The 57,671-nt window shown below is 38.9% G+C and carries 55 protein-coding genes, 1 pseudogene and 1 riboswitch (2 of these 57 running past the window's edge); of the genes and pseudogenes, 23 read left to right on the forward strand and 33 right to left on the reverse strand.

All coding sequences use genetic code 11. From position 1 onward, the window contains the following. The 9 genes and pseudogenes from BLR62_RS12685 to BLR62_RS01350 all read right to left on the reverse strand — a co-directional run. Nucleotides 1-266, reverse strand: the 5' portion of a protein-coding gene (locus BLR62_RS12685) for a methyl-accepting chemotaxis protein (protein WP_425438850.1). It extends 226 nt beyond the left edge of the window; the window shows 266 of its 492 coding nt (coding positions 1-266); it begins with the start codon at nucleotides 264-266; its stop codon lies off the left edge, out of view. A 42-nt stretch (nucleotides 267-308) separates the two neighbouring features. Continuing rightward, nucleotides 309-668: pseudogene (locus BLR62_RS12690) on the reverse strand (PAS domain S-box protein); the annotation flags it as partial. 94 nt (nucleotides 669-762) lie between these two features. Continuing rightward, entirely contained in the window at nucleotides 763-2,448 is a 1,686-nt protein-coding gene (locus BLR62_RS01320; protein ID WP_090792143.1) for a methyl-accepting chemotaxis protein, read from the reverse strand. A gap of 122 nt (nucleotides 2,449-2,570) precedes the next feature. Then, nucleotides 2,571-3,686, reverse strand: a complete 1,116-nt coding sequence (locus BLR62_RS01325; protein WP_090792147.1) for an alpha-hydroxy-acid oxidizing protein — start codon at nucleotides 3,684-3,686, stop codon at nucleotides 2,571-2,573. 10 nt (nucleotides 3,687-3,696) lie between these two features. Further along, nucleotides 3,697-4,365 (reverse strand): methionine ABC transporter permease, encoded by a 669-nt coding sequence (locus BLR62_RS01330; RefSeq protein WP_090792150.1) that lies wholly within the window; start codon nucleotides 4,363-4,365, stop codon nucleotides 3,697-3,699. Beyond that, on the reverse strand, nucleotides 4,352-5,386 hold the full coding sequence (locus BLR62_RS01335) for a methionine ABC transporter ATP-binding protein (RefSeq protein ID WP_090792152.1): 1,035 nt from the start codon (nucleotides 5,384-5,386) through the stop codon (nucleotides 4,352-4,354). Before BLR62_RS01335 ends, BLR62_RS01330 begins: the two co-directional genes overlap by 14 nt. A 35-nt stretch (nucleotides 5,387-5,421) precedes the next feature. Beyond that, on the reverse strand, nucleotides 5,422-6,231 hold the full coding sequence (locus BLR62_RS01340; RefSeq protein ID WP_090792153.1) for a MetQ/NlpA family ABC transporter substrate-binding protein: 810 nt from the start codon (nucleotides 6,229-6,231) through the stop codon (nucleotides 5,422-5,424). A gap of 149 nt (nucleotides 6,232-6,380) precedes the next feature. Continuing rightward, nucleotides 6,381-6,490: riboswitch (SAM riboswitch) on the reverse strand. Nucleotides 6,491-6,595: 105 nt separating this feature from the next. Further along, nucleotides 6,596-7,381 carry a carbon-nitrogen family hydrolase gene (locus BLR62_RS01345; RefSeq protein WP_342706529.1) on the reverse strand — a complete coding sequence of 262 codons (786 nt, stop codon included), beginning with the start codon at nucleotides 7,379-7,381 and terminating at the stop codon, nucleotides 6,596-6,598. Nucleotides 7,382-7,383: 2 nt separating this feature from the next. Beyond that, a complete protein-coding gene (locus tag BLR62_RS01350; protein WP_090792158.1) occupies nucleotides 7,384-8,466 on the reverse strand; it encodes an iron-containing alcohol dehydrogenase family protein in 1,083 nt (360 codons plus the stop codon). A 158-nt stretch (nucleotides 8,467-8,624) separates the two neighbouring features. Here BLR62_RS01350 and BLR62_RS01355 point away from each other — a divergent pair, with 158 nt between their 5' ends. Beyond that, nucleotides 8,625-9,797, forward strand: coding sequence for a pyridoxal phosphate-dependent aminotransferase (locus BLR62_RS01355; protein WP_090792160.1), 1,173 nt, complete (start codon nucleotides 8,625-8,627; stop codon nucleotides 9,795-9,797). Between the two features lie 92 nt (nucleotides 9,798-9,889). Here BLR62_RS01355 and BLR62_RS01360 read toward each other — a convergent pair whose 3' ends face one another. Beyond that, the gene (locus BLR62_RS01360) at nucleotides 9,890-11,611 is read right to left on the reverse strand and encodes a DUF4153 domain-containing protein (protein WP_090792162.1); all 1,722 of its coding nucleotides are present in this window, start codon (nucleotides 11,609-11,611) and stop codon (nucleotides 9,890-9,892) included. A gap of 134 nt (nucleotides 11,612-11,745) precedes the next feature. On the opposite strand from BLR62_RS01360, the gene BLR62_RS01365 reads away from it, so the two are divergent. After that, a complete protein-coding gene (locus tag BLR62_RS01365; RefSeq protein WP_245719376.1) occupies nucleotides 11,746-11,919 on the forward strand; it encodes an H-type small acid-soluble spore protein in 174 nt (57 codons plus the stop codon). Between the two features lie 43 nt (nucleotides 11,920-11,962). Here BLR62_RS01365 and kynB read toward each other — a convergent pair whose 3' ends face one another. Beyond that, nucleotides 11,963-12,589, reverse strand: coding sequence for an arylformamidase (gene kynB, locus BLR62_RS01370; RefSeq protein ID WP_090792169.1), 627 nt, complete (start codon nucleotides 12,587-12,589; stop codon nucleotides 11,963-11,965). Nucleotides 12,590-12,758: 169 nt separating this feature from the next. Here kynB and BLR62_RS01375 point away from each other — a divergent pair, with 169 nt between their 5' ends. Beyond that, nucleotides 12,759-13,658: a DUF1002 domain-containing protein gene (locus tag BLR62_RS01375; protein WP_090792172.1), complete on the forward strand. Its 900-nt coding sequence runs from the start codon at nucleotides 12,759-12,761 to the stop codon at nucleotides 13,656-13,658. A gap of 302 nt (nucleotides 13,659-13,960) precedes the next feature. Here BLR62_RS01375 and BLR62_RS01380 read toward each other — a convergent pair whose 3' ends face one another. Then, nucleotides 13,961-14,284, reverse strand: coding sequence for a DUF805 domain-containing protein (locus tag BLR62_RS01380; RefSeq protein WP_090792173.1), 324 nt, complete (start codon nucleotides 14,282-14,284; stop codon nucleotides 13,961-13,963). 354 nt (nucleotides 14,285-14,638) lie between these two features. Between BLR62_RS01380 and ahpC the strand changes: the two genes are divergently transcribed. Both ahpC and ahpF read left to right on the forward strand, forming a co-directional pair. Beyond that, nucleotides 14,639-15,205 carry an alkyl hydroperoxide reductase subunit C gene (gene ahpC, locus BLR62_RS01385; RefSeq protein WP_090792177.1) on the forward strand — a complete coding sequence of 189 codons (567 nt, stop codon included), beginning with the start codon at nucleotides 14,639-14,641 and terminating at the stop codon, nucleotides 15,203-15,205. A 14-nt stretch (nucleotides 15,206-15,219) separates the two neighbouring features. Beyond that, complete coding sequence (gene ahpF / locus BLR62_RS01390) at nucleotides 15,220-16,749, forward strand: alkyl hydroperoxide reductase subunit F (protein ID WP_090792180.1); 1,530 nt, start codon at nucleotides 15,220-15,222, stop codon at nucleotides 16,747-16,749. 18 nt (nucleotides 16,750-16,767) lie between these two features. On the opposite strand, the gene BLR62_RS01395 is transcribed toward ahpF, so the two are convergent. Continuing rightward, nucleotides 16,768-17,547, reverse strand: coding sequence for a YibE/F family protein (locus tag BLR62_RS01395; RefSeq protein ID WP_090792182.1), 780 nt, complete (start codon nucleotides 17,545-17,547; stop codon nucleotides 16,768-16,770). Continuing rightward, the gene (locus tag BLR62_RS01400) at nucleotides 17,544-18,662 is read right to left on the reverse strand and encodes a YibE/F family protein (RefSeq protein WP_090792185.1); all 1,119 of its coding nucleotides are present in this window, start codon (nucleotides 18,660-18,662) and stop codon (nucleotides 17,544-17,546) included. Before BLR62_RS01400 ends, BLR62_RS01395 begins: the two co-directional genes overlap by 4 nt. Nucleotides 18,663-18,804: 142 nt before the next feature. Between BLR62_RS01400 and BLR62_RS01405 the strand changes: the two genes are divergently transcribed. Continuing rightward, the gene (locus tag BLR62_RS01405; RefSeq protein WP_090792188.1) at nucleotides 18,805-20,004 is read left to right on the forward strand and encodes a DUF4317 domain-containing protein; all 1,200 of its coding nucleotides are present in this window, start codon (nucleotides 18,805-18,807) and stop codon (nucleotides 20,002-20,004) included. Between the two features lie 98 nt (nucleotides 20,005-20,102). Here the strand turns inward: BLR62_RS01405 and BLR62_RS01410 are convergent, their stop codons facing one another. Both BLR62_RS01410 and BLR62_RS01415 read right to left on the reverse strand, forming a co-directional pair. After that, nucleotides 20,103-20,456 (reverse strand): DUF4181 domain-containing protein, encoded by a 354-nt coding sequence (locus BLR62_RS01410; RefSeq protein WP_090792190.1) that lies wholly within the window; start codon nucleotides 20,454-20,456, stop codon nucleotides 20,103-20,105. A gap of 51 nt (nucleotides 20,457-20,507) precedes the next feature. Further along, complete coding sequence (locus BLR62_RS01415; RefSeq protein WP_090792192.1) at nucleotides 20,508-21,095, reverse strand: hypothetical protein; 588 nt, start codon at nucleotides 21,093-21,095, stop codon at nucleotides 20,508-20,510. Between the two features lie 103 nt (nucleotides 21,096-21,198). Here BLR62_RS01415 and BLR62_RS01420 point away from each other — a divergent pair, with 103 nt between their 5' ends. Continuing rightward, nucleotides 21,199-21,678: a hypothetical protein gene (locus BLR62_RS01420; protein ID WP_090792195.1), complete on the forward strand. Its 480-nt coding sequence runs from the start codon at nucleotides 21,199-21,201 to the stop codon at nucleotides 21,676-21,678. A gap of 65 nt (nucleotides 21,679-21,743) precedes the next feature. Here BLR62_RS01420 and BLR62_RS01425 read toward each other — a convergent pair whose 3' ends face one another. Then, a complete protein-coding gene (locus BLR62_RS01425) occupies nucleotides 21,744-22,238 on the reverse strand; it encodes an LURP-one-related/scramblase family protein (protein WP_090792197.1) in 495 nt (164 codons plus the stop codon). A 171-nt stretch (nucleotides 22,239-22,409) separates the two neighbouring features. Here BLR62_RS01425 and BLR62_RS01430 point away from each other — a divergent pair, with 171 nt between their 5' ends. From BLR62_RS01430 to BLR62_RS01450, 5 genes are all read left to right on the forward strand, one after another. After that, complete coding sequence (locus BLR62_RS01430) at nucleotides 22,410-23,396, forward strand: hypothetical protein (RefSeq protein WP_090792199.1); 987 nt, start codon at nucleotides 22,410-22,412, stop codon at nucleotides 23,394-23,396. Between the two features lie 149 nt (nucleotides 23,397-23,545). Continuing rightward, entirely contained in the window at nucleotides 23,546-24,421 is an 876-nt protein-coding gene (gene licT / locus BLR62_RS01435) for a BglG family transcription antiterminator LicT (protein ID WP_090792202.1), read from the forward strand. 221 nt (nucleotides 24,422-24,642) lie between these two features. Further along, nucleotides 24,643-26,571 carry a beta-glucoside-specific PTS transporter subunit IIABC gene (locus BLR62_RS01440; RefSeq protein WP_090792205.1) on the forward strand — a complete coding sequence of 643 codons (1,929 nt, stop codon included), beginning with the start codon at nucleotides 24,643-24,645 and terminating at the stop codon, nucleotides 26,569-26,571. A 68-nt stretch (nucleotides 26,572-26,639) separates the two neighbouring features. After that, entirely contained in the window at nucleotides 26,640-28,070 is a 1,431-nt protein-coding gene (locus tag BLR62_RS01445; RefSeq protein ID WP_090792208.1) for a glycoside hydrolase family 1 protein, read from the forward strand. Between the two features lie 372 nt (nucleotides 28,071-28,442). Further along, nucleotides 28,443-29,033 (forward strand): superoxide dismutase family protein, encoded by a 591-nt coding sequence (locus BLR62_RS01450; RefSeq protein ID WP_090792211.1) that lies wholly within the window; start codon nucleotides 28,443-28,445, stop codon nucleotides 29,031-29,033. Nucleotides 29,034-29,078: 45 nt separating this feature from the next. On the opposite strand, the gene BLR62_RS01455 is transcribed toward BLR62_RS01450, so the two are convergent. Genes BLR62_RS01455 through BLR62_RS01465 form a run of 3 tightly spaced genes read right to left on the reverse strand, consistent with a single transcriptional unit; the run spans nucleotide 29,079 to nucleotide 31,728 of the window. Further along, nucleotides 29,079-29,639: a hypothetical protein gene (locus tag BLR62_RS01455; protein ID WP_090792213.1), complete on the reverse strand. Its 561-nt coding sequence runs from the start codon at nucleotides 29,637-29,639 to the stop codon at nucleotides 29,079-29,081. Nucleotides 29,640-29,667: 28 nt separating this feature from the next. Then, nucleotides 29,668-30,780, reverse strand: a complete 1,113-nt coding sequence (ald, locus tag BLR62_RS01460) for an alanine dehydrogenase (RefSeq protein WP_090792216.1) — start codon at nucleotides 30,778-30,780, stop codon at nucleotides 29,668-29,670. Between the two features lie 42 nt (nucleotides 30,781-30,822). Continuing rightward, entirely contained in the window at nucleotides 30,823-31,728 is a 906-nt protein-coding gene (locus tag BLR62_RS01465) for a LysR family transcriptional regulator (RefSeq protein ID WP_090792218.1), read from the reverse strand. A gap of 114 nt (nucleotides 31,729-31,842) precedes the next feature. Between BLR62_RS01465 and BLR62_RS01470 the strand changes: the two genes are divergently transcribed. The 3 genes from BLR62_RS01470 to BLR62_RS01480 all read left to right on the forward strand — a co-directional run bounded on the left by BLR62_RS01470 (nucleotide 31,843) and on the right by BLR62_RS01480 (nucleotide 36,150). Continuing rightward, entirely contained in the window at nucleotides 31,843-33,033 is a 1,191-nt protein-coding gene (locus BLR62_RS01470; RefSeq protein WP_090792220.1) for a coenzyme F420-0:L-glutamate ligase, read from the forward strand. A gap of 169 nt (nucleotides 33,034-33,202) precedes the next feature. After that, nucleotides 33,203-34,597, forward strand: coding sequence for an MATE family efflux transporter (locus BLR62_RS01475; protein WP_090792223.1), 1,395 nt, complete (start codon nucleotides 33,203-33,205; stop codon nucleotides 34,595-34,597). 185 nt (nucleotides 34,598-34,782) lie between these two features. After that, entirely contained in the window at nucleotides 34,783-36,150 is a 1,368-nt protein-coding gene (locus BLR62_RS01480) for an alanine/glycine:cation symporter family protein (RefSeq protein ID WP_090792226.1), read from the forward strand. A gap of 50 nt (nucleotides 36,151-36,200) precedes the next feature. On the opposite strand, the gene BLR62_RS01485 is transcribed toward BLR62_RS01480, so the two are convergent. Then, the gene (locus BLR62_RS01485) at nucleotides 36,201-36,599 is read right to left on the reverse strand and encodes a hypothetical protein (RefSeq protein ID WP_090792229.1); all 399 of its coding nucleotides are present in this window, start codon (nucleotides 36,597-36,599) and stop codon (nucleotides 36,201-36,203) included. A 103-nt stretch (nucleotides 36,600-36,702) separates the two neighbouring features. On the opposite strand from BLR62_RS01485, the gene BLR62_RS01490 reads away from it, so the two are divergent. Then, on the forward strand, nucleotides 36,703-37,509 hold the full coding sequence (locus BLR62_RS01490) for a MerR family DNA-binding transcriptional regulator (protein ID WP_090792231.1): 807 nt from the start codon (nucleotides 36,703-36,705) through the stop codon (nucleotides 37,507-37,509). 28 nt (nucleotides 37,510-37,537) lie between these two features. Continuing rightward, a complete protein-coding gene (locus BLR62_RS01495; RefSeq protein WP_090792234.1) occupies nucleotides 37,538-38,158 on the forward strand; it encodes a GNAT family N-acetyltransferase in 621 nt (206 codons plus the stop codon). A gap of 43 nt (nucleotides 38,159-38,201) precedes the next feature. Here the strand turns inward: BLR62_RS01495 and BLR62_RS01500 are convergent, their stop codons facing one another. Both BLR62_RS01500 and BLR62_RS01505 read right to left on the reverse strand, forming a co-directional pair. After that, complete coding sequence (locus BLR62_RS01500) at nucleotides 38,202-38,837, reverse strand: DUF4352 domain-containing protein (protein WP_176759175.1); 636 nt, start codon at nucleotides 38,835-38,837, stop codon at nucleotides 38,202-38,204. Nucleotides 38,838-38,900: 63 nt separating this feature from the next. Further along, on the reverse strand, nucleotides 38,901-39,851 hold the full coding sequence (locus tag BLR62_RS01505; RefSeq protein WP_090792241.1) for a helix-turn-helix transcriptional regulator: 951 nt from the start codon (nucleotides 39,849-39,851) through the stop codon (nucleotides 38,901-38,903). A gap of 175 nt (nucleotides 39,852-40,026) precedes the next feature. Here BLR62_RS01505 and BLR62_RS01510 point away from each other — a divergent pair, with 175 nt between their 5' ends. Continuing rightward, on the forward strand, nucleotides 40,027-40,980 hold the full coding sequence (locus BLR62_RS01510) for an alpha/beta hydrolase (protein WP_218119741.1): 954 nt from the start codon (nucleotides 40,027-40,029) through the stop codon (nucleotides 40,978-40,980). 61 nt (nucleotides 40,981-41,041) lie between these two features. Here BLR62_RS01510 and BLR62_RS01515 read toward each other — a convergent pair whose 3' ends face one another. From BLR62_RS01515 to BLR62_RS01535, 5 genes are all read right to left on the reverse strand, one after another. Continuing rightward, nucleotides 41,042-41,884, reverse strand: coding sequence for a Nif3-like dinuclear metal center hexameric protein (locus BLR62_RS01515; RefSeq protein ID WP_090792244.1), 843 nt, complete (start codon nucleotides 41,882-41,884; stop codon nucleotides 41,042-41,044). Nucleotides 41,885-41,909: 25 nt separating this feature from the next. Next, entirely contained in the window at nucleotides 41,910-43,334 is a 1,425-nt protein-coding gene (locus BLR62_RS01520) for a PTS transporter subunit EIIC (protein ID WP_090792247.1), read from the reverse strand. A gap of 110 nt (nucleotides 43,335-43,444) precedes the next feature. Beyond that, nucleotides 43,445-44,437 (reverse strand): LacI family DNA-binding transcriptional regulator, encoded by a 993-nt coding sequence (locus BLR62_RS01525; RefSeq protein ID WP_090792249.1) that lies wholly within the window; start codon nucleotides 44,435-44,437, stop codon nucleotides 43,445-43,447. 89 nt (nucleotides 44,438-44,526) lie between these two features. Then, nucleotides 44,527-45,429: an alpha/beta hydrolase gene (locus tag BLR62_RS01530; RefSeq protein ID WP_090792251.1), complete on the reverse strand. Its 903-nt coding sequence runs from the start codon at nucleotides 45,427-45,429 to the stop codon at nucleotides 44,527-44,529. A 195-nt stretch (nucleotides 45,430-45,624) separates the two neighbouring features. After that, nucleotides 45,625-45,777 (reverse strand): hypothetical protein, encoded by a 153-nt coding sequence (locus BLR62_RS01535; RefSeq protein WP_218119742.1) that lies wholly within the window; start codon nucleotides 45,775-45,777, stop codon nucleotides 45,625-45,627. A 174-nt stretch (nucleotides 45,778-45,951) separates the two neighbouring features. On the opposite strand from BLR62_RS01535, the gene BLR62_RS01540 reads away from it, so the two are divergent. Further along, entirely contained in the window at nucleotides 45,952-46,470 is a 519-nt protein-coding gene (locus BLR62_RS01540) for a GNAT family N-acetyltransferase (RefSeq protein WP_090792255.1), read from the forward strand. A gap of 67 nt (nucleotides 46,471-46,537) precedes the next feature. On the opposite strand, the gene BLR62_RS01545 is transcribed toward BLR62_RS01540, so the two are convergent. Beyond that, a complete protein-coding gene (locus tag BLR62_RS01545) occupies nucleotides 46,538-48,109 on the reverse strand; it encodes a bifunctional metallophosphatase/5'-nucleotidase (protein WP_090792258.1) in 1,572 nt (523 codons plus the stop codon). A gap of 186 nt (nucleotides 48,110-48,295) precedes the next feature. Here BLR62_RS01545 and BLR62_RS01550 point away from each other — a divergent pair, with 186 nt between their 5' ends. The 4 genes from BLR62_RS01550 (at nucleotide 48,296) to phnE (BLR62_RS01565) (ending at nucleotide 51,912) form a co-directional block, all read left to right on the forward strand. Then, nucleotides 48,296-49,396 carry a phosphate/phosphite/phosphonate ABC transporter substrate-binding protein gene (locus BLR62_RS01550; RefSeq protein WP_090792261.1) on the forward strand — a complete coding sequence of 367 codons (1,101 nt, stop codon included), beginning with the start codon at nucleotides 48,296-48,298 and terminating at the stop codon, nucleotides 49,394-49,396. Nucleotides 49,397-49,496: 100 nt separating this feature from the next. Continuing rightward, nucleotides 49,497-50,282 carry a phosphonate ABC transporter ATP-binding protein gene (phnC, locus tag BLR62_RS01555; RefSeq protein ID WP_090792262.1) on the forward strand — a complete coding sequence of 262 codons (786 nt, stop codon included), beginning with the start codon at nucleotides 49,497-49,499 and terminating at the stop codon, nucleotides 50,280-50,282. Continuing rightward, nucleotides 50,272-51,087 carry a phosphonate ABC transporter, permease protein PhnE gene (gene phnE, locus BLR62_RS01560; protein ID WP_090792264.1) on the forward strand — a complete coding sequence of 272 codons (816 nt, stop codon included), beginning with the start codon at nucleotides 50,272-50,274 and terminating at the stop codon, nucleotides 51,085-51,087. Before phnC ends, phnE (BLR62_RS01560) begins: the two co-directional genes overlap by 11 nt. Nucleotides 51,088-51,099: 12 nt before the next feature. Continuing rightward, a complete protein-coding gene (gene phnE / locus BLR62_RS01565; RefSeq protein WP_090792266.1) occupies nucleotides 51,100-51,912 on the forward strand; it encodes a phosphonate ABC transporter, permease protein PhnE in 813 nt (270 codons plus the stop codon). A 58-nt stretch (nucleotides 51,913-51,970) separates the two neighbouring features. On the opposite strand, the gene BLR62_RS01570 is transcribed toward phnE (BLR62_RS01565), so the two are convergent. The 4 genes from BLR62_RS01570 to BLR62_RS01585 all read right to left on the reverse strand — a co-directional run. Further along, the gene (locus tag BLR62_RS01570) at nucleotides 51,971-54,856 is read right to left on the reverse strand and encodes a glycosyl hydrolase 115 family protein (protein WP_090792269.1); all 2,886 of its coding nucleotides are present in this window, start codon (nucleotides 54,854-54,856) and stop codon (nucleotides 51,971-51,973) included. A 148-nt stretch (nucleotides 54,857-55,004) separates the two neighbouring features. Beyond that, the gene (locus BLR62_RS01575) at nucleotides 55,005-56,138 is read right to left on the reverse strand and encodes a bifunctional cystathionine gamma-lyase/homocysteine desulfhydrase (RefSeq protein WP_090792271.1); all 1,134 of its coding nucleotides are present in this window, start codon (nucleotides 56,136-56,138) and stop codon (nucleotides 55,005-55,007) included. After that, a complete protein-coding gene (locus tag BLR62_RS01580; protein WP_090792274.1) occupies nucleotides 56,135-57,061 on the reverse strand; it encodes a PLP-dependent cysteine synthase family protein in 927 nt (308 codons plus the stop codon). The genes BLR62_RS01575 and BLR62_RS01580 overlap by 4 nt, the downstream gene beginning before the upstream one ends. Before the next feature lie 2 nt (nucleotides 57,062-57,063). Further along, nucleotides 57,064-57,671, reverse strand: the 3' portion of a protein-coding gene (locus BLR62_RS01585) for a class I SAM-dependent DNA methyltransferase (RefSeq protein ID WP_090792276.1). The gene runs 37 nt beyond the window's last position; 608 of the gene's 645 nt are visible here — the last part of the coding sequence; the start codon falls outside the window, past its right edge; the stop codon is at nucleotides 57,064-57,066.

The raw sequence follows: 57,671 nt of genomic DNA on the forward strand, positions 1-57,671 counted from the left end.
ACTTCTTGTGCCACTACCTCAAAACCTCGACCATGTTCACCAGCACGAGCCGCTTCAATCGCTGCATTTAATGCTAATAAGTTGGTTTGTGAGGCAATCTTTCGAATCGTTTGTACAATTCCTTGAATGGATTCTGTCTGTTGTTGTAAAGAAGTGAGCGTTGCTTCATTATCTTGATAGACGCTAGCAACTTGATGAACTTTCTCGTTTATATCATCACTTCGTTTGATCCCTTGTTTCGCCCGTTCATTTAACACGCCTGACATTTCTTTCAAATCTTCAACCACTCGTGTAACTTGGTTCTGTCTTTTTGTAATATCTGTTGCGACTTTTACGACACCGACAACTGCTCCCTCATCATCTTTCAACGGCATATACGTAGCCTCTAACCAGACACGTTCTCCTCGCTTCGTTTTACGCTCGATTTTATCTTGAAAACTTTTTCCCGTTCGTAAATCTTGCCAAAATCGATCGTATTCAGTACTTTTAGCAAATCCATCAAAACACAATTGTTGATGATCCATCCCCAACATGTCTTCTTTTTTATACCCTACCGTCTCAGCAAATAACTCATTCACCGACACGACTTCACGCTCTGTATTAAATTGAATCATTGCTAAATGTTGATCGATCGTTTCCATAACTCGCTCTTGATTGACTGTATTCATTATGATAGCTCCTAATATAAATGACTTTATGCCTAGGTTATACCCCGAAATGTATAAAAACAAACCCCCTTGCAAATGCAAGGGGGTTCATTCGTTATTTAACATTAAAGTGTGAAACCTCTTTAGATAAGTTTTCAGCGAGCTCAGCAAGTGATTCTGCACTTGATGTGATCTCTTCCATTGAGCTTAGTGACTCTTCTGAAGATGCAGCGGTTTGTTCCACACCAGCAGCAGATTCTTCTGAAATCGATGCAATTTCTTCGATCGATTCATTAATTTGAGCACTTTCCTCAGTGATTTCTGTTAAATTCGTCGTCACCTTATCGATCTTAGCTACCATTTGATTGATCGAATCATTAATTGACGTGAAATTCTCACCTGTTTTGGCTAATTGAGTCGTACCTTCATTTACTTCTTTATAACCATTTTCTAAGGCATTAACCACTGTATTCGTTTCTGTTTGAATACCATTAATAATCGTTGTAATTTCTCTTACAGAGTTTGAAACATCTTCTGCTAGTTTACGTACTTCATCCGCTACAACAGCAAATCCTTTGCCATGTTCACCCGCACGTGCCGCTTCAATTGCAGCATTTAGAGCAAGTAAATTGGTCTGCTCAGCAATATCTTGGATCACATCAACTAATTTAGATACTTGTTGAGATTGCTTGTCTAAGCCTTCTACTTTTTTCACAGCATCTTGAACGATCGAATCAATCGTTGTCATTTGTTGGATCGATTGCTCCATCATTTGATAACCATCATCTGTTTTTTCAATAACGGTTTTCGATTCACTTGAAACACTCTTCGCATCATCGTTTGATGCTTTAATTCGACGTAAGAACTGATCCATTTTCTCCGATAGACCTGAAACGGTTGTTGCTTGTGTTTCACTACCCGTTGACAACTCTTGCATCGTCGAAGCAATTTGTTCACTACCTTCTCTAACTTCCTCAGCAGACTGTGTTAACTCTTCACTTGCACTCGATACATTCTCACTTGCATCAGACACACTTTCAATCACTGAACGCAAGTCTTCTTGCATTTGATTGGTTGAACCAATTAATTCAGCAAATTCATCTTTACGTTTTGTTTTTAATGCTGCACCTGTCAGAGTACCGTTTGCGATCTCTTTCATTCTCTTCGAAAGGTCAGATAGTGGGCGGGATGTAGACTGACCCATGAAAATCCCCAGGGCTATAGCAAAAATAATAGCACCAATAGCAATAGCAATCACGATCAGCTGAGCCATTTCATATGTTTGGCGGCTTTCATTATAATCTTGTTCAGCATAGGCTAAATTGTAGTTCCGAAGCTCCTCTAAGTTACTACGGAATGTTCTAAAGGCATCCCCACCATCTACAATACAAATTGCAGCATCTTCAAATTCATCATTAATGAGCATTTGCGCATTACTTCTCACACTGGAACTATAAATATCCCAATTTCGTTCAATCGTTTCAACTAGTTCAGCTTCTTGTGGTTCTAGATTACCTGATTGATACGTTTGAATCAGTTCATCAACGTGATCCGCATTTTCAATGGCGCTTCCTGCACGCGATGAATCTTCTTCTGTTACACCGGATAACATATGAACCCGTGTATTTTCAGCTAATTGAATCGTTTCTGCAACTAAAGCTAGCGGTTCCACACGATTTCTATAGAGCAATTCATTGTAATTGTTAACATTTCCTAAACTCATCATCGCAACCACTGCCACTACTACAAGCAGTAAAACAATGCTTAAATACGATGTAATCAACTTACCTTTTACTTTCATCTCAAAACCCCTTCTCTTTTCTAATCTGATTCTTTTTATGTACGCCTTTTTAAGGATTACCTCTTTTTTATCGGTTTATTTTTTGAAAATTCAAGCTAAAAATCTTAAAAAAACCCGATTAATCATCGATTAACCGAGTTTGTAATAACAGAAGTATCAATCTTTTTGACTTGATTAACACCGAGTATGGCTAAGCTTGTATCTAAATCTTTCGTGAAATTATTTAACACTTGATCAACGCCCGCTTCACCATCGACTAGAGCATACGTGTAAGGGCGGCCGATTAAAACAGCATCTGCTCCTATAGCTAAAGCCTTTAGCACATCAGGCGCACCTCGCACACCCCCATCAACAAGAATAGGAATATCATCACCGATTTCTTGTCGAATCGTCTGCAACGCTTTTAGTGCAGATTGTGTGCCATCAAGCTGTCTGCCACCATGGTTTGAAACAATTAAACCGTCAATTCCTTCTTCCACAGCGAGTTTGGCATCATCGACGTGCATAACACCCTTTAGAATAATTGGTAAATCAGTGATCTTTTTTAACCAACGAATATTCGACCATGTTAAATCTTGTTTGAACAAAATTGATTTGATTTCATCAATTAATTCCGCTTCACTTAAATCATGATTTGGGTTATATTTCTCTTGGAATACAGGATCTGTTAAAAAATTCTCAATCCCTGCTCCAGTGTTGATAGGTGAATAACCATTACTCAGATCAACTTCACGATGTCCTAAATAAGGGGTATCAACCGTCACAACAATCGCATCAAACCCACTTTTCTCCGCACGTTTGACAAAACTCTCACATACGTCTTGATCATTTGGCCAGTATAGCTGAAAGTAATGTGGTACGTCTCTCATAATTTCACTTACTTCTTCAATCGACGTTGAAGAAACAGTACTCATAATATAGGGAACCTTTGCTTTTTGGGCACTTTTAGCTGAAGCTCGCTCAGCATCTGGATGAACAATCCGTTGAAAGCCAACAGGTGCTAATAAAAAAGGTACAGCTAGCGATTGATTTAATAACTTAATTGAAAGATCGCGATTTGATACATCTTTTAATACACGAGGTACCAATTCAAGATCATTAAATGCTTCGCGATTTTTTACTAACGTTTGTTCTTGATTCGATCCGCTTTGGACATAGCCAAAAGCGCCTTTTGAAAGGCGCTTTTTCGCATAGTGTTCCCAGTCCTCATAGCGAATTCTCGCATTTGTCTCAGACATATTCACACCTCTAGTCTTTTTTAGCACGCTCTGCTAATCGGTTACCAATCGTTTGGATCAATTGAATAATGACCACTAAAATGATGATCGTAAAATACATCACTTCTGGTTCGTAACGCAGATGACCAAATCGGTAGGCAACATCACCAAGGCCACCAGCTCCGACAAGGCCAGCCATAGCGGTCGCACCAATCAACGCAATCACCGCAATAGTAATGCCTAAAATAATTGACGGCTTCGCTTCTCTAACCATCACATGCCAAATAATATCTTTTGTTTTAATGCCCATTGCTTCATACGCTTCAAGTACACCTTTATCAACTTCTAAAAGAGCAGATTCCATCAGTCGTGCAATAAATGGTGCTGTGAAAATCACAAGGGGAACAATAACGCCACGAACCCCCATCGACGTTCCAACAATCATGCGTGTAAATGGTAACAGCGTGAATAAAAGAATAATGAAAGGAATCGATCGGATAATATTAATGATAGCATTTAATGTTCGGTATATATATTTGTTTTCAAAGCTTTTATTCGGTCGTGTTGTCACGAGTAAAATACCGAGTGGCAACCCAATAATGATTGCAAATATTAAAGAAATCGACACCATTTGGAAGGTTTCAATTGTCGCATCAACAATTAAACCACCCCAGCGATCAAATAATTCAGTTACTGTCATAACCTTGTTCCACCTCACTTACTTGGACCCCTTGTTCTTCTAAGTAGGCCAGTGCTTTGTCTGTCTCTTCTTTTGGACCTTTAATATGTGCTGTTAATTTACCAAAAGGATGTTCTTTTAATTGAACAATATTACCTGAGAGAATATTGGTATCCACATTAAATCGTTTTGATACAGTCGACAGTGCGGGTTGGTCTGCGGATGTTCCAACAAACGTTAAATCAATAATAGGCCCTTCTGATTCCAATTGCTCAATAAATGCTTTTGGCACATCACTTGGGAAAATACTATTCACAAAGCGACGCGTCGTTTGATGTTTGGGCGCTGAATAAACATCAATCACATTCCCTTGTTCAATGACCTCACCATTTTCCATAACTGCAACACGATCACAAATCTTTTGAATAACGTGCATTTCGTGTGTGATGAGAAGGATGGTAATACCTAATTCTGCATTGATTTTCAGCAGTAAGTTAAGGATCGAATCCGTCGTATCCGGGTCAAGCGCACTCGTTGCCTCATCACTTAGTAATACATCTGGTTCATGGGAAAGAGCCCGGGCAATAGCAACACGTTGCTTTTGCCCGCCTGAGAGTTGATTAGGAAAGACATCTTTTTTATCCTTTAATCCCACAATGTCTAAATATTTATCGACACGTTTTTTTATCTCACTTTTTTCAACACCTGTTAATTTAAGTGGAATGGCAATATTGTCATAAACATTGGCTGTTTTTAATAAATTGAACCCTTGAAAAATCATGCCGATGTTTTGTCTCGCTTGTCTGAGTTGCTCTGTTGTCATGTCATTTAACACATTGCCATTAATCGAAACCTCACCTGAAGTTGGCACTTCTAAATGATTCACACAGCGTACAAGTGTACTTTTACCAGCACCACTGTAACCAATCACACCAAAGATCTCACCCTTTTGAACGGTTAAACTGACATCACTTAGTGCTGTAATCGGTTCGCCATTTTTTTTCGATGGGAATGTTTTATGAATATTCTTTAATTCAATCATCTCTTCAAAACTCCTAACCTACTGATCAATTTCACTTACCAAGATGGAACAATAGAGCCTGCAAACTCATCTTCAATAAATTGTTTCACTTCTTCTGACTGATAGAGATCAATCACTGTTTGAACGACTGGATCGTCTTGATTTTCTTCACGAACAACGAGTAGGTTTACCCATGGAGAGTCACCCGGCTCAATAAAGATTGAATCTTCTGTTGGTACATAACCGTGCTCAATCGCAAAGTTTGTATTGATGGTAGCAGCATCTAATTCCTCTAATTGACGAGGGATTTGAGACGCTTCTAGTTCAACAAATTCTAAATCAAGTGGATTATCCACGATATCAAGGACTGTTGCTTGTGTTCCAGCTTCTTCATCTAATGTAATAAGACCAGCATCTTCAAATAACATTAAGGCACGCGCACCATTTGTTGGATCATTTGGAAGACCTAAGGTGTCGCCTTCTTCTAATTCTGATACATCATCAATTGATGTTGAATAAACACCCATTGGGAAGTTAATCGTTGTTGCGACATCAACTAAGTCCATGCCACGATCTTCAATAAAGTCTATTAAAAATGGCTCATGTTGGTAACTATTCATATCAAGTTCACCTTCATCTAATGCTTGGTTTGGCATAACATATTCCGTAAATACTTCAACATTAATCGTAAGGTCTTCTTGCTCTTCTGCTAATTCTGCTACTTTTTCCATTACTTCTTCGTGTGGTCCTGCTGTTACACCGATACTTAACTCTTCTTCAGATAATGCATCACCATCACCCGCACCACACGCTGCTAGAACGAGTAGTAAAAAGCTAACACCTAAAATTTGAATTGATTTTTTCATCTTTATTCCCCCTAAATTTAATCGTCATCTCAATCAAACCATCCTGCCGATCCCCATAAGCTTTTAGTAGTTTAATCGATAAAGCTTTCAAAAAAACCTCTTCTTAAACAGACATTTAAGAAGAGGTTTTAGTTAAACTAAGTTGTCTCTTCTTATCTTTCAAGCACGTATGCTTGCTGGATTTGGCACAATAACAATAAATAGATTGTCTGTTGCCGAAGCTTCAAAGGGCCAGTCCCTCCACCTCTCTGGATAAGAATTGATTGATATGCGATTTTTTTATTGTGCCATTAACTTTACAATGACATGCCTTCAATGTCAAATGTTTTTTGAAAATTCATTTTAATTTTTTTATTATGACAAACTAATAACGATACATATCAGGTCTACGGTCCTGATAGATCGGGATTCTTTGTCTAATTTCATCAACATCGTCTAGGTTTACTTCTCCCACTAATGTTGTCATCTCTTCTTCTGCCTCTACCAACACATGACCCCATGGATCAATAATCATTGAGTGACCACCAAATGTATTATTCGGATCTGCACCCACTCGGTTACAAGCCACTACATAGACTTGAGATTCGATCGCTCGTGTGATTAATAAATGACGCCAATGATCAATCCGTGCTTTAGGCCACTCAGCCACAACGACCAACATCTTCTGTTCACCTAAGAGATGCGTTCGGATCCATTCAGGAAATCGAATGTCATAACAAATCACACCCGCCATGGGTTGATTTTCTAATTCAAACAAACCGTCTGTATCACCTTGAGTTAAATACTTTTCTTCATTCATGAGTCTAAACAGGTGCGCTTTATCATACTGTTTAACGACTTCACCATTTCGATCAATCACGACAAACGTATTGTAAAATTTATCGTGTTTCTTATTCGCAATCGATCCTGCCATGAAATGAACATGGTATGCTTTTGCTAATTGCTGGATAAATTCGATTGACTCGGCTGCATTTTCCTCAGCAATTTGATCAAACCGAGCGAGGTCATACCCTGTTGTCCACAATTCTGGTAAAACAAAGACCTCAACAGGGTCTGTTTCCATTTGCTTTTTTACTTGTTCTTTTACATATTCACGATTTTGAACAGGATCACCAAAAGCAATATCCATTTGTATAATTCCAATTTTCATAATCATTCTCCTTGCGATGATGTCTCTAACGTTAGCATCGTCTCTTTTAATGCTTCGTGTGTAAATGAACCGATGAAATGGATCGATTCCCCCGGTTTTAAAGCAGCTCTTGCGACACGATCAACAGCTGAATCGAATTGATCCGTGACACCTAAATCAGCTAAACAAACTGGTAAACCCAGCTCTTTGTAATAGGGCATTAATCGATTCACTTCGTCATGTGCACCGACTAGTGCTAATTGAACAAGAATGCCGTATGCCACTTTATCCCCGTGTAAGTGATCATGGGTTTCATCAAGTGTTGTGAGCGCATTATGAATCGTATGTGCACCAGCAATACGGCCGTACCGTTCACCAAAACCACCGACCATACCACCGACCATTATAATCGTTTCACTCACACGTATAAAGGCATCACTTGCTTGATTAGATTGTTGATCAGCTAAAGCCTGCGTGCCTTCTTCTATTAAGACATCTTTTGATAACTTAGCTGTTTGATACGCAATATCAACCGCAACGGGGCGTTTTTCAAGAGGAGCGATCAGTGCTTCGGCTTCATACCACTTCGCCAGTGTATCCCCGATACCTGCTCTGAAATAAGCTGTAGGTGAATCTAAGATCAATTCCGGCTCAATCGCAACGAACCACGCATTATTGTCATACACTTCATATCCGATAAACTGACCTGAAACATCATAAAAGACAGACAAAGGTGTCCAAGCTGCACAGTTGGATGCAAGTGTTGGAACAACTAAAAACGGGATGTTTAATTGATTACCGACTGACTTAGCCAAATCAATGATTTTACCGCCACCTACAGCTACGACAAACTCTAGGTCGTTTGTTTGAACGATTTCGATTAAACGCTCCACTTCCTCTTTTGTGCACTCACCATTATAGGCAATCTTTTCAACAGGAAGCTCGAGTGGTTCAATAAACCGTTCAGCCACTTGCCAAGACTCTAAACCATGCACGAGTAGTCCTTGTTTGAACCGTTGCCTATAAATCGCTTCTTTTAATTCATATAATGCGCCGTCATGACACCGGTAAATATTAGGTGCACCTTGCACTGGAAAAGTTTCCATTTGAGCCCTCCTCTAGTGTCGATCTACTGTACTGTGAATTATCACACTGAGTTATTATTGTGTCAAGATTCAGAATTGTTCATCATTCTCTTTACATCCCTCATGTCTTTATTTATAGTGTAAGTTAAACTGTCAATTTAGTAAGGGGTGTTTAAACGATGCGTTCATTCGAATCATCAGATGCGATCAAACGATTACCCGATCAATTTTTTGCATCACTTGTTAAACGTGTGAAGGAGATGCAAGAAAAAGGGTACGATTTAATAAATTTAGGGCAAGGCAATCCAGATTTACCTACCCCTGAACGAATTATTCGCGTGATGCAAGAGGCCTCGACACGCAAGCAACACCATCAATATTCGCCATTCCAAGGCTATCGCTTCTTAAAAGAAGCGGTCGCTACTTATTATCAGAACGAATACAATGTCTCACTAGACCCCGAAACTGAAGTCGCAATCTTGCCGGGTTCAAAAACGGGATTAGTTGAATTGAGTCAATGTCTATTAAATCCTGGTGATACCGCACTTGTCCCAGATCCGGGTTATCCTGACTATTTATCCGGCATCGCGCTTGCAAATGTCCAGGCAGAAATGATGCCTCTAAAAGAAGAGCATGATTTCTTGCCTCAGTATGATCAAATTGAGCCATCCATACTCGAAAAAGCGAAATTAATGTTTCTGAATTACCCGAATAACCCAACAGCTGCCGTTGCCGACCAAGCCTTTTTTAACGAAACGGTTGAATTAGCCAAAAAGCACCACATTGCTGTCTGTCATGACTTTGCCTATGCCACGATCGGATTTGATCAACAAAAACCGATCAGTTTTATGCAAACAGAAGGGGCAAAAGACGTTGGGGTTGAAATGTTCACCTTATCCAAAGCCTATAACATGGCTGGTTGGCGTGTTGGGTTTGCTGTTGGTAATCCGTCAATTATTGCTCAACTTGAGGCCATTCAAGATCATTTGTACGTCAGCCTATTCGGTGCCATCCAAGAAGCCGCTGCAGAAGCACTTAGCGGGCCTCAAGAGGATACAAAAGCACTTACCAAAACGTATCAAAACAGGCGCGATATTTTTATCAATACATTAAGACAAGCGGGTTGGGACGTCCAAGCACCAAAAGGCACGTTTTTCTGTTGGCTAAAAGTGCCTGATGGCTTTACATCTCAGTCGTTTAGTGATTACTTATTGAATCATGCTCACGTCGTCACGGCTCCTGGTAATGGGTTTGGTGATTACGGGGAAGGTTATGTAAGATGTAGCCTTGTCACGTCAGAAGAACGCTTAAAGAAAGCCGCAACCCGTATTCAACAGCTAGGACTTTTCTAGATGAACTAAAATAAAGCTCACGTTCTATTTTTAAAAGAACGTGAGCTTTATTGATTTTGTTTAAAGCTAGCGGTCCAAACATTATCAGCTATTTAGTCCTCAGTTGTGACAAATAATCGACCACTAAATTGATACGTGTCATCTCGACGCATCGCATGTTCGATGTGAAGGTCAAGCGTTGCTGCATCCGCTTCATATGTGAATATCTGGTCATTCGGTGAAAGTTGAGTGCCATTTTCGACCCTTTCGTCAAATAGCTCATCAAATAGTTCCATCCCATCGATCTCAACTACATCTTCCCCGTTTTCAGACAACGTCAGATAAAAATTCTCATTTTCCGTTTCAACTGTTAATATAAAGTCGTCTCCAACGGTCATTTCACGTGTTTCGTCATAAGGTGAAATCGATAATTCGCTACCATAATCATATGACCTTAAATCTAAAAATGACGTTTCTTCTTGCTCTACTGTTATTGAATCCATATTTATAATATCGGGTTGGTAACCTTCATACTGTGGACTAAAGCCAAGTGCTGATTCAAACTGATTTGGATCCCACCGGTTCTGTTCAATACCTTCTACATAATCGAGTTGGTCAAGATCACTTAAATAATTGACTAATCGTGTTATATCTTTTCGATCTGAGACTTGCACATCTGAATTTTGAACAATTTCACCATCTGTTAACAACGCATTCTCTTCAAACAAGCTTTCTAACGCATTCACTTGATACACTCGACTCAAGGTAAATGCATCGATAAATGGTGCTATTGATACAAGACTTGCACCGATCAATATCGGGGCGATCCAGCCTGAGTCTCGCATTTCTTTCATACTATAAATAACACCCATGACAAGCGCAAATACACTAAATAAAATGACATAATACCTTCCATAGGTTAATCCAATATCACCGATCCTAACGACGGATACGATCGTTTGGAAAAGCGCAATCAATGCAAGTATTTTTGGGAAAACAGAAACAAAAAGCTTTGTAATTGTATGGTTGCACTCTAATGCCAATAGATAGATGATCAGTGTCAAAATAAAATATGAAATAAGAATCGGTTCTAATAAGGCGTCTAACCACTCGGTTTGCGCGATCGTCATGGCGATATATAGTAAAACAACCCCTGTGTAAATAGCCGTAATAGGCACCAACACATACGTTAATAACTTTTCTAAAATCGGTGACGGCATCTCTTTAACTAACTCATCTTGAAGCGGTATACTTCCAAGGAAAATGAGTGGAAAGAACAATGTTGCAACAAGGTTAAACGCATGCATAAACATTGTATACGAGACAGAAAACAGTAAAAGATCTACCGCAGCAATGATAAGACCAATCCCACCTATTAAAACAATGGAATAAAATAAACTGATAAAAACACGCTTAAAAATGGCTAAAAATGATTGGCTAAAGCGAATCTGTGAATCAATGCTCGGCAGACCTATAAACATAACACTCGTCATTAAGACGATTGTTATTGTTCGGTAGTGCATTTCAACGAACGGTATGCTAAGCGTATTGAGAAAGAAAAAGTAACTAAGCATAAGCACAAGTGATAATCCGATTAAAAATAGGCGCATTTTTATTCTTAAAAAATAACGCTCATGTAGTTGTTGAGACACTAGACTTAACATAATTCCTACAAGAATGGCTTGGAAATAAGGTTCTTCAATTTGTTGATTCGATTCAATTTGTAACAAATTGTACATCGCTAAACTAAATAATAATGCCACAGTTAATGGATATCTGACGCATACTTTAATAAATTGTTCTGTGTAGGTAGACACATTTTGAATCAGTTTCATGAGTATACACTCCTTTTCTATCTTTACTTAGGGTTTACCCGAAATAGCGTTTATTCAACATTGATGTTTACATCTTTTTCAAAAAGGTTATCGTGTTCATATCACACATTTAAGGAGGGTCTTAATTGAACTTAATGAGAGCAAAAGAAATCAAAGAAGATCCAGTCATGAAAAATGTCTATTATCAAGGCAGACCCGTTTACATCCAATCTGTTGATGATGATACACACATGGTCACGATTCGCTTTACAAAAGAAGAAGAAGATTTACATGAAGTAGAAGTCACTGACCTTGTAGAAGAAAACTAATATGAAGCGTCCTAATGACTTGTTATTAGGACGCTTTTTTTGACTAAATCGGTCTAATAATAGCTCGGACTGGGCTTGCGTCACTCCTCTTTATTTTCAGTGGCAATGCAATGAGCTGATAAAGACCAGGTGCGATCGTGTTAAGTTTTAAATTTTCTAATAATGCAATCTCATTGTTTAAACACGCATGGTGCGCACTTAATGATTTAGAATCGATTGGGTCAACAGACGGAGCATCTGTTCCGATTAAATCAATCCCGCGTGCTTGTAAAAACGGGGCTAGCTCGTCTGAGATGACCGGATAAATTTCAGGGAACGTGTGATCATCTCGTGTCATCGTGTGAAACAAAACACCCGAATAATCACCTTCTGAAAGTGAGGATAGATGCGCAGGTTTAATTGTCTCAACACCTGTAACATCAACAACACAGACTTGTTTAACAAACGTATTGACATCGAGCTCGTCAATTGTTTGACCCTTCTGATCAAAATGGAATGGCGCGTCGATATGCGTGCCATTATGTACACTCGTTCTTATCTCACCAATATTACTAGAGCCTGTTTCTTCTTTCGTATAACTTAATTGATAAGAGAACGGTGTATCACCTGGCCAAACCTCTAGTTCATTCGATAATGCAATTGAAATATCGATCCACTCTGATTTTTTCATTTAACGAACACTCCTTTGTAACCTTTTGATTCATTTGACGTCTATAAGCGTATACTTCTATCTTAACGTAGTTCGGAAAATTTAAATAGGTTATGAAAAGAGGACAACACTTAAGAAATGGAGTATTATAATAAGTAACGATTTTTATTGAGAAGAGGAGATGTCTTATATGAAGCAGATCATGATCAAAAGCTTTGTCTTATTACTGAGTCTTTCACTATTCACTTATACAACAACACCTACTGCCCTAGCGGATGCCATTCCTGAAGAAGCGATTATCACTTTAGGCGAAGACTTGTCACAAGAACAAAGAAATACAGTTCTAGAAGATTTAGGTGCGCCAAATGTGTCAGAAGATCAAATCATTTATGTATCCAATGAAGAAGAACATAACTATTTAGGCGATCATATCCCCGCCTCACAAATTGGGACAAACGCCATTTCATCAGCGAAGGTTATATTGCGTGATGACAATACAGGTATTTCGGTTACGACGAATAACATTAATTATATAACCGGAGACATGTACACGAATGCCCTCGCAACAGCTGGCGTAACAGGTGCAGAGATTGAAGTGACCGCACCTTTTGAAGTGTCTGGAACAGGTGCTTTAACAGGCATTATGAAAGCTTATGAAGAAACAACCGGTGAAACGATTGATGAGGATGTTAAAAAAGCAGCCAATGAAGAAATGGTTGTCACCGCTGAACTCGTTGATGATGAAGAGATCGATGAAGATGAAGCGATTGATCTTATGAATCGCATTAAAGAAGAGATTGCTGAACAAAGCCCTGAAACACGTGAAGAACTTGAAGACTTGATTCGCGGACTTGCTGATGAATTGGGGATTGACTTATCAAGCGACCAACTCAATCAACTTGTTGATCTATTTAATAATTTAAGAAATTTAAATATTGATTGGGGACGCGTCAACGATACGATTGATGCAACCCGCGAATGGATCAGTGATTTTGCAGAAAGTGAAGACGGGCAAAACATCATCTCAAGTATCGTTCAATTTTTTGAATCGGTTTGGGATTGGTTCTTATCTGTTTTTTCTAACGATTAATACTTAAAAGAGTCTGAGACAAAAGTAAATAAGTCAATGTAATAGCCGGACAAAAATAGTATTTTAACTATTTTTTGTCCGGCTATTTGTTTACATATTTCACAGTAATCTGGAATGGACAAGACTCTTGCGGGAAAAGCACGAGTGAGAAGATCCACTTTAGAAGCGTTCCTTGCTTCTAAAGTTAGCTGAGGCCGCGTGAGCTAAAAAGGGAGTCTATTTCAGATTGCGATGACCATTTGATCGAATTGTTCGTGTTTCAAGATACTCATTTTTATTTTGTCCCAGACTCTTTTGTATTATTATTCTTTTGGATTAACCCCGTATTCATTTGTCCCCGGTTGGCTATCTAGAACTGTCATGATTAATAGAATTAAACTCCCGACAATCGGAACAAAGTTAATAAAGAACCACCAACCTGACCGACCTATGTCATGTAGACGTCGAACCGTGACAGAGATGGTTGGTACAATGATCAGTAACCCATAAATAGGACCTATAAATGGAATGGAACCAATGATTAATGCTACGACTGCATTGATCAACGCAAACATCCAATATTCCATTCGTCTTGCTCGCCCTTCAAAGTTTGCATAATTTTGTAATGCTTGTAAATACCACTGCATAAATAAACTCCTTTTCCTTCTGATGTTACTAGTTTATCAAAATTGTGATGCCCTTACCAATATATCAATCGTTCTATTAAATTATCAAAAAGAAACAAGTGAACGATAATATCACCCGAACCATTTATGTCTATTTTTACCTATAAATATTTTATTTATTTTTTGGTATATTAATTACAAAAGTTATTATAACAGTATTGTAAGCGTTTTTTGACCCATTATCGTTTAGCTTGACAATTAAAATAGATGCTTTATAATAACTCATATCGAATTAGAATAATTATCGTTAATCACATATTAGTCACAAGTGATTGACGAACTATTCAACACATATTTAAAGGAGGATGACATATTATGTCACTTATAGGTAAAGAAGTACAACCATTTCAAGCGGAAGCTTTCCAAGCAGGAAAGGATTTCTTCCAAGTTTCAGAGGAAAACTTAAAAGGGCAATGGAGCGTTGTTTGCTTCTATCCAGCAGACTTTTCATTCGTATGTCCTACTGAATTAGAAGATCTTCAGAAAGAATATGCAGAATTAAAAGAACTTGGTGTTGAAGTATTCTCAGTATCAACGGATACACACTTTGTGCATAAAGCATGGCACGAAAATTCTGATGCAGTCGGTTCAATCGAATACATCATGATCGGTGACCCATCTCAAACAATTTCTCGTAACTTTGACGTTTTAAACGAAGAATCAGGCCTTGCAGATCGCGGTACATTCTTAATTGACCCTGATGGTGTCATCCAAACGGTTGAAATTAATGCTGACGGTATCGGCCGTGATGCAAGCACAATCATTAATAAAGTAAAAGCAGCTCAGTACGTACGTGAGCATCCAAATGAAGTTTGCCCAGCGAAATGGGAAGAAGGCAGTGAAACACTTAAGCCAAGCCTAGACATCGTAGGTAAAATTTAAGGAGTCTGATAACTATGTTAGAAAAAGATATTAAACAGCAGCTCGAGCAATACCTCGAGCTGTTGGAAAATGATATTGTTATTAAAGTAAGTGCTGGCGATGATAAAGTTTCAGGCGAAACTGTTGAGCTTGTGAACGAAATCGCGGATATGTCTTCAATGATTACAGTTGAAGAAGCAACACTTACACGCACACCTAGCTTCAGTATTAACAGAAAAGGTGAAGACGACTCAGGTGTTGTATTCGCTGGGATTCCACTAGGTCATGAATTCACATCACTTGTTTTAGCTTTACTACAAGTAAGTGGACGTGCGCCTAAAGTGTCTGACGAACAGATTGAGCAAATTAAAAACATCCAAGGTAAACATGAGTTTATTACGTATGTTTCATTAAGCTGCCATAACTGTCCAGATGTTGTTCAAGCGTTGAACACAATGAGTGTCCTAAACCCTAATATCAGCCATACAATGGTTGAAGGTAATGCATTCAAGGATGAAGTTGAAAGTGAAAACATCATGGCAGTACCGGCTGTTTATTCAAACGGTGAATTCCTTGAAAGTGGGCGTATGACACTTGATGATTTACTCGGTATGATCTCAGGTGGACCAGATGTTGAGTCATTAAATGAGAAAGATCCGTTTGACGTCTTAGTCGTTGGTGGCGGTCCAGCTGGTGCAAGTGCTGCAATTTATGCTGCACGTAAAGGGATCAATACTGGACTTGTTGCTGATCGATTCGGTGGTCAAGTGATGGATACAAAAGGTATTGAGAACTTTATTAGTAATACTTACACAGAAGGTCCAAAACTCATGGCAGAAGTAGAAGCACATGTGAACGATTATGATGTTGACGTGATGAAGACGCTTCAAGCTCAAAGTCTACAGAAAAAAGATCTTTATGAAGTCGAACTAGACAATGGCGCAATCCTAAAAAGTAAATCCGTCATCATTTCAACAGGTGCCCGTTGGCGTAACGTTGGCGTTCCTGGTGAAGCTGAGTACAAAAACAAAGGTGTAGCATACTGTCCACACTGTGATGGTCCACTATTTGAAGGCAAAGACGTAGCCGTGATCGGTGGAGGTAACTCAGGTATTGAAGCGGCGATCGATTTAGCAGGCCTTGTTAAACATGTAACGGTGCTTGAATTCTTACCAGAACTAAAAGCAGACGCTGTTTTACAAGAACGCGTTCGTACTTTACCAAACGTAACGATTATTACAAATGCACAAACAACTGAAATCACAGGTGATGACACAGTTAACGGCATTACGTATAAAGACCGCGAAACAGATGAAGAGAACCACATTGAACTTGCAGGTGTGTTCGTTCAAATCGGTCTTGTTCCAAACACAGACTGGTTAGGCGACACTGTTGAGCGCAATAAAATGGGTGAAATCGTTGTCGATAACGCAGGTAAAACAAGCCTACCTGGTGTATTTGCTGCAGGTGACTGTACAGACACACCTTATAAACAAATCATTGTTTCAATGGGTACAGGTGCATCAGCCGCACTCGGCGCATTCGACTATATGATTCGAAATTAATTAAAGAAAGTACGCGTGTTATCGCGTACTTTCTTTATTTTTATGTTGTTGTCTTACTAAAATATACGCTGTCAAGATCGATGTCACTGGTACAATTAAAGCGACACCAATACCTGCTGCAAGAATAGTCACCATCTCAGCACTAAACACCTTCGCATTCAGCATCTGACCAAAACTGTATGAAAAATCTTTAAATCGAACGAGCAACGCCAAATAACCTCCGAAAAATGCAAAGAACAACGTATTAGCACTTGTCCCTAATAAATCTCGCCCAATTCGCATGCCGGAATCAAATAATTCTTTCACTGACATATCCGGGTGGTGACGATGAATCTCATACATCGGTGAACTAATCGAAATCGCCTCATCAACGACAGCCCCAATCGTACTCATCATCACAACGGAAGCCATCACTTGAACAAAATTAATTCCGACATAAAAATTATAAATGGTTAAGCCTTCAACTTCTTCATCCGAAAAGCCGCCTACCATCACAAACTCCACCATAAATTGAATGAAAATCACTAATAAGAGTGTCGTTAAAACAGTCGCTAAAAAGGCTGTTTTCGTTTTAACATTCGATTCATTAATAAAAAACAACGTTACTGCACTAATGACCACACAGGCTGCTAGTGCTAAATAGACTGGATTTGCGTTTTGATCGATCATCATTAGTGTCATCAATAATATAACGAAAAAATTAATAAACAATGCAATAAATGAACGTAAGCCTTTCATTCCACCAATTGCGACCATTAAACCGAATAGGATGAGTGTTAAAATCATTAATGCATTCATACGCTCACCCGCTTCCTATTAATAAAGTAAATCGTCGTATATAAACTGATTGGAATCGTTAAAACGATACCAATGCCCCCAGCTAACGCCCTCGTTAGTTCTAAGGATAAATTCATCGATAACGTAAAGCCTAAAGGGGCACCATTTGAAAAATAAACGAGTAATGCCGGGATCGCACCACTAACATACGCAAAAAAGAGTATATTTGTCATCGTCCCCATAATATCTTTTCCAACTTCAAGTCCTGATTGCTTCAGGTCACGATTCGAAATATTTCGATTTTTATCAGCCAAGCTAAATAAGGTCGATGCAATGGTCACAGCCACATCCATTACCGCACCTAATGCTCCAATCAACACGCCTGCCATAAATACTGCTTGAGGTGGACGGGTTAAAAAGTCCATTTCTTCAAATCTTAAACCTTGATAGTCCGTCAGCAGCAAAACCGATAGCGTAATCGCCATTAAACTAAATGTTCCTAAAATCGTCGCTGTGATTGCCGCATAGGTTTGGTAGGTAAACCCACTAATTAATAAAAGTGAAAAGGCCGTCATCAACACAACCGCAACACTCATAATCACGAGCAAACTAATGTTTTGAGTTGCGATGTATACATCTAATGCATATGAAATAATCAGTATATTCACCATTAAACTAACACCTGCCAATACACCACGCCTTTTACCCACTGCGATTAAAACAAGTAAGAATAGACCACTTAACCAAACGAGCTGATGATCCCGCTTAACGTGAATCACATCACCTGTCAATTCATTATCAGTTTGATCATACGTCACAAATAACTGATCACCTTCTGTAAATTCAGGATGATAAACGCCAGAATCAGCATAATCGTTGATCAGTGTGATCGTTTCGCCTATATGTTCACCATTTTTTAATATCGCTTCAATCTCTTGCGTATAAACTGTATCAACAGCTTCACCGTCTATTGTCTGCTCGGCCTCATCGACAACAGTTGTCTCTTTCACCTCTGCAATCGGATCTTCGTAGAACGACTGATTATGTTGTGTAAATACGAGTAAACCAGTAAATATGACAATAAAGCTCACCGCCACAATCGATGCACCGCGCCACTTTTTATGTAAAAATCTCAACGAGATAAACCTCCCATCCAAAATCAATGCCTGTTCATTCAAATTGTATACTTAAATCAATTGATTTGTCTAATCGAACTGTCTTCCCTATCACGTTTTATCTTTAAATATGATAAGATCATTATTGGTGAGGGGGAAAAACATGAATAAAAAAGATGTATCACATATTCGAAATCAATTTAAACGTCAAAATGATCACTTACAAATCGAAGAGATTTATAATGTATATGTTATGAAAGAATCTAGCGAGATTTATCATGAACAAACGAGACCATTTGAACGATTAGAGGAAGATGAACAAACCTTATTCCTAACAAATTTCAAAAAATTATTAGCTGGTCAACTCGACCAAAAACTGTTTGAATTATCATTTAATACTGGTGGTGAAGACTCAGCACAACAACGTCTGTACCAAGCTCTTTCAACCGATGATAAAGAAACATGGCAATCACACATGAAAAACATGGCTAAAAAGCTACTTGATGCAAGACAATATGAAACAGATGTTGTCATCACATTTATTAAAGCAAGCTACACGAAGCCGACACGTTCCAGAACAGATGAGACCGCTGAAGATGAATTTGATAGTACGTACAATCATCCATTTATACTTTGTACAATTAATCAAACACAAGATCCTAAAAAAGAACTTCACTTTGATTATGCTGAAAAGGCATTTAAATACAATGTCGTCGTTGATCCAGTCATTAACTTAGATAAACCGATTGGTGGTTTTTTATATCCATGTTTTGTTGATCATGCACAAGATGTTAATCGTGTACTCTATTCTGTCGGTCAATCAAAAGAAATTGATTTAACATTTGTCGAAGACGTACTAGACGCTAAAGAACCGACGACTGCATCAGAAGATAAATTCACCTTTGAAGAAATTGTACGTGATGCGTATGGCTATGAAATGAATACTGACAATTTAGCCTCTATGTATGAATCAATCCAACGTACGATCGAAACATATGAGGAAACCGATGAAGAACCTGTTTTAGATTACAAAGATATTGGTGAGGTCTTACACTACAGCGGCTTGCCTGATGTAGATCCCGACAAAGTCAAAACAGCCTTTGAAAACGTGACAGACAACGAACAACATGAACTAAAAGCACGCAACATTGTCCCGAAATACAATCAAAAATCTATTAAGATTGATACGAAAGTCGCTAAGGTAGCGATCAGCCCCGAAGACTTGAGACATGTCAAACAAGTTCAAATGAACGGCCGTCGTTATTTAATGATTGAAGTTGAAGAAAATACAGTCATTGATGGGTTTACCATGATTCCTGAAGCATTTGGACAAAAAGACTCAAATGATGATCAAAGCCAATAAAAAAAAGATCACATACTTATTTTTGTCGTTTATAAAAAGCACGAGTGCCATGATTTTATCTTTGCACTCGTGCTTAAAATATGTACTTTTTCTAGCAGTTAATTGATGATTAATTGTAAAAAAATTAAACTCAATATAAGTACAATTAGACTAACAATAAACTTTTTGGAGTTTTCTAAGTACTTCCATTCTAAGTATGATCTAGTACCCAAAGAAACAATGGTTATAAGTTGTACGAACAATCTCAAGCTATCAGGATCATGTAAATCAATTAAAAATGCAGTAATGACCGCAACGATGATAAGTATCCATGTAATCATTAAATCAGTGAATCTACCTTCTGTCTGTTCGAGATCTTCATCCTCATCGTTAGCTATAAGTTTCTTTAAGATAAAATGAACGATAATGATAAACCACGAAAATAATGCAAATATTGAAGCTGGATGTTGCATGCTTCAATCAACTCCTTATATCCGTTCAGATATGTATTATTTTGTCACATCTTAAGCTGCATGACCTTCAATAATTGCTTCAACAAAATCCAACGCATCTGACTCTGATGCTTCATCAGTTAGCATGTACTGAATTTGATAACCGACATCACCCGTGTTAACGACTAGAACCATGGATTCAATCTCGCCTGTTTGCATTAAATTATAGTGAACGTCATGACCCTCTATCTCCGTCTCTTCTGCAAGGTCACCACTATCAATCTGGCCAGGTCTGATGTCAACACTGATTAACGCATCATTTTCATACAACGACTCAGAGATAATCCGGCTACGTTGTCTCTCTTGCCAATCTTCAACCATCTCTTCGTCCATCGGCGTTAACGATTCATCTTCATCCGTATAGCCAACTGTGGCCCCGACAGCATCACCTTCTAACGGATCTTCATCTTGGTCTGGCGCATAGTTAATCATCGCGTTCGCAATTTCTTTTGATTCAGCTTCAGGCAAAACCACACTTACCCCTAGTTCATCTTCTATTTGATCAGCAATTGAATCCGTCTCTTGACCCATCTCTTCTTGTCCGCAACCGACCACGAAAATCCCCATCGCCATCAATAAATAAATGATTTTCTTACTCATTCCTAAACCCTCCACTCATTTTGAATCACTCTGTCTTTCCATTGTACAAATTCCCTTTTTTTGGTAAAATAAACGTACACTTATAAGATCGGGGTGGATTGTATTGTTTAAACTTACGGTATTTTTATTTAGCTTACTGCTTTTTGTTTCAGGCTGTGATGATGAAGATCTAATGGCTTACGAGCTTTATGATGAAACAGATGACTGGATCGTCGAATATAACGTGGAAGAGATCCCTTTAGGCGATGGTCTCCACGAAAATTACAGCCTAAATATCATCCATCAAGGCGACTATGCAGCGATTGATTACTTCTACTATGAACGCTATTATGAAAACAGTGAAGAAGGCTCCGATCCTGAAGACGTGGGCGCTTTAGAAGGAACCCCTACAATTTCGTATGAAACCGATAAATTAGATGATCCTACTATTTCTTCAGGTGGTGATGGTGGAAATCAATACGGGCATGTTTATGCAGTCGAAAACGATTATCAGTTAGTCGTCAATATTATTTGGGAAAAAGATGGTAACACCTACGAAGCACAACTTAAGCCAGAATTAGTCGATCAATACGTGAAAGATTAAGTGAATTGGTATATGATAAGAAATCGAGATTAACGCCTGAATTTTTCAGTCCACTAGCACTAGGGTTAATTTCGATTTCTTCGTCTTTTTCTCTCATCAGACTTCACAAAATCAATCGCCACGACAATGGCTAAAATAAGAATTTCAAGTGATGGTTTACCAATATCAATCACATACGTGTCGCCCCATGTGAACCACTTCTCTTCAACACGTGCAATGCGAGTTCCATCTTTCGTAATCTCAAACTGCTTGTCCCACCAATCACCTGAAACATCAATGCCAGCACCTGCTATATTAAAACGGGCTTTAAACAATGACAGCTCTTTGTTAATCACGACGTTCTCTTCGCCGTCAACATCGACATAAAACCGAGGCAAAAAGCTAAACACTTTCTTTTCAATCGTTGCGACTTCTTTTTCATCTGCTGTTTTGATCGTAAAACGTTTCGGTAAAGATAATATACTTCCTTCAATGTAAAATCGGTCTTGTTCATGTTCATCTGTAATCGTAAAGCGTTCACCTAAACTGAAGACTTTTTGCTTCATCAATAATTGACTCATCACGATCCACTCCCTCGTCTTTAGTTAATTAAAGTATAGTAGAGATTTTAATCGATTTCTACCTAATATTAGTAATTAACTGACAATTCTAAAAGATTTTTATGTTAAAATGTTCACAAATTTGGGTATTGTTTTGTATAAGGTAAGTTTTTGAAAAAGGAGGTGGGCATCATGCGACTGACGAGCTTTCTCTTGTTATCCGTCTTTTCTGTTACCCTCTTCACATTGACATTGGCGCAAATGGTTCTCTCAAATGAACCTCCTATTTTGATTAGCTTATTCGCATTCCTATTTGGGACGATGTTAATTGCGTTAAGCAATGAATACGAAGACATTCGAATAAAAGGCCCACCTAAAGGACAAAACGGAGTTCATTTTGTCAACATGACGTTCGCCGTGATAATTGGGGCATCTGTGACTTATTTATTACACAATGCTTTACCGCTAAATGCGGTTATAGCAGCTGCCTTTGTTGGTATGGTTAGCGCCGTATTTTTCAAAAAGCAGGCAACCCCTCTCTATTGCGGTGCCTTTGTAGGGATGAGCTGTTCAACATTCTTACCTACACTCTTTTGTATATTTATCGCCGGCATTGTATCAGCATGTCTCTATCAATCAAGCCGTACATTCTTAAATGGTTACGGTGGAAAACTAGGCGCGATCGCTTTAGTCGGAACGTTTGTCTCAAGCATCGCCATGGGCCACCCTTTGCAGCAAGCACCATTAAATGACTGGAACCAAGGGATCATTTTGATCATCTATGCCATTGTAGCAAGCACGTTGACCTTTAGGTTACACAACTACTGTTCTGTAAGCCCTGTATTCGCCTCTAGTTTTGTGTCATTCGCTGGTACACTCCTCATTCTACTATTTAACCCTTCTAATAATGATCTAATTCTACTTGTTATGATGGCTGGAACCTTTGCCGGCATGACCTCACTTAATCGTTTGCCTAGCACTAAATACTTGGTACTGACTGGTTTAGCAGTTGGGATCTTGTTCATGTTCAGTCAACCGTATTTTGACCTTGCAGGAGGTAAATTAGGATTGATTGCATTTATGGCTGTTTTATCAACACGCGGGATGATCGATTTGCTTCAATCCATTCGTTCTCGCATGCCAACCCGCTCACAAGTTAAACACCTTTTATCATCATGATCAATCACTTAAAAAGGAGACAAGTCACAGGTTTTTATACCTATGACTTGTCTTATTGTCGTTTCTTGACACTTCATAATGACTGTGATAGAACGTTAATTAAGTAAATCGTTCGAAAAGAGTATGATTTTTAAAATGGAGGTCGTGAAATGGAGATTAAGAAAGTCCTAAATAATAACGTCGTCATTACGATGAATGAACACGATCAAGAAATGGTTGTCATGGGGAAAGGTTTAGCTTTTCAAAAAAGACCGGGTGAAGTCATTGACCCTGATCAAATTGAGAAAACCTTCATTCTTCAGAACTTAGAGACTTCGGAAAAACTGAACGAATTATTAAAACATACATCTGAAAAGTATTTAGACATCTCATCAGAAATACTCGCGCACGCTCAATCGATTCTCCCCTATCAGCTAGATGAATACTTATATGTGGCCTTAACCGATCACATTAGTTTCGCCATTTCACGTTACGAACAAGGAATTGAACTAAAAAACAACCTGCTTTATGAAGTGAGAAAATACTACAAGAAAGAATTTGAAATCGCTCAAACCGCACTTGATATTATTCAAAAGCATACGGGTGCTCGTTTGCCAGAAGATGATGCGGGATCAATCGCGCTTCACTTAGTCAACAGTCAAATATCGGGTGAGAACATGCAAACCGCCGTACAAATGACCGATATGGTTAATAGTATTTTAAACATCGTGAAATATTATTACCAAATGGATCTCGATGAAAGCTCCATTAACTATGAACGGTTTGTGACACATTTAAGATATTTCTCCATTCGTTTCGTCAGAAAAGAAAAAGCTGATGACACCGTTGACGATTTTCTGCACGATCAAGTCATGCTTAAATATCAGCACGCGTACGCCTGTACAGAACGGATCAATCTATTTTTAGAAAAAAACTATAATTGGTCTCTATCACAAGATGAAAAAGTTTATTTGACCGTTCATATTCATCGCGTGACGAATCGACACAACAAATCAGAGGATATGAAAAATAGTGAAAACGCTTAAATTTTGTCTTGACTTACTTATGTAAGCGTGTTAATTTTAAAGTGTTAATATTAACGAAACGCAAAAATTGTATACTAAACGTTTAGGAATGTTACCTGAATTGGGCATAACCTGAACTAATCTACACAAGATGTCGCACGTACGTGTGTGCCGTCTGTCTCCTGTAGATTAGTTCAGGTTTTTTTATTCAAATTTTTTAAAATAAGAAAGGGTGGCTTACAATGGCTCATGAACAATTAGCAAAAGACATTCTCGAAAATGTCGGCGGAAAAGACAATGTAAAAAGTGTCGTTCACTGTATTACACGACTTCGTTTTAAATTAAAAGACGAAGACAAAGCAAACACCGAAACACTTAAAAATATGGACGGTGTTGTCACGGTTATGAAAAGTGGCGGCCAATACCAGGTCGTCATCGGTAACCACGTACCGGATGTTTATAAAGCAGTGGCAGAAGAAGGTGGTTTCACTGAACAACAAGCAAGTGATGAGGACAATGGTGAACAGGGGAGTCTATTCGATCGTTTCATCGATATGATCTCGGGGATTTTCACACCAATCTTAAGTGTCCTTGCAGCTTCTGGTATGATCAAAGGTTTCAATGCTTTATTTATAGCACTTGGCTGGTTAACCGAAGCCGATGGTACGTATATTGTACTTGATGCAACGGGCGATGCACTCTTTTACTTCTTACCGGTTATTTTAGGTTACTCAGCGATGAAAAAGTTTGGTGGAACCCCGTTTCTTGGTATGGTGATCGGGATGGCGCTTGTCTATCCAGCGCTTGAAGGGATTCCAGAAGCTGGAGATCCTTTATATACACTATTCACTGGTACTATGTTTGAATCACCTGTCTATATTGAATTTCTAGGCATACCAGTTATTTTGATGACTTACTCGATGTCAGTTATTCCAATTGTTATTGCAACACTATTTGCTGCAAAATTAGAAAAATCATTTAAAAAGGTTATTCCATCTGTCGTTCAGATGTTCTTAGTCCCAATGTTTACGTTACTCATTGTCGTTCCTTTAACATTTATTATTATTGGACCGATTGCAACATGGGCATCTCAACTCGTTAGTGAAGTGGCAATGGGTGCTTATAGCTTAAGCCCTGTTATTGCTGGTATATTCTTAGGTTTCTTCTGGTTAGTCTTTGTTATGTTCGGTCTACACTGGGGACTTGTACCGATTGCGATGAACAATTTTGCCGTTCACGGTCAAGACTCTGTATTAGCACTAATATTTGCACATTCATTCGCATTAGCCGGTGCAATATTAGCGGTTTGGATTAAATCAAATAATCAAAACACTAAAACATTAAGTGCACCCGCCTTTATATCATCTGTATTCGGGGTTACTGAGCCGGGTATGTACGGGATTGTTTTACCGTTGAAATGGCCATTTATTTATACATTAATTTCATCTGCTGTCGGTGGTGCCATTCTTGGTTTCTTCAACACAACTGGCTATGTTATGGGCGGACTTGGTATTTTCCAAATCCCAAGTTTCATCGGACCAGATGGATTTGATGCAGGTCTATTCGGTGCACTCATCGCAGCTGTTGTTGGCTTTGTTTTAGCCTTTGTCTTAACTTACTTCTTCTTCAACATTCGTAAATTTGAAGAAAACGAAGAAGCATCAGGTAATAAAGCATCTAAGCCATCTGTCGAACCTATTAATGGACCCGTTCAAAACGCTGTTGTAACAAGCCCTATTGTTGGTCGCGTCACACCATTAGAAAAAATTGATGATACTGCTTTTGCATCTGGTGCGATTGGTAAAGGGATTGCGATTGAACCTGATGAAAATACGGTTTACGCACCAGTAGCTGGAACAGTTACGACACTATTTCCAACTCATCATGCTGTAGGCATCACTTCTGATGAAGGTGCAGAAATCTTGATTCATGTTGGGATGGATACGGTAAAATTAGATGGTAAACATTTTGAAGCAAAAGTTGCTCAAGGTGATCGAGTTGAAAGAGGACAAACTATTCTTGAATTTGATCGTAAAGAAATCGAAGCAGAAGGCTATGCGCTAACAACACCTGTTATCGTAACGAACCATCAACAATTCGATATTTCGATTATCGACTTAGACAAAACAACACTTGACGATTTAATTTTAGAACTCAGAGCAAAAGCCTAACAGAGAAAAAAGCGGAGTTGGTATTAACCCAACTCCTCACATCAATCAATTATAAGGAGGACAACAACATGTATCAATTTCCAAAAGACTTTTTATGGGGCGGTGCAACCGCAGCCAACCAATTTGAAGGTGCTTACCAAGAAGGCGGGAAAGGACTCAATTTAGCTGACGTTCTACCAGGTGGCAAGAAGCGATTAGAACTTATGGGATCAACCGGTTTTGATTTTGAAATCGATCAATCAAAATATACCTACCCAAACCATGAAGGCATCGACTTCTATCATCGTTATAAAGAAGACATTGCGTTATTTGCTGAAATGGGTTTTAAAGTATTCAGGTTAAGTATTGCATGGAGTCGAATCTTCCCTAATGGAGATGAAACCCATCCAAACGAGGAAGGACTTGCCTTTTATGATCGTGTCTTTGATGAACTGCATAAACACGGAATTGAACCACTCGTCACTATTGCACACTATGAAACGCCCCTTCATTTAATCAAAGAATATGGTGGCTGGCGTAATCGCAAGCTGATTGAATTTTTCGATCGTTATGTTGAAACGATTTTGACACGTTACAAAAATAAAGTGAAGTATTGGTTAACGTTCAATGAAATAAACGGCGCGACACATATGCCTTTATTCGGGCTTGGTTTCTCACCTGAAAATGAAGAAACACGCCTGCAAGATAGTTTCCAAGGCCTTCACCATCAATTTGTGGCAAGTGCACGCACAGTCAAAAAAGCAAAAGAGATCATTCCTAAATCACAAGTTGGCTGTATGTTGATTTATGCGCCGGTTTATCCATTTGATTCAAACCCAGAAAACGTGATGCACGCACGTCGTGAGTCAGACTTATTCAATTTCTTCTGTGGTGACGTTCAAGTTCGCGGGGAATACCCTTACTTTGCCAAGCGTTATTTCGAAGAAAATGACATTAAACTTGATATTAAAGAAGGGGATTTAGAAACAATCAAAGAAGGGACAGTCGACTTTATTTCATTTAGTTACTATATGTCCCGTACCGATAAAAAAGAAAAAACACCTGAAGAAATGGGACAAGGTAACTTAGTCGGCGGTGTGAAAAATCCATTCTTAAAAGCAAGTGACTGGGGATGGGAAATTGATCCGGTTGGCTTAAGAATTGCACTAAATGAATTATATGGCCGTTATGAAAAGCCACTTATGATCGTTGAAAACGGTCTTGGTGCTTATGACAAAGTCGAAGAAGATGGCTCGATCCAAGACGATTACAGAATTGATTACCTTCGTGAGCACATCAAACAAATGGGTGAAGCTGTTAAAGATGGCGTTGACCTCATTGGCTATACAAGCTGGGGTTGTATCGACTTAGTGAGCGCATCTAGCGGTCAATATGCTAAACGTTACGGGTTTATCTACGTTGATAAACACGATGACGGCTCAGGTACACTTGAAAGAAAACGCAAAAAATCATTCTATTGGTATAAAGATGTCATTGAATCAAATGGTCAAAAACTATAAAGATACGTTAAGAGTCTGAGACAAAAGTAAATAAGTCAATGTAATAGCCGGACAAAAATAGTATTTTAACTATTTTTGTCCGGCTATTTGTTTACATATCTCACAGCAATCTGAAATGGATGAGACTCTTGCGGGAAAAGCACGAGCTGAAGATCCACTTTAGAAGCGATTTTTGCTTCTAAAGTTAGCTGAGGCCGTGCCCGCAGAAAGGGAGTCCATTTCAGATTGCGGTGACCTTTTGATCGGATTGTTCGTGTTTTAAGATATTCATTTTTGTTTTGTCCCAGACTCTTTTTTATCGTGAATTTATAGGTTTAATTTTACCTAAAGGTGTAGAAACTATTTAACGACACAACAATTAGGAGGTTTGATATGAAGAGAGTTGGGCAAAGTTTATTGACCATCATGATTATTATTAGCTTGTCAGCATGCGCAGAGCAAGATCAACAAGACACTAGATCAGGTGATGATCAACTTGATGAGTCTATTGAAGTGAGTGCACATGATTTAAAAGAAGTGGAAGTGACCTTGATGAATACAGAGGGTAACCCTGTTGCAAATGCCACATTAACAGAAAAAGAAGAAGGCGGTGTGAACATTATTTTTGAAGGACAAGACTTACCACCGGGTGAGCTTGGCTTTCATATCCACGACGTAGGAGAGTGCATTCCACCAAATTTCGAATCAGCCGGTGGGCATTATAATCCAACAGATAGTAAACACGGATTCAATCATCCCGAAGGACCCCATGCAGGTGATTTAGAAAATATTCATGTGAATGAAGATGGCACTGTTTATGCAGAAGTTGAGGCGCCGATGGTTTCACTGAAACGTGACCATGAGAACACTCTTTTCACAGAAGAGGGGACATCGCTCGTGATACACTCAGGCCCCGATGATTATTTTTCACAACCAGCTGGTGATGCTGGTGATCGCATCGCTTGTGGTGTGATTGGCGAATGAAAGGTTGGGAGCATGTTTATATGCTTCCAACCTTTTTACTTTTTTCTATTGATTTACTTTAAAGTCAACCGTTGCTTCCATCTCAATCCGCTCACTTGCACCATTTTCTTGTTCAACCGTAAAGTCTGTTCGAGCATTGATTTCATAAAACCCTCTTGGAAAGCCTTCACGTTCCATAAAATCCTCAACGAAGTCTATATAGTCCTGATCTTCTCCTTGACTATAGCCACCGCTCTTTTCATACGGTTCACGGTGTACTTCCCCTTGTTCAAGCGTGGTAGATAACCCGATATCTTCAACAGTTGAACCGATCTCATAGCCACGTACCTTTTCTTCAATTAAAAAGAAAACAGCCGATGACGCATGTAGAATCGTCACCTCTTCCTCTTCACCTACATACTCAATCTCTCCGAATAAATTAACCTCTTCAGATTCATCATACGCCTCTTGTTCCGTCACTAAACGAAAGATAAAATCATCTTCTGACACGTAATCTTCTATTTGATTCACGTCATAGGCATCGATATCTGCTTGATCAATCGACTCCCCTGACTGACAGCCTACGAAGAAAACCATCAACACAATAAGTCCAAACCATTTCTTCATTGAAAACACCCTTTTTTGAGACATGTTGTTACAGTAATTTAGATAGCGAACGATAATCTTCATTAAATGTGTCAGCAATTGCTTCATTTGTGATGTAACCTTGATACGTATTAATACCTGAATACACCATTGTATCTTGCTTTGCTACTTGTTCAATACCTGAATTAGCAATCTTTAAAACATAGGGAATGGTCACGTCCGTCAATGCGATCGTTGATGTCTTCGGTACAGCGCCTGGCATATTCGCCACAGCATAATGCAAAATACCGTGTTTCATATAAACAGGATCATCATGTGTTGTCGTATGGTCTTCTGTCTCAAAAATACCGCCTTGGTCGACTGCAATATCAACAATGACAGAACCTGGTTTCATCGCTTTTACCATCTCTTCTGTCACAAGCGTTGGCGCTTTAGAACCTGGAATTAAAACAGCCCCAATTACGATATCTGCTTTTTGGACAGCTTGTGCGATATTGACTTCATTAGACATTAACGTGACGACTTCATTGCCGTAAACTTCTTCAATTTTTTGAAGTACACTCGGTTTAACATCTAATAACGTCACGTGAGCACCTAATCCTTTAGCGATTTGCAAGGCGTTTTGTCCAGCGACACCTCCACCTATAATGACGACGTGCCCATTTTCAACGCCAGGAACACCCCCTAAAAGAATGCCTTTCCCACCTTTAGGGCTTTGCAGATAATGCGCCGCTAGTTGAACAGATAATCGACCGGCGATTTGGCTCATCGGTGTTAACATCGGTAAATCGGATTGGTCTTTTGTCATCGTTTCATAGGCAATAGCAGTAACACCTTTTTCTTTTAATGCGTTTGTTAATTCAGGTTCGTTTGCTAAGTGTAAATACGTTAACAAAATCATGCCCTCTCTAAAAAAATGGTACTCAGTTGCTTGAGGCTCTTTCACTTTAACAATCAGTTCCTGCTGCCAAACTTCAGCTGATGAATCGGTTAAAAGGGCTCCTGCTTCTTTGTAGGCTTCATCAGAAAAACCCGCTGCCTCACCTGCGCCTTTTTCAATTTTTACTTGATGATTGTCACGCGTCAGTAATTGAACCCCGAGTGGTGTCATTGCCACACGTTGTTCATGATTTTTAATTTCTTTTGGTACACCAATTTTCATAAGGAACACCCACCTTGATTATCGATTAATAAAGCTATCATATCACGAAGTGCGTTCAATCGTTTTATGTTTTTGCAAAAATTCAACAAATGTTAACGACGCCATCGATAACGGGACAGACTTCAAATAACAAATACCAACAGATCGTTTCGGAATGGGGGTATTGAGCGGGATTTCAAACACGTCCTGATCTTGAATCGCTTGGTGGGCAAACTCTCTGACGACAGATGCAATCCCTAAATTCAATTTAGCAAACTCAACTAACAACTCATACGAACCGAGTTCAAAAGCAGGTTCTAACAGAACACCTTTTGATTTTAAAAATCGTTGAACATAATGCCTTGAATGAGATTTTGATTCAAATGAAATAATCGGGTAGTCAATCAAACGCTCTAAGTCCACAGGTTCTTGAAATTCGTTTTTGTCTTTAGGACCACATACAAATGTATCTTGCACATCATAGAGTGGGTGCGACTCAATTGCGTTTTCTTCGATCGGCAAATGACAAATCGCTAAGTCAATTTCTGATGCTTTTAGCAAATGAATCAATTCATACGTTGTGCCGTTGATCACTTTAAACTTTAACATCGGGTATTCACGGTGAAAGGCTTCTAAAAACGGCAATAATAGATGCTTCATAATCGCATCCCCCACCCCCATTTTCAATTCACCTGTTTCCAATTGCTTCATTTTATGAAGTGCTTGTTCCCCCGCATAAAAGAGTTGCAGAGCTGATTGAACATATTCATACATCGTCTCGCCTTCTTTAGTTAGGGCTGCGCCTTTTTTCGTTCTGTAAAATAAATGCGTATCTAATTCTTCTTCTAACTGCTTGATTGCTTGACTGACGGCTGACTGTGACATATGCAGTTTTACACCTGCCTTAGAAAAACCGTTTTGCTCAGCAACCATCGCAAATATTCGATAGAGGTCTAATTTTGTAGTCATATTCACTCTCCTTATCATAACTATTATATCTATTAATTTTACTTATATCTAGTCAATCGTGTATAGTGATAAGTGTAAGCGATTTAAGATATCAATAACGAGGAGCGATTTAGAATGGAAAGAGTTGTTGGAACCATTACGCGAGGACTTAGATGCCCAATTATTAATGAAGGAGACGCCATTGATGAGATTGTTGTCGATAGTGTCCTAAAAGCAATGGACGTTGAAGGATTTAAAGCACAAGATAAAGATATTGTAGCCATCACTGAATCGATCGTGGCACGCGCACAAGGAAACTACGCTTCGACTGATGCAATTGCATCAGACATTAAAGATAAATTTGGTGATCACACCGTTGGGGTTATTTTCCCTATATTAAGTCGTAATCGATTTGCGACATTACTTCGTGGTATTGCAAAAGGTGCCAAACGCATTGTGATTATGTTTAGCTATCCGTCTGACGAAGTCGGGAATCATCTTGTGGAATTAGATGAGCTTGACGAAGCTGGCGTCAATCCATGGACAGATGTATTAACGCTCGAACAATTCCGAAACCATTTCGGTCATAAAAAACATACATTTACAGGTGTTGATTACATCGATTATTACCAAGCGATTGTAGAGGCAACAGGTGTTGAATGTGAGATTATCTTCTCAAATAACCCAAGCTCTATTCTCGACTATACCGAGCACGTCCTCGCATGTGACATTCACACGCGTGAACGAACCAAACGTATTTTACAGGCAAACGGAGCTAAAACTGTTTACAGTCTAGATAATATTTTGGATCAGCCAGTTGATGGCAGCGGCTTTAATGAAGCCTACGGACTACTCGGCTCAAACAAATCGACTGAAGACCGTATTAAACTGTTTCCAAACAATGCTCAACCAATTGTGGAAAAAATTCAAAATACATTACAAACAAAAACAGAACGTCAAATTGAAGTGATGGTATACGGTGATGGAGCGTTTAAAGACCCTGCCGGTAAGATATGGGAACTTGCCGACCCAGTTGTCTCACCTGCTTTTACAGATGGACTAATCGGAACACCCAATGAAGTAAAACTAAAATACTTAGCCGATAATAACTTTAAAGACTTAGATGGTGAAGAACTTCAAGACGCCATTAAGAAACACATCACGAACAAAGGTGATGACTTAGTCGGTGAAATGGAAGCACAAGGTACAACGCCTCGTCAATTAACAGATTTAATTGGTTCACTCGCTGATTTAACATCTGGGAGTGGTGACAAAGGCACACCGATCGTTTATATCCAAGGCTACTTTGACAATTATACGAGCTAACTTAAAACGTCTGGTCACAATCGTGATTGGACGTTTTTTGTATTATTAGGACAAATTTTTCGTATTTCTTATTTCTTGGGTGTTTTTAGTGTAAACGTCTTGCATTTTCACCTTAAGCGACTATACTAGTTTGAGAACATACAGATAACGCTAACACACGAGGTGCAAAATGAATCAAGATATGACAACGGGACGTCCGTTTAAATTAATTATGTTCTTCACTTTACCGATGCTATTAGGTAATATCTTTCAACAGTTTTATAGTATGGCTGATACGTTTATCGTTAGCCAAACGTTAGGCATGGATGCCTTAGCTGCGGTGGGGTCAACCGGCAGTATTATGTTCTTCATTTTGGGACTGGCGATTGGGCTAACTGCAGGACTTGCTGTTATTACTGCTCAGCGGTTTGGCAAAAAGGATGAGGTAGCACTAAGAAAAAGCTTAGGCGTTAGTGTCATTATAGCTGCCGTAGCCAGTCTTCTTATCACGATCATCGCCACAGCAAACACACGCAATATTTTAGAGTTTATGCAAACGCCACCTGAAATAATCGACCAAGCCTATGACTATTTAGTCGTGATTTTTGCAGGGATCGGTGCGACGGTTATGTTTAACTTCCTATCGAATATTTTACGGGCGATTGGCGATAGTCGTACGCCGCTCATCTTTTTGATCATCACATCACTATTAAATATCATACTAGATTACGTTTTTATTTTAGGATTCGGGATGAATGTCGCTGGTGCTGGGTATGCGACGATTATCTCTCAACTTATTGCATCCATTTTGTGCTTAATCTACATTAAACGTTACGTCCGAATTTTACGTGTTCGAAAAGAAGATTGGACACTTGAATGGTCTGAATATAAAGCGCACTTAAGAATCGGACTGCCTTATGGTTTTCAATATTCGATTATAGCGATTGGATCGATTGCTGTGCAAATGACATTAAACCAACTCGGCGCTTTATCTGTTGCCGCGTTTACAGCAGCTAGTAAGATCGATCAGCTTTTAACGATGCCGCTTCAAACATTTGGGGTGACCATGTCGACATTCACGGCTCAAAACTTTGGCGCGAAACAGTTTGATCGAATCAAACAAGGGATAAAGACTGGTTTAACGATCACATTAAGCTATGCGCTATTGATCGGTCTGTTTTTATTCTTCACAGGACGTTTCTGGTCATCTTTCTTCGTTGATGAGGGAGGGGCTGCGGTACTTGATTTGACTGAACAGTTCTTCCATATCCAAGCACCCTTCTATCTATTTTTAGCACTCGTTTTCGTTCTGCGCCATACGATTCAAGGATTAGGCAATAGTTTTGCCCCAACCCTTGCAGGCATAATGGAACTTCTCGCGCGTGTATTCGGTGCCCTTACTTTATCTCAAGCATTCGGGTTTAGTGGTGCGATTATGGCCAATCCCCTTGCTTGGATCAGTGCCGTGATCCCACTCGGTTCATCCTATGTTTTTACGCAAAAACTTTTAAATGGGGATACGAGCAAACTCGCTTATCATTTATCAATTGGCTCCAAGGAAGTCCTACGAATGGCTCGATCCTAACGAAACCAAGCGCCTCCAATCAAATTTGATGAGAGGCGCTTTAATTTTTTTGATGATAACGCAACCAAAAATTTAATTTAGTCACTTTCAGAAAAAAGACTTCTCAACCGTTTGTTTTTGTGCTAAGTTAATTGTTAGAATTTACAGTCTATTTATGTGAATAGATGAACAAAAAGGAGATTATTATGGACGTTATCGCACTTATAGAATCAATTAACGCTATTTTATGGGGACCAGTCATGCTTTTATTTTTGGTCGGAACAGGTGTATTATTTACCCTCCGTTTACGGTTCCTACAGATTAGAAAATTAAAATTAGCCTTCACTGAAACATTTGGCGGGCTCTTTTCAAAACGAAAAGCGCCTGATGAAGATGGCATTTCTTCTTTCCAAGCACTGACAACAGCGATCGCGGCACAAGTCGGAACCGGGAACCTTGCAGGTGTCGCAACAGCTGTTGCAGCTGGTGGACCCGGCGCTGTGTTTTGGATGTGGGTTAGTGGTTTCTTCGGGATGGGGACGATTTTTGCAGAAGCAATCTTAGCTCAACTTCACACAGAACGTGTCGATGGTGAAGTGACGGGTGGACCTGCCTACTACATCAAAAAAGGATTAGGCAGTCCATTCTTAGCGAGCTTCTTCGCGATTACAATCATTGTAGCACTTGGCTTTATGGGGAACATGGTGCAATCGAGCTCCATCGCTGAATCCGTTGATATGGCGTTTGATATTCCAAACGTTGTCACAGGTGTCGTCATCGCTATCCTTGTCGGCCTTATTATTGTTGGGGGTATCAAGCGGATTGCATCATTTACAGAAAAACTAGTGCCCGTTATGGCTGGTTTTTACATTGTGGGTTCACTCATCATCATTATCATGCATCGCGAGAATATCATACCGGCATTTCAGATGATCTTCCACGGCGCGTTTAATCCTACTGCAGCAACGGGTGGTGTCATTGGTGTATCAATTAGAGAAAGTTTCCGTTACGGAATTGCACGAGGCCTTTTCTCAAACGAAGCTGGTATGGGCTCAACACCACACGCCCATGCTGTTGCTAAAGTTAAACACCCTGCCCAACAAGGACTCGTTTCCTTCATGGGAGTTGTGATCGATACAGGGGTTGTCTGTACGCTAACTGCACTCGTGATCTTAACAACAGGTTCGTTCTCATCAGGTTTATTTGGCGCTCAACTGACACAAGAAGGCTTTAATATTGGATTTGGAAACTTTGGTACGACGTTTATTGCCATCTGTTTATTTTTCTTTTCATTATCCACGATTATTAGTTGGTACTACTTCGGCGAAGCCAACGTTAAATATTTAGCCGGGAAAAAGGGCATTTCATTTTATCGTGCCGCTGTTTTAATCTTTATTGTGATTGGCACCACGATCAACGCAGAAGTCGTTTGGGAACTAGCGGATACGTTTAATGCGTTAATGATTATTCCCAACTTAATTGCCCTGATCGGGATGGTGTCACTTGTCATCAAAGTCGCCAATGATTATGAAAGCAATTTTTTACATCATAAACCTTCCAAGTATGAAAAATAACACAACAAGACCGCAAGCCTAATATGAATAAGGATTGCGGTCTTATTTGATCATCCATGTTCTATGTGTTCATTTTTGTTATCGTCTCTCGTTAGTAAATATTTCTTTGTCGCAAAAATAATCGCGATCGCAACAGCTGCGACCAACACATCGAGCATCGTGTCACTGTAAATCAACATCTTTTGAGCTGCGGCATATAAGATCAATTCCATTAAATGCGTCGTTGATGATGCTAATAACACTAAAACGAGCTCAATCCCAATCACAATCATCAATCCTAAACTTAAAAATGTCTTAATCGCATCATAGGACTGACCATTTGTAGAAAGGTATAAATCAAGTAGTTGTTTACTCATTTGAAATATACCAACCATCATTCCAGCTGTAATAATCACAGCAATAACCACTTCAATTATATAAATAATTCTAAAAAAATATTTATCTACCATAATAATCCCCCTCGTCTTACCTCATTATTGTCTTGTTTTTTATGCAATGGCAGTGTAACCTAAAGATAAGCATAAACAATCCCACAGTAGGAGAGTCAAGGTTATGGAGCGATTTAATCAAAATTTATTAACAATAGGGCAATTGCAGCAACTAACAGGTACACACATCAAGTCTTTACGTTACTATGAGAAGGTTGGTGTTTTAATCCCTGTCTATATCGATCCAGATTCACGTTATCGTTACTACAGCTTAAGTCAAGTACATCTCGTTTTTGTCATTCAAGCTGCGATTGAGCTCGGCATCCCGTTAAAAACACTGAATAAATTTTTATCCGATGAACACAGTTCCATTAACCTAAATGATTTCTTAGATTACGGAAAAAAAATAGCGGAAGAAAAGATCAAATTAATTGAAACCCAGTTTGCCTTGATGAATGACTTAAGAGCGAGCCTGAACTTATCTAAACAACTTTCAAACGGAGCTTTTCGAATAACAGAAAGTGCTAGAACCTATTATGTCTCACCCTTTGAAGGTGAATTAAACAATCAAACGGCATATGCTGCACTAGGAGCATTCGCTAAAACAATCACAGAGGCAAAAGGGCATTATGGGCTTGAGGTCGGCATGGTTTATATCAACTCAAACAATAGTATTTCAAGCTATTTATTCTTTGACTGCCTTGATTCAAAGCCTGTCTCAGAATTACCGCACCTCATCATTAATGAACAACGCTATACCATCAATGAAGGGAACTTAACAGATCAACAGGTCAAACAATTTATTAACGAAAAACATGCACAGCTCACCTTTAAAACCGAGCAAATTGATGAGCAACTCGATTTAACTAATCCGACCTACCACCTTAAATACACTGAAGGTGAAGCTAATTTTAAATTGATTTTGCCTTAACTGAGAGGATTAAAAAGGAGGAAACACCATGTCTACTCGATTTTATGAAATCAAACATGATGATTTAGAGGACGTTAAAGAGGTTTTAGCCAATGCATTTATGAATGACCCGCTAAAACATGCATTTGAAAATGAAGCGAATTTCTTAAAGCAATATCAAGCATTCTTTTTAGTCCCTGTCACATACGCTTTAAAGTACGGGTATGTTTACAGCCCTTCTGACGACTTAGAAGGTGTCATCGTCTATACGAGAGGACGATACGCTAGCATGACTCCTTGGCGGATGTTAATGAGTGGTGCTATGAAATACGGCCTTCAAGTCGGACGCGAGCCACTTAAGCGATTAGATCCATTTATGAAATTATCGAAAAAAGATCGAAAGTCATTCACGTCTTCATATAAAGACTACTTCTATGTCATGCTATTTGGTATCCATTCTGATCATCAAGGGAAAGGACATGGCAAAGCTTTGCTTCAGCATATCATCAAACAAGCCGATCAAGAACTACTGCCGATCTATTTAGAAACAGAAACGGAGAAAAACGTCTCGATCTATGAACATTTCGGATTTAAAGTTGTGAATCAGCACAATATCCCTTCGCTCAACATGACATTCTATGCGATGTTAAGAGAATCTAAACCGAGATAAAAACAAACCCTTAAGACACTGATCGTCTTAAGGGTTTGTTAGTTTAATTTAAGTTAATTTCAATACGTTCTGTGCCCCAGAAACCTGTTTGAGCTTCCAGTTTAGAAGATGATACATCGACATCACTACCTACTTCAAAGACCACTGTCCCTGTGCGATCAAGGCCTGGGTTAATTTGCTCTAAGAAGAAATCATCATCGTCTAAGTTCATCATAATCCCTCCATCTGTTGAAGGATCGTATTCTGTTCCGTTTTCATCATGTAATGTAAAAAACGATGAATTAATCGTAATGCTCTCTTGTTTATCATTATCAATGGTCACATCGATTAAAACAAATTTCCCACTCGTCGTTACCGGATCGATGAATTCATTATCCGACGTGATCTCTTCTGTTGTATTGACTTCATTTACGGTAAACGTCACATCAGCAATTGTAGCAGCGTCTCCAATACCCGCTACTGTTACATCATCAGAATCGTCTGATTCATCTGCCTCTTCCACTTCGTCATCACTGTCGTCATTTGCTTCTTCGCTGCTTTCTTCATCTTCTGCCTCTTCTGTTTCTTGCTGATCTGTCGCTTCTGTTTCTGCTGTTTCTGAGTCATCGTCACTGAGTAATGCCCCTATTACAATCAGTCCCACAAAAGCAATCGCTACCCATTTTAAGATTTTTTTCATTATATATTCCTCCTTATGAATGCTGATGGCTCTACTATATCGACTCATGAGGTAACCTTTATGTCAGTACAAATCTTTATATTGATTTAACATCTGTTTTATTTCTTTATGAATCTCTTGTTTTAATGTAGCAGGACCGATGACTTGTACATTCGTTCCCATACCAAGAATCCATCGCTTAATGGATTCTGAACCGTTTAAGGTTGCTTTAAAGCGGATCGCATTATTTTCTAAAGGTTCAATCACTTGATCAATACCATAAATTGATTCTTTTACCAAATTTGATGTCGGTGATTTGATGATTAATTCTACTTTTTGAGGTTCTTGAATAAACCCGAGCTTAGGAAACTGTTCCCGAATATCAAATGCTTGTGGAATCGTATAACGTTCTTTTTGTTGCTTTAGGCTATGTATCCGAATAATTTTAAAGGTTCGCATCGCTTGTTTTAATTCGCAAAACGCCACACAATACATACTTTCATCATACACGACGAATGCATATGGATGGATGGTTCGAGTTGTAACTTCACTTGTTGATGCTGCTTCATAAGCGATTAAAACTTTTCGTCTTTGACTAAATGCATCAAATAATTGTTTATAGTGTTCCGACTCATTACCGATTTCTGTATTAATCAAATGATCGTTCGCAAAATAAAAATGTCGACTACTGAGCTCTTGATCACGTTGGAATGCTCTGATTTTTTCCAAGGCATTATTGAGCGTTGTTTCAAGATTCGGTTGCTTGGATAAATAAGATTGAATCGCAATTTGAAGCTCTTGAACTTCATCTGAGGTGAAGTTACGAATCGGTAGAATAGATCGCGAATCTAGAGAATACCCGCCGTTAATCCCACGTTCACTTTGAATATAGATTCCCGCTTTTTCTAATTCATCACGGTACACTCTAACCATACGTGGTTTCACTTCTAACTCATCAGCTAAATCTTGAATCTTTACTTTAGGACGAGCCATTAACACTTGAATCATCTGTAAACAATTACTCACTTTACTCACATGACCACTCCCCTACATTTTTAACATGATATGGCTATTACTATTTTACCATTGAAACAAGTACTAAATATGTCACATTGTATGAAATTTCTACCTCTTAATCATCTGCTTTTATTTTTTCAATTGTAAAGCTTATAATAGACATAACAGATTTGACGTGAAGGGAGTCACATAGATGAATAAAAAAATGAAAGCAGCACTTGCCATTGGTCTTGGTACATCGGCAGGATTATTGATCACAAGTGGTCTATATTTTTATAATCAATCGGTAGGCCTTAAGAAAAAAATCGCCCATCCTGATTATGATCCGATTAATGTCGTGCCAAATGACCCTTGGAAAGATGAAAAGGAATGGTTTCAGTCCGTTGATTCAGAATGGATGACTGTCACATCCAATGATCAGTTGCGTTTATCTGGTTTATTTATTCCAGCTAAAACAGAATCGAAAAAAATAGCAATCCTTGCTCACGGTTATAACGGAAACAATAAGGAGATGGCACCTTTTTCTAAGTTATTTCATGATTTAGATTTTAATCTGTTATTGCCTGATGCAAGAGGACACGGAGAAAGTGAAGGGGATTATATTGGCTTCGGTTGGCCAGAAAGACGCGATTATCTCGTTTGGATTGACGAGCTCATTTCACGTTTCGGTGCATCAGCCGAAATTATTTTATACGGAATTAGCATGGGCGGTGCGACTGTACTAAACGTTAGTGGCGAAGACCTACCGACGAATGTTAAAGCAGTGATTTCAGACTGTGCATTTAGTTCGGTATCAAAGGAATTGGCGCACCAGTTAAGAACAAGTTATAAATTACCGCCTCATCCATTTATTCCGATGACAAGTTTTATCACTAAATTAAAAGCAGGCTATTGGTTCCATGAAGCCGCACCTGTTGAACAAGTTAAAAAGTCTGACACACCGACATTGATCATACACGGTGATGCGGATGACTTCGTGCCAACATCAATGGCTTACGACCTATATGAAGCGTTGAATACGTCGAAACAACTTTATATCGTTCCAGGTGCTAAACACACCTATAGTTACGTGACAGATAAACGGGCATATGAAGAAACAATAGAACACTTTTTAGATACACACATGGCGCGTACAGTTGAGTTTTAATAGTAGTTAAAGACAAATAAAGACATCTCAATGTCCAATAGACGTTAAGATGTCTTTATTGTTATTGATAAAAATAATCAAAAGGTTCATCCGCTTCAACAAAATGAACAGGCACATCAGAAATTAAGGATTGGATCCATGGCACAATATTGCTCATACCTACTTCTTCACTTTTTTCATGACCAAGAATAATCATCGTTTTATTCATCCCCATCATGTACGCATCTCTCATGTAGGCACTGAGCGTCCATTCCGTGATATCACCGCAGATGACTGTATCTAAATTTTGTGAATTGACTAGCTTCATTGGATTTTTTTCATCTCCCAATCCTAGGCTACTCCCCCCAAGAAGGAGACCGACTCTTTTTGCAGACGCTTGTGGCGATCCAATATAACGAACGACTTCCATATTTAGCTTTTCTTTTATTACGGTTAATAGATCGTCAATTGTTGTTTCCGGAATAGCATAGCAAATATTTGCTCTCTCTAAAGGATTTTTACTTTGAGAGTCCCCCTTCAATTGGTAAGACTCCCAATTCATAACCTCATTAAAACCTTTATAAATCAAATCTTCATGAGCGGCATGCATGTAATCATGGAAACGCCAAATCACCAGATTATGATTCTCAATTAACTGCCTTTTTTGTTTATAAACAGGATCGTTCTCCAACCAATGGTGGTCGTCACGCCCATTAAACCATGTCGGTTCATGAGTGATGATTAAATTGGCATTTTTTTTGATCGTCTGATGAATGACGTCAATCGTTGCCATGAATGTCGTCACAATGCCCGTCACCTCTTGAAACTCATCTCCTATAATAACCTTATCAACCGTATGATCACGATCAATTTGTGTAGCTTGAGCACCTTCGCTTATTTGATTAATCACATCTATTATTTTCATTATTATCACATTTCTTTCTCTAAATTTATTTAACCATCTCTTCTTTTGCAGATGGCGAAGACTCTTTGGTGTTGGTTAAAAAGTAAGTCATAAGAGCTGCAACACCAAAAGCAATAAGACATCCGATAATCCCATGAATCAAATTAGCTGTTGTATGACCGGTAAATGCTAGTAAACTTAATAAATTGGTTAATGGAATTAAATTAAAGTGTCCCGAATTCATGATACCGAGATATAATCCACCCGCAAAACCACCTGTAATCATACCAATCATAGGTTTTTTATAACGAATACCAATACCGTATAAACCCGGTTCACTCACGCCTGCTACAATCATCGATATAAAATAACCCCACGCCAATGATTTTTCATCTTTGTTTCTTAGTTTTAGTGCGGCACCTAGACACATACCACCTACAGCGAAACTCGCAGCAGCTAGACCAGGTGCTACAAAACTTTCACTACCGTTTGCTAAGAATGCCTCAATTAATGAAGCAATTAAAATAATATGCATCCCTGTTAAAACGAGTAATTGGAACAACGCACCGACCAGTGCAACACCAATAAAGCCTACCACGCCTTCTAAACCTAATAAACCTTCACTGATACTTCGTCCGAGAATAGCACCTGCAGGCCCTAATACACTTAAAGTAATTGGCAACATAACAACAATGGTTAATGACGGTGCTAAAATGCTCTTAAATGCACCAGGAATCGTATCATTAAAGTAACGCTCGACATATGACATGATCCAAACACTTAGGATAATCGGTAAAAGCGTATTTGAATAGTCTTGGACTAATGTTGGAATCCCGTAAACACTAAATGCGCTTCCTTCTTCAGCCAACTGAGAAAATGTAGGGTGCAACATAATGCTCCCAAGAAAGATACCCATAAGAGGCGATGCATTGAACTTTTTAGCTGATGTATACCCTATAATAATAGGAAAGAAGTAAAAGGTTGTATCACCAACAAACTGAGCTAACACATACAGATCACTTGTCTCACTTGCCCATCCCAACATTTCCGGTCCAATAACCGCTTCAATCAATTTAAAGAATGCCGCCACAATAATAAGTGGAATCGCTGGTGTTAAACTACCAGAAAGGCCATCTAATATTTTAGCACCGACTTTTTTCACTGAAAACGAACTCTCTTTCGATTCCGTTTTCTGTGAAGTTTGATCACCATCTGTAAACTCGGCTAATTGCTTAACTTCTTCATAAAGGTACGTAACTTCTTGACCCACTATAAGTTGAATTTGCCCACCTGCACGTGTCACACCAATAATACCCTCAATTTCCTTTAAGTTATCATCATTTACATTGTCTTCAATTTTCAAATTCAGACGTAAGCGCGTCGCACAATGAGCAATATGGTCAATATTTTCTTTCCCACCAACTTCTTCTAACACTTTTTTTGCTGATGCTTTATAGTCTACTTTAGCCATTTTACTTCCTCCTACTAAGTTTTTAGAACCGGTTCCAATTGTGGGTAAAAAGAACCTTGCCTTTTTACTTTATTGATATGACAAGCCTTCTTCATGGTATAAATTTAATCTTAATTATTATTTCTAACACTTTCGCGTTCGACTAATTTCATTTCTACATCATCTACATTTCCAAGCGCCTCATCATTAATGAGTTGAATCATATCTTGAACAACCAATTCAGATAGGCGTTTGTAATCAAACGAAACTGTTGTCAATCCTGGCGATATAACACTTGAAAAGTCGTAGTTACCAAAGCCAATAATGGATAAGTCTTCTGGGATCAAATAGTCTTGTTCTTTTAAATATTGAATCAGTCCCATTGCTATTCGGTCAGTAGCACAAACAGCAACTGTCGCAGCTTCCGCTAAGACTTTTCTTCCTTGTTCATAGCCTGCTTCAAATGTATAACCTGTTTTGTAATTTAAAATTGAGACCGATTTATTCTTTTGATCAAAATAATCCATTACTCCTTTTTTCCGATGAAAGCCAACCTCTCGATCCTCTTCACTCGGACCTAAATAAGCAATATTTTCATGACCCATCTTATCAATGTATTCTCCTACTAGATGACCCGCGCGAACGTTATCGATTTTTCTATACGGAATGTCTTGAGACTCTTGTCCAACTAATATGACAGGAATATCCATTCCCTTAATCACTTCTCGATGCTTCTCAGTAATATTATCAGTACCTAAAATAATGCCATCTACACCTTGTCGATTCAGTGTCAATAAATCTTCAATCTCTTGTTCAAGACTATTACTTAAACTTTCAATCGTGATCAGCGGATAATAGTCTGCTTCTCTTAATTGTTCATTGATAACTTCAAGCATTTTTCCTACACTGACCGATTGAATTCCTTTAAATACAACGCCTATCATTCTTGTTTTCTTACGTTTAAGGCTACTTGCAAATAAATTTGATTCATAGCCGGTTTCTGTTATGACCCGTCTAATTTTATCAGCTGTTGTTTTACTCACAGATCCACCATTCAAAAATCTGGATACTGTACTTTTAGAGACATGACTCATGCGTGCTATATCATTTATCGTTACTTTCATAGAAAAGTAACCTCCTATAATAAATTAAAAACCAAGTTTTTCATGGTTAATAGTTTATCATAGAAAAGATCATTTAAGCATCCTTCACTTTAATCTTCTAAGTGACGGTTTAAAAATTGAATCATGGTTTGAATGACAGCGTCACAGTAAAATAAACTACCACCGTGATCCGCATCATCCACACAATACATCTCAGCATCGATATTCGCGGATTGACAATACTCAAAAAGTTGGACACTTTGTTCGAATGGGACGACTGTATCTTTATTGCCATGCATAATCAAAAGTGGTGGATATGTTTTAGCATTATCAAGATAATGGATGACAGACGCTTCCTCTGCTTTTTCAACATGTTCAATTGGTTTTTTGCCACCTATTAATAATGCTTCCGGACTATCTGATAACGTATGATCGATCGCTGATTCTGCATCTGCAATTGAGACAATATCAACGACACCATATAAATCAATGCACCCTTTAATCGGTGGTAATGGTTCAGTTGAGACATCGAGTTGATCTGTGTTCCATGTTGCCCAACACATAAGCGCCGTATGACCGCCACTCGAATCACCTGATATAAACGTATTTTCCATATCAATACCTAACTTATCAGCATGACGATTCAAATAACGGATCGCCATTTTGGCATCTTCTACATGTGATGGAAATGTTGCTTCGGGTAAAGGTAAGTATTCTACAATTGCCAAAACATACCCGCTCGTCACAATGTCTTTAAAATCTAAAATCTGACCATTTAAGTTTTGTTCAAACCAAGCCGATCCTTGCACATGCATGATAAGTGGATATATCTTTTTTTCATGATGGTAATCCGGATAGACCATGCGAATCCTTAGATCTCTGCCACCTTTCGTTTGATAAACGAGGTCATCACGCTCCATTTTCGCTCTAATATGCTGATGATCACCTTGAATCATTTTCATACCCTTTGCTGTAGCCTTAGACTTTGGCATGTCTTTATAATCGTACTTCATATCAAATTCGATACAAATTACCTCCTTTTTGGTACCGGTTCCATTTTAGTTTAATCCTAAGTAGCCTACCTTGTCAAGACATAACTGAAAACGATTTCTTATTTTTCATCTATATAATAAGATAAACCAAAATTCCTGCTGTTAACATGAGAACCACAAACACTGGCATCACAACACCGATGAAAGTTGAAACATTCATTTTATGAACGAACGATTAACAATTAGAAACGAAAAAGCACCGATCAAAAAGACCTTCATAGCTAAGTATAGATGTCTAACTGCAAACTCACCAAACGCAACCTGAGCAAATAACCATCCACTTAAAATGATTCCTAGATACATAATCATTTGCTTAAATGAGATTTGATCCGCTTCTTTTTTCAGCTTTAACCCCACCTTTATGCCGTTTGATTTGTCAATATATAACTATTTTAGTATAACACATTTTGGACGCGTTACCGTTAAGATCATGTTATAATATGGTTGTAAAGGCATTATACTTGTATTTGAGGAGGTTTATTTATGGAAGACAAGTTACACATTCGACCACTTGAAAAAGACGATTTAGAATTCATTTATAAAATGAGAACCAATCCTGAAGTCATGGATTATTGGTGTGAAGAGCCGTACACAACAAAAGAAAAGTTAACGAAAGAATACGAAGAGCATATTAATTCCCGTTCTCACCGTGCATTTATTTTGTATCATGCAAATGATAAAGTGGGTTTTCTTGCACTTTATGGCATTGATTCGCGACATAGAAATGCAGAGTTTGCTATTATGTTTGACCCTGCTCAGCACGGAAAAGGTTATGCGAAAAAAGCAACGCGAATCATGGTTGATTATGCCTTCAATCAATTAAATTTAAACAAATTATCCTTAGAAGTCGTGAAACAAAACGAAAAAGCGATTCATATCTATGAATCAGTTGGTTTCAAAGTTGAAGGCGACCTTAAACAACATTACTTCGTCGACGGTGAATACTGTGACGGATTAATGATGGGGTTATTAAGAGAGGACTACCTTAAACAATCTCATTAGAAACAAAAAACGAGCCGCCATCTGAATCAATCAGATGACGGCTCGTTTTTTATAAATAAATTTACAGTTAATGTGTTACGATGAAGTTGGTTTTTAGTTCTGGTATCACATACGGGTGGCGTGTAAAATAATCAACTAACAATTCCGTCATGTCAGTCTGTATCTCCTTAATGATTCGTTTATTTTTAAACATATCAAAATCCCCACCACCGCTAGCTCGGTAATTATTCATCACAACTTCAAAATCGTCATTTTCTTTGATTGGAACATTTAAATAATGAAGCTTAGTGACACGCTGACCCTCAGGTTTGCTGATGTCTAGTTGATAATCAATCCCTGCCCACATGTCATAGTTATAGGGTGCTGGTTTTGGATAAAGATAAGTTGGATTTATCACTAATTTATTATGATCATCTACTTTAAAATAGTTTGCTGATTTTTCAAGTGCTTGTTTAATGTCTTTACCTGTAAGCTCAAGAACGACTAACGTATTAGGGTAAATATAATTATTCACGATCTCACGCATGGTCACCGCTCCCTTGAAACCTGGTGACTCGTCATGAAACAAACTCGTTAATGAAATATCAACATTTGCTTCTTCCATCTGAACTTGATTAATAAATGCAATCAAGGGGTGTGTTGATAACCTCAAGTTAAATGGATCCTTAACTGATAAATCCCCATCAATATGACCAATAGGCTGATCAAGCCATGTTTCGGTATCGTGATGCGCTTGATGTGCTGCGATTAAAATCTCAGGTGATGCAGGTGTTGCCTCCTCTACTGGAACTAGTTCACATTCTTTATCTTGAACCATCCAACCTGATGACGTTTTTGTTAAATGAACGGTTACTTTACCTAGAGACTCACCGTTAACACCAGGTTGTATAACTGCTGTTTGATCAATAACTTCAGCTAGTTTTCGGTGCTGGTGGCCTGTTAAAAGGACATCAATCCCATCAATTTCGTTTAGCAAAAGATAACCTTGGTTTTCTCCAGTTTGTGCCTCTGTTAGTTCTCCAGTAGCTAAGTCTCGTTCAAAACCTCCATGGTAACTTACAATTAATAAATCAATCGCTTCATTTTCTTGAATATAAGTCACCCATCTCTTCGTCGTCTCATACGCATCTTGAAATTCAAGGTGTTCTATGTGATCAGGTTTTTCCCAATTGGGGATGTAGTGTGTTGTGATCCCCAAAATCGCAACACGCAAGCCGTTTTCTATTTGCTTAATGATATAAGGTTTATAACGTGGTTTGTGATATTCTCGATCAATAATATTCGCTGATAACCACGGAAATCGAGAAGCATTAACTGCATCATCTAATGCTTGACTCCCAAAATTAAATTCATGATTGCCGATCACGGATGCATCAAATTCCAATTGATTCATCGCTTTTATAATTGGGTTTCTAGGTAGACTTGCATTGTGATAATGGTACATCATCGGAGACCCTTGTATGACATCTCCATTATCTATTAACAACGAATCTTGAGCTTTTGCTCGTTCATTCCTAATCAGTGTCGCTAGTTTAGCAAGCCCAAGAGGTTGATTTGTATTCCCTCGGTATGTTGTTGGATAAACGTGTCCGTGGATATCGCTTGTTGCGAGTATAGTGATGGTATGTCTATCTAACATGAGATTCGCACCCCTTCTGTTTTGACCGTATTTCACTTTAGTATAAACGCGAACTATCGAACAAAACAATGCATTTTTTGTTAAGTTTATTTTACCAAAAGTTAACAACATTAAGCGGGTTTAGCATGCTATACTTCGGCTGTAAGAGGTTTTCAAACACACAAAATTTATTAGGGGGATTAGGACATGAAACACAAGTTATGGGTAATGGTTAGTTTAATTTTTATGGCGTTTTTAATTGTAGGGTGTGCAGATACAGAAGACGAAACGACAGCAGCAGACAACGATGACTCTCAAGAAACAAGCGAAAGTGAAAATGAAGCAACTGAAAGCGAGCCCGAAAATGAAACGATTGAGACATTAAATGTTTCATTCGTTCCATCACGTGACCCAGATGAGATTGTGACAGCTACTGAACCTTTAAAAGATCTATTAATCGACGAATTAGCAGATTTAGGTTTTGATGTTGATGATGTTGAAATTAATGTAGGGACAACTTATGAAGCTGTCGGAGAGGCCTTATCTTCTGGAACAACTGATGTTGGTCTGATCCCAGGCGGAACCTATGTGTTATATGACGATGGGGCTGAGGTGATCTTAACATCAACACGTGCAGCACTTTCGAATGATTCTGAAGACCCTGCCGATTGGAATGAGAACAAACCAACTGAAGGCCTCTCAGATGAACAAGCCACTTACTACCGAAGTATCATGATCGCAGGTCCTACTGAAAAAGGACAAGAATTAGCTGAAAAAGTAAACAATGGTGAAGAGCTAACGTGGGATGACGTTAACAGTGCTCGTTGGTCTGTTCAGTCAACGTCTTCATCAGCCGGTTATATTTATCCAACATTATGGTTACAAGACCATTTCGATATGAGCATTACAGATTTAGATCAATCGACTCAGGCAAATGGCTATGGAGATGCTTTCGCACAACTAGCAGCTGAGCAATCAGACATTATTGTCGCTTATGCAGATGCAAGACGAGACAATGACGAGAATTGGACTGGGGACTTCGGCCGTGATGACTCCATTTGGGATGAAACCAACGTCATTGGTGTCACTCAACCGATTTATAACGATACAATATCCGTTAGTAAAAATGCTGATGTCATGAACGATGATTTAAAGAATGCTTTGCAGGAAGCATTTATTAATATCGCTGATACAGACGAAGGTAAAGAGGTCATCAGCATCTACAGCCACGAGGGTTACCAAGAAGCTGAATCTGAAGATTATGATGGTGAACGTGACGCTCAAGAATTCTTAAGAAATTTAAATTAACGATCAGGCACTAAATGGGATGAGATCTTAATGAGGATTAAGGTCTCATTTTCGCCCATTTATCCAAAAACTAATTATTAGTTTGAAATGAGGGATGGTAATGATTGAATTTAAAGATGTAGAAAAAATATACCCTAACGGAACACAAGCTTTAAAAGACATCAATGTAACGATTGAAAAAGGAGAATTTGTTGCGGTGATCGGTTTATCCGGTGCGGGTAAATCAACATTCATACGTTGTATTAATCGTATGCACGATACAACAGGTGGCGAATTATTTGTTGATAATATTAATGTCGGTGCTCTTAAAGGTAGCGCGATCCGCCGTTTCAGAAGAAAAGTCGGTATGATTTTTCAATCGTTCAACTTAGTCAATCGTACAACTGTTATTAAAAATGTATTAGTGGCCTTTGCGCCTGACAATCCATTCTGGAGAACTTTTTTAGGTGTTTATACCAAAAAACAAAAACTTCAAGCATTAGAAGCACTTGAACAGGTCGGGATTTTGGACAAAGCTTACACCAGAGTCGATCAGCTTTCTGGCGGTCAACAACAACGGGTTGCACTCGCTCGAACGCTCGCACAAAAGCCTGATATTATTTTAGCTGATGAACCTGTGGCTTCTCTTGATCCGATTACATCTAAACGTGTAATGAATGACTTTACTAAAATCAATAAAGACATGAATATTACGATCTTAATGAATATTCACCACGTTGATATGGCCTTAGAATACGCCGATCGAATTATTGGTATTCGTGCAGGTGAAGTGGTTTTTGATGGTAAAGCATCTTCAGTTGATGATGTCGTCTTAAAAATGATTTATGAAGGGCATGTCGAGCAGCAACCCTCTTCTGGAGAGGAGAATCAAGTGTATGTGGGATAAATTATTTCCTCCTAAAAAAATCACTCTAGACAGTGGTTCTGTTGTTTATGAAAAGCGTTCAAAATCACCTGTTATTTTAATGATTGTAGCTGTTGCGATGTACTATTCTGGTGTCGTAACAGGTTTTGATTGGAATCAGTTAATGAGCGGAATCCATGAATTTTTTACCATCATTTTTGAAATGTTGCAACCTAACTGGGGATATATGTCAAGAGCATGGCCGGAATTGATGTCAACGTTACAGATGTCGCTGTTTGGATCTGTGCTTGGAGCCGTGATCGCTTTACCACTGGCTGTTCTTGCATCATCAAACATTACTAAAAAACGCATCATCGTTTCATCTGTTAAAACTGGCTTAAGCTTAGTTCGAACGATGCCAACATTGGTTACTGCCCTCATCGCAACCTACATTTTTCAACTACCTCAAACCGCCGGCACGATCGCGATTATTTTATTTACGACATCGTATGTTGGTAAATTGGTGTATGAAGCGATTGAAAATGTTGATATGGGCAGTTTCGAGGCGATGGAAGCGATGGGAATGGACAAACGATCTGCTTTTCGTACCGCTATTTTCCCGCAGATTTTACCTAACTATTTATCGATATCATTGTATAGCTTTGAAGGAAATGTTCGTTATGCCGCTATTTTAGGCTATGTCGGTGCTGGTGGGGTTGGCCGATTAATCAATGAAACAATCGGTTGGCGTGATTATCAGAGCTTAGGAATGATTGTTTTCATGCTCGTCATTACGGTTTATTTAATTGAATCAACGAGTGAATATTTCAGAAAAAAACTTGCGTAAGGAGGTCTCTATATGTCAACTTTAACAGCTGTAGAAAAACAATTACATTCCGAACCTGATCACCGCCGTTATACGATCGTATTGATGGCTATCCTATCTGGGTTAATGATTTGGTCTGTATCTGATTTAAGTGTAGCACTTGATGAGCGAGGCATGATTATAGCCAGAAATATTTTAACAGGCTTGGTGAACCCTGATTTAGCATTCCTTTTTAGTTTGACCAATCAAGGCGTTTTTTATTTATTAATGGAAACAATCGCCATCGCTTTTCTCGGAACGATTTTGGGGGCGTTCTTAGCTGTACCTCTTGCCTTTTTATCAGCTTCTAATATCGTTCCAAAACCTATTAGTGGTCTAACTCGCATGCTACTGATTGTGATTCGAACGATTCCCTCGTTAGTGTATGGGTTAATGTTAATTCGTGTAACGGGACCTGGTCCTTTTGCGGGGGTATTAACAATTGGCATTACTTCCATTGGCATGTTAGCAAAGCTTTATGTTGATGCCATTGAGGATTTAGATATTAAAGTTTTGGAATCAATGACCTCAATGGGGTGTACTGTATTCGAAAAGATTCGTTTCGGAATCCTCCCTCAACTCTTCTCTTTATTCTTATCTGTCATGATCTACAGATTTGATATGAATATGCGGGAAGCGTCTATATTAGGTTTAGTCGGTGCTGGTGGGATTGGCGCACCATTAATCTTTGCCATGCAAGGTTATCGATGGTCACAAGTCGGCTCTATTTTAATTGGGTTAGTTGTCTTAATCTTAATTATAGAAACCGTATCAAATAAATTGCGCACCAAATTAGTAAATGGATAAAAGCCAATTAAAATATGCCCCTTAAAAGTAAAATTTTAAGGGGCATATTTTACGTTCATTACCGACCAACATAATACGTTTCAGTCGGTCCTAAATAACTTTTCGGTGGTTGATGACCTTTTGGATACATCACTAATTTTTCTAAAACAAATCCTGGTGTAACTGGATAAATGCGCAATTTGTTTAAACCTTTTTCACAGTCTATCTCAACGGTTTGAACCCGGATATGATTCAAGACGCCTTTTTCCCATTCAAGCCCGTCTACACGATAGCCGTCTGGTAAGGGATCAATCGTGCGCGCAGGTGTTTGATTGATTTGAATCGCACATTTAATCGTCTCATCTCGTCCGACTGGGTTTGATGGCTGCATGTACACATCCATCTCAAAAGTGGCTTCTTCTTTTGTCATAAAGGCATATTCAACGTAAGGTGCATCTTCTAGGGCCGTAAAGTACGCCGTCGTTGGGAAGGCCTTCACGGCAGACAGTGTCTTGCCGTATCCTTTAAGCACATCTAGGCTCTGTTTTTGACCCGATGTCGATACCGTATTTTTGCGATCGATAAAATGTTCCGCTTCGATTGAAATGTAACCTAACGTATCAACAAACGTCTTCTCTGGTAAATCATGATAGGACTGGTTATTAACAGGTACTTGGATCGTAACCAAACCAGACGGTGTCTCAACTTGAACCTGTCCAGTCACTTCTTTCGGTAAATGTTGTCGATCGATCATTACCTGCACAACAACACTCATGTCATCACCATTTAACGTTCCCACTGTTTCGGAACATGTAAGCCAGGATGCATCTGTTGTCACTTTGTAATCAGCTTCGGCATCACTTAAGCTTGCGATCGTAAAGGAGGCAGTCTTTACATCTGGTTCTAAGAAGTTGGAAAGCTTGAGTATATGCTGATGCCACGGACTTCCTTCACTGTATTGATCGGTTCCATCAATCGTGACAACGAGCCGTGGTTTATTCGCAGGAATAACCGTGCTTAACACTGGATTTTGACACTCATCTTCATTCCATTTTGTAAAGCCAATATGTTCAGAGAATCCCATGCCATACCACTGACCATCATTGATCGTATGGTATTCACGTACGAGTCGACGGTCTTTTAACAGACAGGCTTTCACCTCATCAGCAAGTGTGTTCGCTGATAACTTACCTAGTTTCGCATCTGATTGGCTTTTCGTATTGAGTAACCACATCTTTTGTAAATTCAAGTTCGCCACTGCTGGGTAATAGACGAGTGAAAAATAAGCTGGGAAATGAACGGGATCGACTTGTTTGTAAAGTTTTTCTGCTAGGGTTAGTAAATGTTCAATGTCACGGAGCACACGATCCGTTTCTTGATAATGCACCGGATCATAGACTTGATCATTCATATGTTCAGGACGTCGTTTATGCGCAATTTTCGTATAACCTGTTAACAGCTGATAGACTTGATCAAGTTCCTCTTCACTAAAGACATGATTGAATTGTTGCTTGGCCCATTGCTTCGTATAGTGATCCGTTTCATTTAAATGATCTGTTCCAAAGCGATCAAAATCATAAGCCAAATCTAGAAAATACGATAAAGGGAATTCTTGTGTGCAAATATCACCGACATTCACAATCCATAAATCACGTACACCAAAATCATAGGCCATCGTCATCTGTTCAGCGATTTTAGGTAAATAAGAACTGTTCACCCACTCATACGAAATAGGCCCACCATGGTAATCAAAATGATAATACATCCCATAGCCACCTGAGTGTTGACGCATCTCTTCTGTTGGGAGCGTCCTTAAATTACCGTGGTTATCATCACATAGCATTAAAATCACATCTTCTAATTCTTCTGCCCCCATCAACCCTTCAGTGTTTTCATCGCCATAAAAGAAAGGCTCGACTTCCTTATAGAGTGCTAACATACGAGGCACTTCTGATAAGTTTGAATTCACGTTGTCTTGGATTAATTGATTTTGAGTTTGCAAGACTTCCTTTAGTAGTTGAATATTGTCTGCGAGTGTTGCATTTTTACCCATAATCGAAGTATCTTGCTCACCACGCATACCGACAGTAATCACATTGTCAAAATGACCACTTCGCTTCAGCCCATCTTCCCAAAATTTAATGATCCCGTCACGGTTTGTGAGGAAATTCCATGCATCCCCGTATTTAGAGTTTTCGCCTCGAAGGTACTTATATTCTTCACCATATCGCAAACACGGTTCATGGTGTGATGCGCCCATAACCACGCCATATTCATTTGCTAGTTCTGCATTTTTTAAACCCGGACCCTCATCATTAAACCGTGCTGACCACATTGCCGGCCATAAATAATTCCCTTTTAGACGAAGGAGTAGCTCAAAGACATGGTCATACATCTCAGCATTAAATCCACCGAATCGCTTCATTGCCCAATTGCCAAACGCTGGCCACTCATCATTAATAAAGAAACCTCTGTAGGTTACGGATGGCTCTTTGGACACTTTTTTAAACATTGATTCAATTGAAAACTGTACCCGCTGTGGCGGTTTAACATCATTCCAATTAATAAATGGCGAGACACCTAATTGTTCAGACAACTGAAACAAACCGTAAATCGTTCCGCGCTTATCGCTTCCCGCAATAAAAAGAGCAGTCTTCACACCGTCAAATGGCGCTTCGACCACTTGTAATTGATAGACTTCTCGCTTATCTCGAATCTCACTTAAGTCCAGTTTACCTTGCGACTCCAACTCATCTAAGATCGGGCTTTTGCCAAGTGTTCCGTAAACAATGACATGATTAGCAAGCGCGTCACGATCGCTTGTTTTTTGAGGTGCTTGTCCAAACACACACTCCACATCTCTCATCACTTTTTCAGCTATTTTATTTACACCACTGTAAGCTTCCGTTTCTTGATAAAACAAGGGATTCTTATGTAAATCATCTTGTTTAATAACAAAATTCATCCAAACATCCTCTCTTTTATGTAAGCCTTTTCACCAATTCTCTTACCTCTTTGTCGATTTAACAACAGAAAACCTATAGAGGTTGTTTTAATTTTTAAAGAAAAAATCGACAAAGCCTTTGCTTTGCCGATTTTGATTGGGACGTTATTTATTTTAACGCTTGTTTTAAATCTTCGATTAAATCTTCACTATCTTCAATGCCGACTGAGATACGAATCAAACCATCTGCAATACCGAGCTCCAAACGTCTTTCGCGTGGGATCGATGCATGCGTCATTTTGGCAGGAATCGAAATTAAGCTCTCAACAGCGCCTAAGCTCTCAGCCAAAGTGAAGTAGTGTAATTTTTCCAACACCGCTTCAGCCTTTTCTTCACCACCAACATCAAATGAAATCATACCGCCAAAACCTGATGCTTGCTGTTTCGTCGTTTCGTGTCCGGGATGTTCAGTGAGACCCGGATAATAGACCGTGTTCACCTTTTCGTGATCATTTAAAAATGCAGCGATTTTTTGAGCATTTGAACCGATCGCTTCCATCCGTAAACCAAGCGTCTTAATTCCTCGCATCAAAAGCCATGAGTCTTGCGGTCCTAAAACGGCACCGACTGAATTTTGGATAAAGTGAAGGTCTTCAGCTAAGCTCGCTGAGTTCACCACAACCAAACCAGAAACGACATCACTGTGTCCACCGATATATTTAGTCGCACTGTGAATCACAATGTCAGCTCCTAATGGGATTGGATTTTGGAAATAAGGTGTTGAAAACGTGTTATCAACGATTAATTTTAAATCATTTTCTTTGCTGACCTTGGAGATGTCTCTAATATCGGTTACTTTAAGTAGCGGATTTGTTGGCGTTTCAATAAAGATCGCTTTCGTTTCTGGACGAATCGCTTCTTTTACTGCTTCAGTATTTGACGTATCAACAAATGTGAAAGTTAAGTCAAATTTCGTTAAGACATTTGTGATCAGTCGATATGAACCACCATAAACATCATCTGTAATAATAAAATGATCACCTGGTTTAAAGAGCATCATCACACTTGTGATCGCCGCCATTCCTGAAGCAAAGGCAAAGCCCGCTTCCCCTTGTTCTAAATCAGCTATCACCGTTTCAAGTGCATGACGCGTCGGATTTTTTGTTCTCGAATATTCATAGCCTGTATGTTGACCTGCTTTGGGTTGTTCGTACGTACTCACTTGATAAATCGGAACAGATACAGCCCCTGTTACCTTATCGCCTGTTATACCACCGTGTACCATTTTTGTTTTTCGTTTCATGATTTACCTCCTTGATAAATATCTTTACTTAAATAACGTTCACTACTATCTGGGAAAATAACAACAATTTTACTATCTGCCGGGGCTATTTTTGCTTCCTGGACGGCTGCGTGCATCGCTGAACCTGATGAACTCCCGACTAATAGCCCTTCTTTTTTCGCTAATTGATCGACATAATCAAACGCATCCTCATCACTCACTGTATGAATCGCATCAAAATGGGATTCGTTCATGTAAGGCGGAATTTTTTCCATTCCGATTCCTTCTGTCTTATGCGGACCTGGTTCTCCACCCGCAATGATGGATCCTTCTGGTTCAACAATGACCGTTTTAATTTGATCAGATTTTTCTTTTAAAAAACGTGCTGTCCCAGCAAAAGTCCCACCTGTGCCAGCTCCAGCAACAAACAAATCAATCTGACCGTTTAAATCACTCCATAATTCAGGCGCCAATGAATCATAATAGGCTTTAGGATTAACAGGATTAGCAAATTGTTGCGGTACATAACTTTCAGGTAAATCTAGTTGTAGCTGTTTAGCTCGATCAATCGCTCCTTTCATCCCTAAGCTAGAGTCGGTATGAACTAATTTGGCGCCTAGCGCTTCCATTAGTATTTGTTTTTCAATACTAAATTTACGCGGCACACACACGATTAAATTGATATCGTAACGCTGTGCAGCAAGGGCTAAGCCAATTCCTGTATTACCCGCAGTCGGCTCGATAATCGTACCACCAGGTTTCACTTTTCCACTTGAGGTTGCCTCTTCTATAATCGCTTGACCCAAGCGGTCTTTCACACTACCACCTGGGTTAAAATATTCTAATTTCGCATAAATCATCGTGCCATTCGATTGTTTAAATTGATTAAGGGGCACGAGCGGCGTTTGGCCAATTGTATCGTGAATATTAGAGAATAACGGCAATTCTAACCACCTCTTTTTTCAGCTGTTATGAGCCAAACAAATGGGTTTAACTGCTCAAATGAATAATCAAATCCTGCATGCTCGAGCATGTTTTCAAGATTTGGCTTAAGTGGGTAATGTTCTGTTTTCAAGTCTTCCGCTAAATTCCAGAACTGCTGCTTTTCAGCTTCATCAATGATCGATTGCTTCGCCTCTTCTGATGTGAATACCGTATCCGCAAACACAATCCGACCATTAGCTGAGAGTAGTTGATGATACTTTAAGAGCGCTTGTTGCTTTTCCTCGTCCGTTAGATGATGGAATGCATATGAACTCACAAATGTTTCAATCTGTTCCTTGGGTGATTGAAAATCTATAAAATCTCCATCAATTACTGACACATCAGGCACTTTTGAACGCGCCTTAACTCGCATCGCCTCAGATGGCTCAACACCTAATACGGTAAATCCAGCATCCACTAATTTTTTCGTTAAATTACCTGTACCTACACCAAACTCAACAACAAAACCTTTTGAAGCGGACACAACAGCATCCAAAATTTCATCATACTTAGAAAAAACAGCCTGATACTCCTGATCATGACCCGTCACAGCTTGATCATAATCATTCG

The sequence above is a fragment of the Pelagirhabdus alkalitolerans genome (assembly GCF_900096905.1).
Taxonomy (GTDB): domain Bacteria; phylum Bacillota; class Bacilli; order Bacillales; family Amphibacillaceae; genus Pelagirhabdus; species Pelagirhabdus alkalitolerans.

Coding starts and splice junctions, on each gene's coding strand:
- BLR62_RS01340 (WP_090792153.1), bottom strand. CDS start 6,231: ATGAAAAAATCAATTCAAATTTTAGGTGTTAGCTTTTTACTACTCGTT.
- BLR62_RS01520 (WP_090792247.1), bottom strand. CDS start 43,334: ATGGCTAAAGTAGACTATAAAGCATCAGCAAAAAAAGTGTTAGAAGAA.
- ahpF (WP_090792180.1), top strand. CDS start 15,220: ATGTTAGAAAAAGATATTAAACAGCAGCTCGAGCAATACCTCGAGCTG.
- BLR62_RS01355 (WP_090792160.1), top strand. CDS start 8,625: ATGCGTTCATTCGAATCATCAGATGCGATCAAACGATTACCCGATCAA.
- BLR62_RS01545 (WP_090792258.1), bottom strand. CDS start 48,109: ATGTTAGATAGACATACCATCACTATACTCGCAACAAGCGATATCCAC.
- kynB (WP_090792169.1), bottom strand. CDS start 12,589: ATGAAAAAATCAGAGTGGATCGATATTTCAATTGCATTATCGAATGAA.
- BLR62_RS01410 (WP_090792190.1), bottom strand. CDS start 20,456: ATGCAACATCCAGCTTCAATATTTGCATTATTTTCGTGGTTTATCATT.
- ahpC (WP_090792177.1), top strand. CDS start 14,639: ATGTCACTTATAGGTAAAGAAGTACAACCATTTCAAGCGGAAGCTTTC.
- BLR62_RS01485 (WP_090792229.1), bottom strand. CDS start 36,599: ATGGTAGATAAATATTTTTTTAGAATTATTTATATAATTGAAGTGGTT.
- BLR62_RS01430 (WP_090792199.1), top strand. CDS start 22,410: ATGCGACTGACGAGCTTTCTCTTGTTATCCGTCTTTTCTGTTACCCTC.
- BLR62_RS01360 (WP_090792162.1), bottom strand. CDS start 11,611: ATGAAACTGATTCAAAATGTGTCTACCTACACAGAACAATTTATTAAA.
- phnE (WP_090792266.1), top strand. CDS start 51,100: ATGTCAACTTTAACAGCTGTAGAAAAACAATTACATTCCGAACCTGAT.
- BLR62_RS01440 (WP_090792205.1), top strand. CDS start 24,643: ATGGCTCATGAACAATTAGCAAAAGACATTCTCGAAAATGTCGGCGGA.
- BLR62_RS01375 (WP_090792172.1), top strand. CDS start 12,759: ATGAAGCAGATCATGATCAAAAGCTTTGTCTTATTACTGAGTCTTTCA.
- phnC (WP_090792262.1), top strand. CDS start 49,497: ATGATTGAATTTAAAGATGTAGAAAAAATATACCCTAACGGAACACAA.
- BLR62_RS01500 (WP_176759175.1), bottom strand. CDS start 38,837: ATGAAAAAAATCTTAAAATGGGTAGCGATTGCTTTTGTGGGACTGATT.
- BLR62_RS01540 (WP_090792255.1), top strand. CDS start 45,952: ATGGAAGACAAGTTACACATTCGACCACTTGAAAAAGACGATTTAGAA.
- licT (WP_090792202.1), top strand. CDS start 23,546: ATGGAGATTAAGAAAGTCCTAAATAATAACGTCGTCATTACGATGAAT.
- BLR62_RS01515 (WP_090792244.1), bottom strand. CDS start 41,884: ATGAAAATAATAGATGTGATTAATCAAATAAGCGAAGGTGCTCAAGCT.
- BLR62_RS01365 (WP_245719376.1), top strand. CDS start 11,746: ATGAGAGCAAAAGAAATCAAAGAAGATCCAGTCATGAAAAATGTCTAT.
- BLR62_RS01470 (WP_090792220.1), top strand. CDS start 31,843: ATGGAAAGAGTTGTTGGAACCATTACGCGAGGACTTAGATGCCCAATT.
- BLR62_RS01530 (WP_090792251.1), bottom strand. CDS start 45,429: ATGAAGTACGATTATAAAGACATGCCAAAGTCTAAGGCTACAGCAAAG.
- BLR62_RS01380 (WP_090792173.1), bottom strand. CDS start 14,284: ATGCAGTGGTATTTACAAGCATTACAAAATTATGCAAACTTTGAAGGG.
- BLR62_RS01450 (WP_090792211.1), top strand. CDS start 28,443: ATGAAGAGAGTTGGGCAAAGTTTATTGACCATCATGATTATTATTAGC.
- ald (WP_090792216.1), bottom strand. CDS start 30,780: ATGAAAATTGGTGTACCAAAAGAAATTAAAAATCATGAACAACGTGTG.
- BLR62_RS01335 (WP_090792152.1), bottom strand. CDS start 5,386: ATGATTGAATTAAAGAATATTCATAAAACATTCCCATCGAAAAAAAAT.
- BLR62_RS01395 (WP_090792182.1), bottom strand. CDS start 17,547: ATGAATGCATTAATGATTTTAACACTCATCCTATTCGGTTTAATGGTC.
- BLR62_RS01415 (WP_090792192.1), bottom strand. CDS start 21,095: ATGAGTAAGAAAATCATTTATTTATTGATGGCGATGGGGATTTTCGTG.
- BLR62_RS01320 (WP_090792143.1), bottom strand. CDS start 2,448: ATGAAAGTAAAAGGTAAGTTGATTACATCGTATTTAAGCATTGTTTTA.
- BLR62_RS01480 (WP_090792226.1), top strand. CDS start 34,783: ATGGACGTTATCGCACTTATAGAATCAATTAACGCTATTTTATGGGGA.
- BLR62_RS01575 (WP_090792271.1), bottom strand. CDS start 56,138: ATGAAACGAAAAACAAAAATGGTACACGGTGGTATAACAGGCGATAAG.
- BLR62_RS01330 (WP_090792150.1), bottom strand. CDS start 4,365: ATGACAGTAACTGAATTATTTGATCGCTGGGGTGGTTTAATTGTTGAT.
- BLR62_RS01550 (WP_090792261.1), top strand. CDS start 48,296: ATGAAACACAAGTTATGGGTAATGGTTAGTTTAATTTTTATGGCGTTT.
- BLR62_RS01445 (WP_090792208.1), top strand. CDS start 26,640: ATGTATCAATTTCCAAAAGACTTTTTATGGGGCGGTGCAACCGCAGCC.
- BLR62_RS01510 (WP_218119741.1), top strand. CDS start 40,027: ATGAATAAAAAAATGAAAGCAGCACTTGCCATTGGTCTTGGTACATCG.
- BLR62_RS01475 (WP_090792223.1), top strand. CDS start 33,203: ATGAATCAAGATATGACAACGGGACGTCCGTTTAAATTAATTATGTTC.
- BLR62_RS01525 (WP_090792249.1), bottom strand. CDS start 44,437: ATGAAAGTAACGATAAATGATATAGCACGCATGAGTCATGTCTCTAAA.
- BLR62_RS01570 (WP_090792269.1), bottom strand. CDS start 54,856: ATGAATTTTGTTATTAAACAAGATGATTTACATAAGAATCCCTTGTTT.
- BLR62_RS01465 (WP_090792218.1), bottom strand. CDS start 31,728: ATGACTACAAAATTAGACCTCTATCGAATATTTGCGATGGTTGCTGAG.
- BLR62_RS01405 (WP_090792188.1), top strand. CDS start 18,805: ATGAATAAAAAAGATGTATCACATATTCGAAATCAATTTAAACGTCAA.
- BLR62_RS01350 (WP_090792158.1), bottom strand. CDS start 8,466: ATGGAAACTTTTCCAGTGCAAGGTGCACCTAATATTTACCGGTGTCAT.
- phnE (WP_090792264.1), top strand. CDS start 50,272: ATGTGGGATAAATTATTTCCTCCTAAAAAAATCACTCTAGACAGTGGT.
- BLR62_RS01535 (WP_218119742.1), bottom strand. CDS start 45,777: ATGATTATGTATCTAGGAATCATTTTAAGTGGATGGTTATTTGCTCAG.
- BLR62_RS01425 (WP_090792197.1), bottom strand. CDS start 22,238: ATGAGTCAATTATTGATGAAGCAAAAAGTCTTCAGTTTAGGTGAACGC.
- BLR62_RS01325 (WP_090792147.1), bottom strand. CDS start 3,686: ATGTCTGAGACAAATGCGAGAATTCGCTATGAGGACTGGGAACACTAT.
- BLR62_RS01495 (WP_090792234.1), top strand. CDS start 37,538: ATGTCTACTCGATTTTATGAAATCAAACATGATGATTTAGAGGACGTT.
- BLR62_RS01455 (WP_090792213.1), bottom strand. CDS start 29,639: ATGAAGAAATGGTTTGGACTTATTGTGTTGATGGTTTTCTTCGTAGGC.
- BLR62_RS01490 (WP_090792231.1), top strand. CDS start 36,703: ATGGAGCGATTTAATCAAAATTTATTAACAATAGGGCAATTGCAGCAA.
- BLR62_RS01345 (WP_342706529.1), bottom strand. CDS start 7,381: ATGAAAATTGGAATTATACAAATGGATATTGCTTTTGGTGATCCTGTT.